A 57671-nucleotide genomic window follows, 5' to 3' on the forward strand; every position below is an offset into this window, starting at 1 on the left:
TGCAAACAATTGACGGTGGTTATACAGCACGCTAATGAATATTATCGACCCTCACCTACATTTTTTTGATTTACTAAAAGGTCAGTATAGTTGGTTAAAAGAAAACCCACCTAATTGGCCGAATATTGAAAAAATTCGCCAAAACCATCTTCCTGAGCACCTGTTTGATGATCCCGAAATAAAGTTACATGGCTGTATTCACGTAGAGGCAGGGTTCGATAACGAACGCCCTATTCGCGAATTGAACTGGCTCAATGAAGTTTTATCTAACCTCTCTTACAAAGCCGTTGCGTACACGTCTATAGATGCCAGTCACATTGATTTTCGTAGCAAGTTAGATGACCTTTCACACCCAAGTCTAATTGCAATAAGAGATATCACCGAAGGCAGTGACGCCAAACGTCTGCTGGCAGAGAGTGTTATCGATAACATTCAATTGCTCACTCAACGCGGTGTACATTTTGAGGCACAGTTTGAGTTTACCCATCACGACGTGGTAGACAGGTTAGTGCATATTTATCGTGCTTTGCCTAACGCAACTTTGGTGATCAATCATGCTGGCTTTATGGAAGCAGATCAACCTTGGCAATATGCGGTCAAATCATTGGCTGAGCTTGATAATTGTATGATTAAATTTTCAGGTCATGAACTACTCAAAGCCCCTATGTGTTTAAAGGAGCAACTCAGAGTATTGCTGGATGCATTTGGGGAAGATAGAGTGATGCTTGCATCCAACCACCCTGTCTGCCTGATTGAACGTAGCTTTGTGCAACAGTGGCGATATTATTATGATTTAGTTATGCACGTCGCACCAAACGCATGGCAAAAGCTGAGTAAGGGTAATGCTGAACGCGTTTATAAGCTTGAAGGCTAAGAGCGGATCTGTACTAAGTCAAAGGCCGCCAAACTAGGTACGATATCCTGTAGTCGCTTTTCAGTGTTATCTAACGAGTTCAAACACTCACAGTACTCATTCGCCTTTTCTTCAAGCTGATACGCTTTTTGTTGCAATGACTTATCTATTTCTTTTGAGATTATCTCCATTCGTTGCCCCATATCCGAAAAGCGACTCTCAATGTTGCCTTCTCTGGATTTAAAAGCATCTCCAACGGAGACTAATATTGCACCAAGCGAGCCGTGAACAGCGGAATGGATTTTTCCACTAATCTCTTTAGTAAAGAAATCATCAATTTTGGATAGTGATTGAGGGGCTATAAAATAAAAGTCTTCACCACGCTTAAACTTGTCCATGAGCGCTCGTTCGACATACTGAAGCTGAGTTTTTAGCACTTCTGGATTGTTATCAGACATGCCTTCCACGACCTGCTCTATGGCACTCAATCCAAGGTTAACCCCATCTGTTGCTAAGTTAACTAGTTCAGGCACTGTATCTCGAATACCTTTTGCATACTCTTGCAGAACTAAGGTCTCTTGGTCATCGAGCTTGACCCAACGCCCTCTCACCAACAGCTGATTGTCGTTGTTGATCTGAACCCGTGTTTGACCATTGTCGAGAATGCGAATAACTGAGTCAGTAATAATCAAGCCATGTCCTAATTCAACATCACACTTTTCATCTGCAGAAACGTGCATTGATGTAGCAATCAGCAAACTGAATAACAGCGACTTAACTTTTGATATGGACAAACTCATACTACCCCCAAATTCGATACTATGAGGGTAGCAAATTTTAATTTTTAACCAAACTTATTTTTTACTTACTGGCATGCCGTATATCGCATTAAACGAACAAACGCATCTGACGTTTTGCTACTTGAGCTATCATTTAAGCCATCTTGGAATTGATATGTCCATGCCCGGCTGGGGTCTTGGATATTGGTTGTACTACTCCAGTAGTTACCGCTGTGATTGCCCAAGAAAATAGTTTCATTAATAGCAGGATCTTCGCAACTGCGTTCAACAATCGAAGACAACTCCTTCACATTGGGTAGCTGCCAATCTTCAAAGTTGGCTACTCGGCTATTTTTGGCTGCAGAAAGCGCTTCTTGCCAATTTAACTTTTGCTCAGCATTATCACACGTTTCGGTACTGGCATTATACACGAACCCAAATGTGCAACGCTGCCACATAATATCGGTTTTCTTGTCACATACAGTTCCGTCGTTATTCACTACAAAGCGCGACTCTGGCGTTGTATAGGATACTGATGTTTCAATTGCACACTCTTGAGATAGTGCTGACGCACTAAACAATAAACTCAATACCGTTAGTTTAGTTCGCATCTTCATCTCCTCGTACAAGCCTTACATATGCCGTGTTACCTTTCGACTCATGAACGGTGTTGCCAGTTGCCATATCAACCACATAGGCACTCGTAAGATTTGCGTCAATGCCTTCTGTTCCCCCTACATAGGTTTGGATGGTCCAAAAGTGCAGATGATTCAGCAATGAGACATCAGGCATATTAGGGAAAAACTCAGGGTCTAAAACGTGTGCACCTTGTCGCCCAAAATCTACAATGCTCATCAACTCTGAGTAACTTGGAAGCCGCCAAGTCCGTCCGCCACAGTATGGGTCTCCCGCTTGAGAATTCACTGAACTAATTAAATTTTTTATACCACAGTGATCTGAATGAGGACACGGAACAGGATTAGGCATTACCGTATTACTATGGATTAAATCATCCATATCATCCGGGTCTGTCACCGCCCATGTATAATGGTTTTGCGCATTTCGAATAGACGTATTTGGTAAGGTGCCTGCTGTCGCTTCTTTGACTTCCCAGACTAAACCGGTAATGTTATCTCGAACACAACTAAACGTCGTGGCGTCATTACTGAGTTCTTTACCATCCGCATCTAACTTAGTGAAATCAAAAGCTAAGTTGCCCTTACCTTCTTTGGCAATTAATTGCGAAACACTGTCCCTGCCAAGATCAGCATCTTGGCCTGGAAAGTCATCGTTTCCGCAAGTAATTGACTCGCTATTGTTAAAGCAAAGCCCTGCGCCGGTATCATTGAGGTTACTTAGAGGCTTTTTAGAAATAGTAACTTTAACCTCATCTTCCCCCGTGCGATTGGCGGAATCAGTTACTGTCACTTTGAAAGTTGCTGAAATTACATCCGTAATATTGGGAGCCTGAAATGTGGTCTTACACTCTGTTGAGTCTGCTAGGGCAATGGTTGACCCTGCACTGGTCTGCTCCCATTTGCAGTTATATTGACCATCTACAGTGACACTGCTTGTTGCGTCTAAGGTGACATCATCAAACTCCAACACCTGCTGGTCTGTGCCCGCATTTGCCAATACCACTTGGGCATTTTTTGCTAGCGCGACACTGGCGTCCGTTGAAGTGCTTCCACCTTCATCATCAGTGATGGTGAGGCGCCAAATAGCCGTTTGATTTTCAGCTAATAATGGGTGCACAAAGCTCAAAGTTACCGCACTTGTGTCGTCGACTTTGATTGTGCTGGGTCCCGAAATCTGTTGCCACTTATAACCAACAACTTGGCCATTGGCATCAGGATCTGACGAATCCGCCGCGGATAAAACCACAGTATCTAAATACTTCGAAGGCTGAGTATCTGGGCCTGTTTGCGTGATAACCGCAACAGGTAGCTGGTTATTTGAAGTGATATTAACGTTTAAAGTATCACTTACAAGTTCTCCTGAAGGCGTCAAGTAATCGACCTTCAGCACTGCAACGCTATTTGCTTTGACGTCAGGCGCAGTAACAGTTAGCTCTTCACCAGTTTGTGGAAAGCTATCAATTGAAGGCCCTGACACAATTTGCCAATTAAAAGTACCGCCTGATGGAGAGGCTACAGCCTTGAGTGTAAAATCATTTTTCTCTATTACTGTGACGTCTTGTCCAGCATTTATGCTGGCACCTACTACTTCTTGATCTGACGATCCTCCAGATCCGCCACAACCGCTTAGTATGCTACTAACGGCGATTAATACGAGCGACTTTTTTAGCATTACAACTCCTAACTGACCACCTCCATGTCATGTTAGAGGTAGCTATCTTGGTGAATTCGAACAAACAACTTAGTACCAACTTTGCTGTAATCAACTTTATATTCTCTACCATCTAATGATTGTATAAAGAGCAACCTTTTAACTTCGCTGAAAACATCGGCACTTGATATTTGCACCACCTCTAAATAGCGCTCTTTAGCTTCCCGTCGATTTCTTGGCAAATCCTCTTTAAACGGAATTAAACCCGTTGCGGTTACCTTAATCTTGGGGTGAGTTTCCCCATTGACGATCACTAAATCGAGCTTTTTATCTTTATGGATTATGGTATTACGACCACTTTTAATAAAGGCTCTATCGAAGCTCATGTATATATCCTGTTACTTCACTTAGCGGTGGCGACTTGATCATGCAAGTCTTTTACCACCTTTTCTGGATTTGATTTCCAGTGGTTTAAAATGTTAGCAAATTGCCAAATATCCCTGTCCAACACATTCGCTGGCAAAATTAAATCATAGCCAGTCACGGTTTTTAAGTTTTGCATCCTATTTGCAAACATCGCCATTAAACCGCTGTAGTTACGCCCTGCAGGCGACTGATAACTGGTCTCTTCAATAAGCCATTCTGATGGACAATTGCCATTTTCGCAATGTATTTTAACAGCTTGTAAAAAAATATGCCGCTGTTCAATTAGCAGTTTCCCAGCCAAACGGGGGGTTAATTCTGCCAAAAACTCATCAATACTGTTTAGTTTAATACCTACAGCATTTAACTCAAGGTTTTCAACTCCTTGAGTTACAAAAGGAACCCCACTCGAGTGAAAGTTACTGTTTGAGACTCGCATTACACCATATTTGTGAACATAATGAAGGGCCTCTGTACTCAATTCGATACTAAAAAATGGCTGCTGACTTTTTAAAAATCCGAGTAATATCGAACAGATAGCCGCAGCTGCAAATGCCAATTCCAATATGGTTGGAGGTGTTGATCTGAGTGTTACAAACACCATTACAATTGCTAAACATATGGCTCCCGCAAGCATGAATTCAATGCTGTGACGATTTGCCTGTGCACGCAATGACACTTTATGCATAGTAAAACCACCAATAAAATATCAGCATGGCAACTAACCACACTAATAATTTACGCAGCTGCATGCACCTTTTGCAGGGTTTTGCTTTACTCATTTCAGTAACCTTTTAGGTACACAGTGAAAATCTCTGTTAGATTTTCGTTTAATACACAAATATACAGGATATCCGCGATTTTCTCATACTGGAATTTTTGTACACTAATCATCTACAAATAGTGAGATTAATTTATGCGTGCAAACCAGTCGGGCAAAGCCCTTTTTCCTACCTTCATTTTAATGCTAATCGCATTGTGCGGCTATCTCTATTTTCCTAGCTCACAAGGGGGCAACGAGCAGCGTGCAGCCCGTTCGGTGCAAGTTGCCGTATATGAAGCCACGACCCAAAATCGTGCTATTACCGTCAATGCAATTGGCTCTGCACGTGCAAACCAAGCTATTGACATTACCAGTTCACATAGCGACTACATCAGTGAAATTCTATTTCGTGATGGTCAAACCGTCTCTCGCGGCCAAAAACTCGCGCAGTTACAAAACCAACAAGAGTTACTCGCTGTCAAAGAGTTGACGATTAACCTCAAGGAGCAACAAAGGCAACTCTTGCGATTAACCGAGCTGGCTAAAACTCAATCAACTGCACGTTCTCAACTGGATGCGCAGCGCTCCACCGTAGATACACTGACAACACAATTACAAACCACCAAATTAAAACTTGCTGAAATGGAGGTCTATGCCCCATTTGATGGTATTCTCGGCAAGCGCTTAATCTCTGTCGGCAGCTATGTTAATGACAATACGCCACTAACCACATTGGATGATATCAGCACCATTAAAGTCGACTTCCAATTACCAGAGAAGTACGTCGCAAGAATCGCGATAGGAATGCAAACCTCCGTCACTAGTGACGCCTATCAAGGTACCAACTTTACTGGCCAGATCTCTCACATTGACCCACGAATTGACGAGTCGACTCGAAGTATCCAAGTCACAGCGAGCTTCGAAAATAAAGATTTAAAATTACGCCCAGGTATGCTGCTAAATGCCGCAGTGCAACTACACCAACTTAATGCCGTAATGTTACCAGAAAAAAGTATTATTCCAAGACAGGACAGACACTACGTTTACGTCGTTGAGGATAATAAGGTAAAACAGCAACAAGTCACTCTGCTTACCCGTTTTAAAGGCTGGGTTGCGATAGAAGGTTTGCAAGCTGGGCAGTTAGTCGTCACTGAAGGGACCACTAAAGTACGCAATGGCAGCCAAGTTACTGTAAAGGGGTAAACCGTGAAGATAACCGATACAGCCGTCAAGCGACCGGTTTTTGCCATCGTGATCAATTTACTGTTACTCACTTTTGGTATTGTCGCTTTTACAATGTTGCCATTGCGTGAATATCCCGATATTGAGACTCCAATCGTTAATGTCAGCACTGACTATACAGGTGCTTCAGCTGCAGTTGTTGAAGCAAAAATCACCCAAGTTTTAGAGAACCGAATTTCCGGTATTGAAGGCATTAAAAGCATTAACTCTTCCAGTCGTAATGGCCGTTCAAATATTACGATAGAGTTCAATATAGACAGAGATATTGATGCTGCAGCCAATGATGTGCGGGAGCGAGTTTCTCGTGCTTTAGACAGGCTACCCGAGCAAGTACGTCCACCTGAAGTATCAAAATCAAGCGACGATGAAAATGCGATTGCGTGGTTTGTTTTGAACAGTACTTCTATGGATACCTTACAGTTGTCCGATTATGCCCAGCGCTACATTGTCGACCGCTTAGCCGTTGTAGATGGGGTATCTCGTGTGATTATTGGGGGTGAGCGCAAATATGCCATGAAGATTTGGCTTGATAGACAAGCGATGGCTGCAAGAGGTGTCACCAGCTCAGATATTGAAAATGTCCTACGTCGCGAAAATGTTGAACTGCCCGCCGGTGAAATTGAATCTCAAGATCGGGATTTTGCTGTGCGTATTGCGCGTGGTTACACTACCCAAGAAGATTTTCAAAATCTTGTTATCAAGCGCGGAGAAAGTGGCTATCAAGTAAAACTGGGGGAAGTTGCTAAAGTCTCATTAGAAGCACAAGATGATGAGAGTACCTTTAGAGGCAATGGGATCAACATGATTGGTCTAGGCATTGTTAAGCAAGCCAAAGCCAATACATTAGATGTCGTTGACAATGTTAAAACTGAACTGGTTTCGATTAAACGTAATCTACCGGAAGGTACTCTAATACAAGACAGCTATGACTCTTCGATATTTATTCGTGAGTCGATTACTGAAGTATACCGTACCCTCGCAATTGCTATGGGACTGGTGGTGCTTATTATCTTTATCTTTTTAGGCAATGTACGTGCAACCCTAGTTCCGGCGGTAACGGTACCTGTAGCGCTTGTTGCAACCTTTATGTTCTTATTGGCCATGGATTACTCTATCAACTTGCTAACCCTGCTTGCCTTAGTATTGGCCATTGGTTTAGTCGTAGATGATGCCATCGTGATGTTAGAGAACATTCACCGTCGAATTGAACAAGGAGAACCAAGACTACTCGCAGCATTTAGAGGTGCTCGAGAGGTTGGCTTCGCCATTATTGCTACAACCCTCGTGTTAGTATCTGTATTTGTCCCGTTGGTCTTTATGGATGGACGAATTGGTGCATTATTTACTGAATTTGCACTCGCGGTGAGTGCAGCGGTTATTTTCTCTAGTATCACGGCTTTGACTTTGTCCCCTGCACTGTGTTCAAAAGTACTAAAGCAAGATCGCAAAGAAGGACGTTTTTCAAACTGGATGAATTGCCAATTTGGACGTCTTGAAGAGGCTTATAAAAACGTTTTAACACGTAATATACACAGCAAAATTTCGCTGCTGCTTATCTTGTCACTAACTGCATTAGCAAGTTATGGGTTGTTCAATAAAATCCCGTCCGAACTCACACCAAAAGAAGACCGCGGAACCTTTTTTATTATGATGAGTGGTCCAGAGGGTGCAAGTTATGAGAATAACGCTCAAAATATGGCACAAATTGAACAACACTTAATGCCTTACGTAGAAAACAAAGAACTTAGCAGAGTACTTATACGCGTGCCGGGTTGGGGTAATATGGGCGGCGTTGCCATTGTCGGTATGCCAGATTGGGATGAACGAAAACGCTCAACTTGGCAGGTAATGTCCGAAATCAGTGGAAAAATGCAACAAGTCACTGATGTCCGTGCTTTTGCGATAATGCGCCGAGGTATTGGGGGTGGCGGTTCATCGCGACCTGTTGAGTTCGTGATCCAAGGGAATGACTATCAAGAACTGGCTCAGTGGCGAGATAGAATATTTGAACGCGCTCGCAACAATCCAGGGTTAGTACGTTTAGATCATGATTTTAAAGAGACTTTTCCGCAATTTCTCATCAGCATAGACAAACTCAAAGCAGCGGATATGGGAGTTTCTACTGACGATATTGGTCGTACGTTGGAGACCATGCTTGGTCAAAGACGAGTGACAACTTTTATTGATAGAGGAGAAGAGTATGACGTCATCCTTAAGGGCACCAAAGCAGACTTTACTGCCCCAACAGATATTAACGATGTCTTCGTCTCATCACGCACTGGTCAGTTGATACCACTGGATAGCCTCATTGCCATTAAAGAAGAAGCCACTTCAGCTCGCTTGAACCGCTATAATCGTATGCGCTCAATTACCATCACCGCAAACTTAGCTGATGGATATACCCTCGAACAAGCCTTGAACTTTTTGAATCAAGTCGCCGATGAGGAAAACTTTACGGACGGTGCCATTGATTATAAAGGGGAATCTCAACTCTTTTACGAAGGGGCTTCGGCGATGACCTACGTCTTTATTTTGGCTTTAGTGGTCACATTCTTGGTCCTTGCTGCACAGTTTGAAAGTTTCGTGCATCCATTTGTGATTATGCTTACAGTGCCACTTGGTCTGATTGGTGCGATGCTTGGTCTCTATTTTAGTGATAGCTCACTCAATATATACAGCCAAATCGGTATTGTTATGCTGATCGGATTGAGTGCTAAAAATGGTATTTTAATCGTTGAATTTGCCAATCAGCTGCGTGACAAAGGGGTTTCATTTGAGCAGGCAATTGTCGAAGCTGCATCTCAACGATTAAGGCCTATTATCATGACTTCATTGACTACCGTAATGAGTGCAATCCCACTCGTACTTGCGACAGGACCCGGCTCGGAAAGCAGAATGGTTATCGGTGTGGTTATTTTTGCTGGCGTAAGCCTTGCAACTATCTTAACCTTGTTTGTAATCCCAACTGCTTATAGCATATTAGCAAGGCGCACTCGCTCTCCCGAGCATACCGCTGCAGCGCTTGATTCGCAGCATAGTGCCCATCCAATCCTAGATCACAATGAGGGAGCAAAACGATGAGTAAGACACAGTTGGCCACTTTTGGTGGAGGTTGTTTTTGGTGTATTGATGCCGCTTTTCGTAAAGTCAGAGGGATCCACCAAGTTACTTCGGGATACAGTGGTGGAGAAACATTAGAACCAACTTATAAAGACATTTGTACCGGTATGACAGGCCACGCTGAAGTGGTGCAGTTGGAATTTGACTCCAATGAAGTGTCGTTTGAAACGCTCTTGTCTATGTTCTTTGCACTACATGACCCGACACAGTTGAACCGTCAAGGCAATGATGTGGGCACCCAGTATCGGAGTGTCATCTTTTATCATTGTGACGAACAAAAAGCGCAAGCAGAGCAAATAATTACAGAACTTAAGGGGAACTATTCAGAGCCAATAGTCACTGAAATTAGTGCCATTGGTCCATTTTACGATGCTGAGCGATACCACCAGGATTACTTCAATGAAAACCCAAATCAAGGTTATTGCAGCATAATGATTGCCCCCAAAATTGCCAAATTTGAACAACGCTTTTCAGATTATTTACTTTAATTCTTTAAAAGTAGGAGCTAGCCAACACTAGCTCCTTTGCCTTTTAAAACTCTACTTTCGCACCCACATAAACTTGACGGCCTAGTGGCTTATAGCCAAGTAAACGGCTGTTATCACTCGTAAAACCAGCTCCAGCAGTAAAGTTCTCTTTATCAGTTAGGTTCTCTACACGGGCATTTAATTCAATACCGTCTAACAACTGGTAGTTTGCTGATAAATTAAATAACGTGTATGCGCTCAACTTAGTACTATAGAAATCAATAGATGGTCTATCTGAGCGGTAGAGCATTGTTAAATTAACATCGAGGTTTTCCCATTGCTTCGTCAACGTGTAATTGAACGCTTTAGAAGGGCGTCGCGGTAAGTCTTTTGACACATTGGTCGAATTGTCTTTTGCATCTAACAACGTCAGGTTAGCAGAGTGATTGAAACCAAACGCATCAAATTGTGCGCTTAGCTCTACGCCTTTCATGGTTGCTTTATCAACATTGTAAGCGACATATTTACTCGTATCTGGGTCTAGCTTATTAGAGATTAAGTTAGTGATACGGTTTTCAAAAATTGCGACATCGTAGCGACCCCATGTAGAAGTAACTGTTAAGCCTAGTTCGTTGTTTTCAGCTTCTTCTGGTTTAATATCGATATTCGGTTCATACCAAGGGCTATCAGCCACAAATGCATTGTTTAATGTAGGTGCGCGAAATGCGGTGCCATGATTGAATCTAAATGCAACATTCTTGTGTGGCTTAACACCAAAGCTAGTTGTATAAGTATTAGCACGACCATGATAGTCGTAATCATCAGAGCGCACGGCTATATTCGCAAGCCACTTGCTGTCATCGTAAAACGCCCCGGCGAAAATGGCCGTGTTATCACGATCTGACTGAGTAAACTTCGCTGTCGATTTAGAGACGTCTTCGCTTAAATGCGAAACCCCTGCAACACCTTGCAATGACTCACGGATTCTATAACGTGCACGATATTCAAACTCCTCACGCTCGGTGCTATAGATACTCGGATCCGTATTACCAAATTGGGTGTTTTCTTCCTGAGAAACACTCACAGAGGCATCCTGTGTTAAGTCCTGAGAACGTTTTTGCCAAGCAATTTTAGCTGTGTAGTTCTCAAACTCATACTCGTCATTGCCCCAAGAGCTATCATATTCGGCATTACCTTCACTATACTGCGCTAAGGCTGTTAACTCGCCAAACTCTTCAAAGTCATAACCCAAGTTAAACCCGATATTTTGGTTTTCATAGCCATCTCTATCGTGGTTTTTCCCTCTAGGTAAACTTGGATCTTTTTCAATGACATCGTATCCATCAGTTTCTTGGTAACCAAGGTTATAGCTCAAACGTAATTTGCCCGCTTTAACTCGACCCGCAGCCTGCACCTCAACATAATTATTACTGCCTGAAGTGAGTGCAATTTCATTTACTTGCGCCTCACGCGTAATAATGTTGATAACCCCAGACACAGCATCTGAACCATAGATTGCTGCACGTGCACCTTTCACTACCTCAATGCGTTCAATACTATTTACAGGGATATTAGTAAAAGACACATTTCCCGAATTTGAATCACTGACACGCACACCATCAACGAGTACAAGCGTATGTTTTATTGAGGCTCCACGTACAAAAACACTGGTAGTTTGACCAAAGCCACCATTTCTCACTACGTCAACGCCGGGCAAGGTGTTCAACAAAGAAGGAATATCGCGAATATTGAGTTTTTCGATCTGGACGCGATCGATAACGGATACACTGGCCAGCGTATTTTCTATTGGCTGTTCAAACTTGTTCGCTGTGACGGTAATGCGTTCAATATCTTGATTTGCAGATGCGTTAAAAGAAGCCGCAGCTAGTACAGCAAGGCTTAGAGCAGATTTTTTAAACATGGTTTCCCCTACTTTATGCCCACCGCACAAAGTTAATCAATTGAGTCAAATTCAAGGCCGGTCTCCGGGCTCAACTATTTCAAAATAGCTTTACCGTTGCGGGGGCAGCGTTGGGATTGCTTACTTGCGCACCAACTTCCCGATTATCCAAATTGCCGCAGCATTTGGCACCTCGAAAATCAGCGCATATTGTCGGAGATCTTTAGGGGGGATGTCAACGGACGTCTAGAGTTCCAGCCCAAAATTTAGGCCTGAAACCCTAGCGAGATCAAAGATTAGTCTCTGAAGTTTTTAAACTGGAAAGGTTGACCTAACTCAGCAGTACGAATTAACTGCATAACTTCCTGTAAATCGTCACGCTTTTTGCCTGTAACGCGTACTTCTTCACCTTGAATAGCCGCTTGTACTTTCAACTTCGAGTCTTTGATCAGTTTCACAACTTTTTTAGCCATGTCTTTATCAATGCCCTGCTTCAGTGCCACCTTACGTGCAAACGTTTTACCACTGCGCTCAACATCTTTTAATTCAAAGCTACCAACATCTAGGCCACGCTTTGCTGCTTTACCAACAACCATGTCAAATAGCTGCATTACTTGCTGTTCAGATTCAGACTTCAGTTGGATCACTTCATCTTTTAACTCAATAGAAGCTTCTACACCACGAAAGTCATAACGCGTCTCTAATTCTCTATTTGCGTTATCAACTGTATTTTTCGCTTCCGTCATTTCTATTTCAGATACAATATCAAAAGAAGGCATTGCTCTCTCCTCAAAACAAATTTGCCTTGAATTATAACAACGCAATCAAGTAATAAGATACCGTTTTATTTAGCAGCCAATTTATAAGGTGACGTGAACAGTCAGCAGTACATTTAGAAGGCGTTATATTAAGCTTTTACGTTAATCCACTTTTCAGTTTTCAATGTTATACTGGGCTTCCATCAAGTTGAAGTTGGAGTGCTTGTGACAAGACGAGTATATCAAACACTATTACTATTATTTTTGATAGCCTTTACTTATCTGTTTGCTAGAGAGGTTCAAGTTCAGAGTATTCGAATAACGCATTTGGATAAATTGGCACATTTTGCTGTCTTCTTTATGCTTGCTTTTTTCTCATACCACGCATTTAAGTTTAAACCTTGGTTTCATATGGTGTTACTAACAAGCTATGGAGCATGTATTGAATGGATGCAATCCACTATACCTTACCGTCAAGCTTCAATGGGAGACTTTATCGCCGATGTATTAGGGGCACTAAGTTACTTTGTACTTCTGTGGTTAATGCGTAAATATCAAGCTCGTAAAAGCAGTTAAGCAGGCAAGACATAGTGAACGATATTCACATATTAGGAAAAGGTGCCGTAGGTCTCTTATTTGCAAACCGTCTTGCGCAACACAACGCTGTGACATTAATCACGCGCACGCCCACGTCAGCACCTTTTCACATCATTGAGAATGGCTTCACCAAGCAAGTGCCAGCAAGACGTACTACGTTGGCTTCTCAAAAGAGCGGTATAACCAACTGCTTAATACCGGTTAAAGCCTACCAACTTAGCCAAGCAATGCGCGAAATCAGCCCGCATTTAAGCGACAACGCCAATATAATCATAAGCCACAATGGTATGAGTGATTTAACAGAAGTGGCACAGCACTTAAAGCCGGACCAAGCACTCTTTTTCTTAACGACCTCTATGGGAGGTATGAAACCCGATGCCAATACAGTTAAACATACGGGAGCAGGCCTCACGCAATTTGGCGCGTACAACTTCGTTGCTAAGCAGCGCCAACAAAGCGTGTTTGATGAACTACTAAAGCCCTGCATTCATCCTCTGGAATTGGTACCCAATATGTCAGAGGTTCGTTGGCAAAAGCTATGTGTAAATATTGCTATCAACCCTCTCAGTGCTTTGCATCAATGTAAAAATGGCAAACTCCGAACGCCTACACATGCACGTCAAATCTTAGCCCTGTTAAATGAAGCATGTCATATTGCGTGGCTTGAAGGTGTAAATTTGAAGCTTTCAGCAGAGTTGGAGCGAGCTTACAATGTCATGAAGCTCACAGCAAAAAATAATTCTTCTATGGCGCAGGATATAAAACACCGACGCCGCACAGAGGTGGATGCGATTTGTGGGTTTATCGTAAAACAAGCGGCCAAGCATGGTGTCTCAGCCCCAGAAAATGAACGCCTTTGGCAACTAGTTAAACAAAAAGAGCGGGCTTAAGCCCGCTCTTTTATGGTCTGTATACTTTCACTTTTGTGAAGCCATTTTCGTGCAATATTAAAGCTTGCAGCTGACTCATAACTCCTTTACTACAGTACAAGTAGTAATCCTTATCCTGAGGTAGATCACCAAACTTGGTCGCTAGGCGGAAGAACGGTAAATGGACAACTTCTACACCTTCAAGCTCAAGGGGATCTGCATCCTCTTCTTCAGGCGAGCGAATATCTACTACAACTGCATTCTCCGGCAGCTCAGAAACATTTTCTGCTTCTTTGACTTCTTCTTTTGCCTCTTCTTCAATATCTCGAATATCTTTTATCGTGGCATTCTTTACTACAGTATCTAATACATCAAAATCAAACTTGGTTTCTTCTGCTTCAATTTTTTTCAAAACAGCTTTAACAGTTGGTTTCTTAGATATTACACCACAATATTCAGGCATGGCTTCAGCCATTTCACAAGTACCGATGTCTCTGGCAATGCGAATAATTTCTTCTTTATCATGTTGAATAAGTGGTCTTAAAATTAGCGTTTCTGTCACTCTATCAATCACGCTTAGGTTAGCCAGTGTTTGACTTGATACCTGACCAATACTCTCACCAGTAACCAGTGCTTGTATACCAAGTTTATTGGCTACTGCACTGCCCGCACGCATCATCATACGTTTAAGAACCACACCCATCTGGCTGTTTTCTACATTTTCTAAAATCTCAGCGACAACTGGTTCAAAATCAACCGTAATGAATTTAACGCGGTGTGTTGAACTGTATTGTTTCCATAAGTAATGACTGACTTGCTTCACGCCAATTTCATGAGCTGCACCGCCAAGGTTAAAGAATAAAAAGTGCGTACGCGCACCCTTTCTGATCATTTGATAGGTGGCAACACCAGAGTCAAAACCACCTGAAACCAAAGATAAAACATCTTCTTGCGTAGGTAGTGGGAAACCGCCCAAACCTCGGTGCTGGCTTCTGACGATATAAGCAAATTGGTCTTTAATCTCAATTTTAACTGTTTCTTGAGGCTTGCTCAGCTTGACGCTTGCAGATTCTACATTTTGGTTCAGACCTCCACCGACATATCGCTCTACATCGCTAGAGGTAAAATCATGATTACCTTGGCGTTTCACTCTGACACAAAAGGTTTTGTTTTCAATCTGCGTTTTTACCAATGGTAATGTATGCTGGAAAATATCGTCTAATGTTTCAAATTGCTCTTCTTGCACCTCTAAAAACAGCACAATACCCGGCACACGTTTGAGACCATCGATTAGGGCTAAGCGAGTATTTTCATCACTCAACTTACTGACAACCGTAATATTATCCCAGTTGTTCTTAACCGTTATAGCTTCGTCTACACGACCGAGCAGCAACTTGATATTTTTTTCCAAAATTTTTGTAAAACGCTTTCGCACCGATTTGCTTTTGATAACAATTTCAGGGTGCAGCTTGACGATAAATTTAAGCATAAGAAGTCACTCTTTGGTGTGAAACTACAAACGTATTAAACGTCCAATCATTTTAAGGCGCGGGATTATAACAAACTTATTAAAGACTAGGAAATAAACAATTGAATTGGCAACTTTGTGAACCATAAACAACTAGAGACTGTAGGGAGATGAACAGCCTCTAGCATCATAAAAATGCGTGTTAGGCGATACTAGGTAACGTTGTGTCTGCTTGCTCTTGGTAGTAATCCCTCAGTTGAGCAATTTTTTCTCTACTTAAATCCGTGGCATATGGCTTGAATAGCATCAACACTTTCACGATGCCATTGTAAATATCTTTTTGTTCCAGCACCCCTGTCATTCTGCGTGCCTTAACATAGGGTGTCCAGAAACTTACTACCATTTTTAGCATGTGAGCGAGCTCATCGGTATCTGTATCTTCAATATCAATCACACCCGCATCGCGTAAGCCAATCACAACCGCTTTGACCTGTTCAAACAAATGGGCCTGAAATTCTATGTAGTCACTTTTTAGCGCCTTATCACGCGCTAAGATATCGGTCAGATTGTCATAAAAGAAATGGTAGCGCCACATTAGCTCAAATAGAGAGTCTAAATATTGTGTTAGCTGCTCCAAAGGCTCATGTTCGATACTCAAAGGTTTAAAGTGAGTTCTTAAATGCTCACTGTAAAGGGAAAAAATATGACGAATAATGTCTTCTTTATTTTTGAAGTGATAATACAAGTTGCCAGGGCTTATCCCCATGTTTGAAGCAATATGATTAGTCGTAATTGCTCGTTCACCATTTAGATTGAACAGTGCAATGCTCGTACGAATTATTTTTTCCTTGGTATTCATATCCAACTCTCTTTACACGCTTAATTGAATTTTGTTGGGTCACTCGCCCACTTGGTTATCAGAAAATAGCACTAAACATATGCAAGGTTAAATGAGCAAATTTGAAAGCAGACCAGTGAATTTGCTTAAGAAGCTTGCTAACATAGCAAAAATTTTTTGCGTTGCAACAATCCAATGAAAGTAATAGCTCTTTATCCAGGTACATTCGACCCACTAACTAACGGGCATTCAGATCTTATCAAGCGAGCTGCCAAAATGTTTGATACGGTATTGCTTGCCATAGCACACAACCCATCAAAGAAGCCTTGTTTTACTTTAGATGAGCGTGTAGAACTTGCTGAGCAGGTACTTGGCGACATACCGAATGTCAAAGTAATTGGGTTTTCAGGGCTGTTAGTTGACCTTGCCAAAGCACAAAATGCGAACGTACTGATAAGAGGTATACGCGCAGTATCTGACTTCGACTACGAATTTCAGCTAGCCAATATGAACCGCCGACTTTACCCTCAACTGGAGAGTGTATTTTTAACACCCTCAGAGCGTAACTCGTTTATTTCATCCACACTGGTAAAAGAAGTTGCCTTGCACCATGGTGATGTCAGTGAGTTTGTTGATCCTATTGTTGCAAATGCACTCATGGAGAAACTACACAAATGAAGTTAAGGCGTATTTCTGCAGTTTGCCTATGCGCAATTTCTCTTCATATAGAAGCGAGCCCTTGGATTACAGCGCAAGATAGCAGCACCAAACACTCTATTGATTTACTGGTCAGTCATGGCCTGATTAACCGTCCCGTTAACCAGTACCCTTTATTTTGGCAAGGCATTGCTGAAGATCTGAGTAATATCGATTCAACAAAACTGTCGGAACAAACTGCATTTGCTGTCAGCCATTTGAGGCATGCCCTAAGCATCGATAAACGAACTACTCGCTCAGGTATAAAAGCCCATTACCACAAAGCACCGAGCACGCGCTCTGGTTTAGGCGAAAATACCCGTGCAAAATCAGGTATTCAGAGCTTTGGTGAGTTAACCAGTGACATTGTGAGTGCTCGAGTTCAGGTTAATTACGCTGATGATGCTTTGGATGGCAAATACATTAACCACCATGGTAGTCATGTGGCCGTGCTTTTAGGCGACTGGGCGTTAAGCGCGGAGCGACTTGACTATTGGTGGGGGCCAGGTAACGAAACAGCGCTGCTTCTATCGAATAACGCCTCACCAATGAAAGCAGTTAGACTGAGTAGAGCCAACACAAACTATAGTGGTCCAAACTTCTTATCATTTATAGGCCCTTGGCAAATCACGGCAATTATTGCCAAACAACAGCCCCATGAGCAAGAAGGCGACTTCTGGGGCGCACGCTTTTCAGCTTCTCCGCTACCAGGATTAGAGCTCGGATTTGCGACCACTGGTAGCGACTTCGTCTATTTAACACCAAACAACGGTGAAGAGAGCAAAAAGCAACGCATCACGAGTATTGATTTTAAATACTCGACACTGATTGGCGTTCATCCATTCGCAGTATACGGTGAGTATACAGGTGACAATGAGTCAGGCGCACTGCCAGATCAGCCCATGTTTACGCTCGGTATTGAAAGCTACTGGGCACAGGAAGATAGCCGAACCAAAGCATTTATTGAATATAGCGATACTGTGACAGACTGTAATGCACAATCAAGTAGTTTTCAGTGCCACTTTGAAACACCGGGTAATGGCTCCGATTATCGTGAAAAGGGCCAGTGGCTGGGAGCATCTATTGGTCCTCAAGCAAAAAGCTTAACAGTCTCAGCTGATTACTTTCAAACCAATGGCGTGGGCGGTTTTATCAAGTTGAAACGTTCCGAATTTGAAGCCTTGCAGTTAGATCGAACTTTTATTGAAGTTGGTTATCAGCAGGGAGTATTAAGTGGGCTAATGAAAGCCAGTTTCAGTATTTGGAAAGATAAAACACCACAGCTAAATGACACCCAAAACGCACTTTCGTTTAGTTGGGAATATCAATTCTAAAGTTATTTGGGCTGTGTCCACACAGCCCAAATGTTAAGCTTGCTTTGCTCGCCAGAGTTTTTTCGATACCAGTAAAATACCCAGTAAATCTCGGTTAAGAATAACAACGCCCACCATTATTAAATCTATAACATTTACGGTAGTTGAGTAGAAATACCACAGCGCCCAAGGCTTGTAATTTCCTAACATGTATGAATCGATAAACATCGCTAAAAAAAGTGCCGAGTTAATTGAAAGCCCAATACAGCAGTAGACAATGACAGGTTGAACGACTTCGCGTTTAAAGAATATTTGCCGCGCAATTAACATGCCGACAATCGTGAAAACGTCGTAAGCGAGTAAAATACCAAAATCACTGGGTTGAAACTGAGTAGATAAAGAAAGGTCACTTACACCATAAGATACTGCCAGAATAACGGAGCAACAAAGCGCTTGTAAATTTTTATTAATGGCAAGAACATAAAAAGATATGTTCATTAAACTCGCCATAACGAAGCCCCAAATAACAAGGGCTCCTATACTTAATCCGAAATAATCGTATGCCATTAGCCTTGTGGCAGCTAGCCCCCATAAGGTGGTTTAGGGTATATACCACTACCACGAGCGCCTGAAACTGCTCTTAAATTCACTTCACTTTCAATAACATTATCAGAAAGCACCTTTGCTTTGCTAGTACTATTAGATGAATTGGTACGCTTTCGCTTAAATATAGACATTGTTTTCCCTTTATAAATATTTGCGCCACCCATGGATATGAAAAAATTCATACGGGTAACCATATTGATGGGCAACACACTGCAACACCCGGGCCACATCATATAGAAAAAAAACAAAAAATTCACCTACGTTAAAAAAAACAGTTAAATGTTTAAAAAACGTACCAGAACAATGGCATGTTTTAAGTCAGTGCTGGCCGAAATCAAAATTAGATTGTAAGCATTTACACACAGCAAAGCGCAAATAAAATAAAGACCACTAAAAATAAGGCCACCATCATTGGCGGCCTTATCTAGCGTTTACTGCAAAGTCTGAAGTTACGAAGATGTCAGAGATTTAGCTGATTTGAGAGCTTCAGTGACACGCGGCAAAGATGTGCCCCCCAAAGCTTGACGTGCGGCAATGCAAGCGGCAATTTCTAGCCGCGCATAAACATCATTGTCAATTTGTGGACAAACGCCCTGAAATTCATCAAGTGTCAGTTCCTCAAGGTTTTTCCCTTGAGAAATAGCAAGCTGTACTAGCTGTCCCACAATATGATGGCCCTCTCTAAACGGAATATTTTTTGCGACCAGATAGTCAGCCAATTCTGTTGCATTGGCATGCCCACCTTTAGCTGCGGCTAAAGTCGCTTCAGCATTGACTTTTAAACCCCCAATACATGCTTGAGCCATATGTAAAGATGCAATCCACGTTGGTAGGGCATCAAAGAGCCCCTCTTTGTCTTCTTGCATATCTTTATTATAAGCAAGCGGCAGTGCTTTTAATGTCATCATCATGGCACTAAACGCCCCAAAAACACGGCCCGTCTTGCCTCGGATCAACTCCAATGCATCTGGGTTCTTCTTTTGTGGCATCAAAGAGGAACCTGAAGTCACATTGTCTGACAACTCAATAAACCCAGCTTCTCCGCTATTGTAAAAAATTAAATCTTCTGCGAGACGTGACAAATGCATCATTGAAATAGAGGCACAACTGAGCAACTCCACAACAAAGTCTCTATCTGATACCGCATCCAAACTATTTCTTGTCGCACAGTTAAAGCCTAGCTCCTGAGCAAGCTTTTCCCTATCAACAGGGTAAGCCGTGCCAGCTAGGGCCCCGCAGCCCAAAGGACATTCATTTAATCGTTCAATAGCCCCAGTTAAACGGCTGGCATCGCGCTCAAGCATTTCAACATACGCCAAGCACCAATGGCTAAATAACACGGGCTGTGCACGTTGCAAATGCGTAAATCCGGGTAAGATAGTACCCAACTCGCGCTCTGCCAAAGCAATTATTTCTACTTTTAACTGATTAATTGCTTCTAAAACCTGTTGCGCAGTTTGGCGACTCCATAAGCGAAAATCTGTTACAACCTGATCATTGCGGCTCCGCCCTGTATGTAGCTTCTTCCCCAAGTCACCGACTATTTCTATTAGCTTTGCCTCCACATACGAATGAATATCTTCATATCCACTATGTGCTATTTCCTGTGGTGCTTGTTTAGCGTCTTCTAGGAGTGTATTCAAGCCGTTAACAATACGCTCATGCTCTTCATTGGTCAGTACTTCAACTTGCTTCAATGCACCGGCCCAAGCTATAGAACCAACTATGTCTTGTTCCACTAGCTGATAATCAAAAGGCAAAGAGTCATTAAATTGCTTAAATGCTTGATCAGGCCCCGTTGAAAAACGACCTCCCCATAATGCCATTGCTTTACTCCTCTCACTCAATGCTATGATTTCTGTTTATTTAATGCAGCGATTCGACTGGAAAGCGAGAACAAGCGAATAAACCCTTCCGCATGAGATTGGTCATACACATCATCTTCGCCAAATGTTGCAAAGTCTTCACTATATAAACTATTTATGGATTGTTTTTGTACCGCAGTAACGTGACCTTTATAGAGCTTGAGTACAACCTCTCCTGACGCATCTACCGTCAGGGCTTGCGCCGCGGCTAAAATTGAGTCTTTAAGTGGTGTAAACCAACGCCCATCATAAACAAGGTGAGAAAACTCACTGGACAATGTTTCTTTCCATTTTCGGCTAGATTTATCTAATACCAGTTCATCGATAGCTTGAAGTGCAGCCATGATCACCGTGCCACCTGGTGTTTCATAGCAGCCTCTAGACTTCATTCCAACAAGGCGATTTTCGACAATATCAATACGCCCAACACCATGCGCAGCAGCAATATTATTGAGCTTAACCAAGCATTGATACGGGCTATAACGCTCACCATTTACTCCGACAACCTGCCCTTGCTCCACCAACAGCGAGACATACTCGGCTTTATCTGGCGCTTGCTCAGGAGATGTCGTTAACGTCCATACTTGATCGCTGGGTTGATTCCAAGGATCCTCTAGCTCTCCCCCTTCATGGGAAATGTGCCAAATATTGGCATCTCGACTATAAATTTTTGTTGCTGATGCAGAGCACGGTATTTGCCTTTGTGCGAGATAATCTAGTAAAGATTCTCGGCTTGATAACTCCCATTCTCGCCATGGTGCAATCACCTGAAGATCCGGAGCAAGTGCTGAAAAACAAGATTCAAATCGGACTTGATCGTTACCTTTGCCGGTACAGCCATGTGATAGTGCGTCAGCACCTACCTTACGCGCCACTTCTACCTGAGCTTTGGCTATGATAGGACGTGCCATAGACGTGCCTAACAAATATGTACCTTCGTAAACAGCACCCGTTTGCAGTGTGGGATAGATATAGTCACTTACAAGCTGTTCTTTTAAATCGACGATATGACATTCACTGGCACCAGAAGCCAGCGCTTTTTCTTCAACCCCCACCAGCTCTTCTTCACCCTGACCTACGTCGGCAACGAATGCAACAACTTCACACCCGTAATTTTCTTTTAACCAAGGCACAATTGCAGACGTATCTAAACCACCAGAATACGCCAGTACTACCTTCTTTACTTCACTCATAACTTGAACCTTTATTGAAATTGGTTGTTTAACAAGGTAACCAGCAGGGCATTCTGGGCATGCATCCGGTTTTCCGCTTGTTGAATAATTTTTGAATTTTTGCCATCCATAACCGCAGAAGTTATTTCATACTCTCTATGGGCGGGCTGGCAATGCAAGACCGTTTGAGCACCTGTTTGCTCTACCAATTGTTGATTGATTTGGTAAGGCATAAACACGTCTTTGGCTTGCTCTAAAGTGACATTACTTCCCATCGATACCCAAGTATCGGTGTATAGAATATTAGCACCGGCTGCAGCTTCCACACGGTCACTCACCATAATACTGGCTCCATTGACCGCTGCCATTTGTTCAGCCTGCTTAACGATCTGCGCATCTGGCGAGTGACCTTTTGGACAAACTGCCACAAAATCAACACCTAAACTCGCCGCTAGCAACATCAAAGAGTGAGTCACATTATTACCTTCACCGAGATAAGCGAGCTTCAAGCCACTAACTTCTCCATATACTTCTTGTATCGTCATAAAATCAGCCAATGCTTGGCATGGGTGATAAAGATCACAAAGGCTATTAACAACAGGCACAGAGGCATAGTCAGACAGCGTAGTTAAAGTGCTATGATGATTGACTCGCGCGACAATGGCGTCTGCCCATGTCGAAATGTTTAACGCAAAGTCTTTAACCGACTCTCTGCTGCCCATCGCGCCGTTTTGCTGATCCAAGTACACAGCATGCCCGCCGAGCTTGTTGATCCCAATATCAAATGACAGCCGAGTACGTAAGCTGGGTTTTTCGAATAAGGTCACCACCGACTTACCGGCCAGAGCTTGTGCAAAATCTTGTGGTTGCGCTTTAATTTGATGTGCAAGAGAAAGCAGCTTGAGCAATGCAGCTTGATCAAACTCCAAGCCCGTAATAAATACATTTTCCATGATGTTTCCTAAGGTAATATTTGAGTTCCGACATGTTCACCTTTAATTAAGGCGACTAAGTTTTCTGGCTTTTGCCAACTGGAAATGTATACGCCTCGTCGTAAATGTTGGGCAGCGTGAAGACTGGTCTTAACTTTGACCTCCATCCCGCCCACAATAACCTTCTCTTCGATTAGTGCTGTGATTTGATCTGAACTTAAAGTATGCAACGGCTGTTTTTGTGCATTCAAAACAGCTTCAACATCGGTCATAAAAATTAATTCGCCATTGACCGATTGTGCTATTGCCGCAGCAGCCTCATCTGCGTTGACATTGTAAAGCTCGCCATTTTCTCCAATCCCAACAGAGCTTACTAAAGGGATCCGGCCAAAATTCATAAGTTGCTTGAGTAACCCAAGCCCTTCCTCGCTGTAACATGTACCAACTTGACCCAGTGCCTTGAGTTTTTGCTTGGTCATCAAGCCAGCTTCATAAAGGCTTGTTCCAACAGGCTTTAGGCCAGCGACTATTGCTTGTCCCATCAGTTGCTTATTGGCGCAACCCGCTAACGCACCAACAATATAGGGCATTTGTTCTTTAGGGCTGATTCTCAGTCCTTGATGCTTAGCAGTGGCAAATCCTGCATCTTGTAGCCAACTATCCACCAATGCTCCGCCACCATGAACAACAACAAATTGCTTGTCACCTTGTTCAATTAAGCTTGCCAATACTTTAAACAGTTCTAGCGCCGCTTGCTCAGTATTGAGAACCGCTCCGCCAACTTTCACTACCCATGTTTGTTTTGCAGTCATGACTAATCCTTTAACCCCAACGTCGCGTTAAAACCGCTCGCAATATTCATACACTGTAAAGCCTGACCAGCAGCACCTTTCAAAAGGTTGTCAATAGCCACTACAACGATGAGTTGCTGACCCTGCTGCTGCCAACCTATGTCTACATAAGGTGTGCCCGCAACACTTTTAATTGACGGTAATACGCGGCCTTTTAAACGAATCAGCGGTTCGTCAGCAAGTGTTTGATAAGCTTGGGTAACATCGTTTTCGGTAACGTTGTCAGCGAGTCGTACATAGATGGTTTCGAGAATACCACGTGAAAAATTACCTAAGTGTGGCGTAAATAAAATAGGATGATCTAAGTATTGAGTAATTTCAGGACCATGTCTGTGATTAAACAAACCATATGGTGCTAAAGACACCTCGCAAAATTGCGTATTAATGGCTGCTTTTCTACCCGCCCCTGTCACCCCAGAAACCGCATTAATAATAATTTGGCTGTCGGCAAGTAGGCCCGATTGCTTTAAAGGCTTAAGCGCATTGAGTGCCGCAGTCGGGTAACAACCAGCTACCGCGACTAGTTTTGCTTTCGCAATATTCGCTTTATTCCACTCCACAAGGCCATATGCCGCGCTGTCGAGCAATGTTTGATGGTTATGAGAAAAACCATAATATTGCTCGTATTGAGAAGCACTTGCTAAACGGAATCCACCAGACAAATCAAAAACCTTTACCCCTAAATCGAGAAACTTAGGCGCTAGCTCAACGCTAACTTTGTGATCCGTGCATAAGCAAACGTAGTCGGAAGATTGAGCAATTTGAACATAGCTTTCATTGCATAAAGGCAATAGCTCAAGATCTAATAGGCCACTGTGCTCTGGATATAAATCACTGAGCAACTTGCCTTTGTCTAAGCTTTGCTGAGAAACATAACATCCTTTGAGATTAAAATTTGGATGGCTGGCTATTAATTTGGCTAATTCTGCACCACTATAACCACTGGCGCCTATAATAGAAACATTCAACATCGATAACTCTTATATTTGATTAATTAGGGAGTCAAATTTGCTATAGATGAAATGTTCGTCGCATTTTGCCAGCCCTCAATAATTATTCTGTAAAAATGAATTGATATTCATACTAAACACATATAAATTTTTATGCAACATCTTTGAATAAATATTTTGGAGAATTATGTCTCTTCCTAGTTTTTTAGAAATGTACAAAAGCCTTATTGCACAACCATCAATTAGCGCAATTGATAAAAGGCTAGATCAAAGCAATAAAGCCGTCATTAATACATTAGCAGCATGGTGTAGTGATCTAGGGTTTACAGTGGAGATCACAGAGCTCGAAAGTGTCCCGGGTAAATTTAATTTGTTAGCTAAACGCGATCCGCTAAACAGTGCGCATACGGCTGGTGGGTTGATGCTGGCTGGCCATACCGATACGGTACCGTACGATGATGCGAGGTGGAATTCAGATCCATTTACTCTGAGCCAAAAAGATAACAAACTATTTGGCCTTGGAAGTATTGATATGAAGGGCTTTTTCGCATTTGTTTTAGAAGCTATTAAGACGCTTGAACATAAGAACCAAAAAGCCCCTATTTTGCTCTTGGCAACTGCTGACGAAGAAACAACCATGGCAGGAGCACAACAAATTGCGAAACATCAACAATTAAAGCCTGATCATTGCGTAATTGGTGAACCTACAGATATGGTGCCGGTATTCACACATAAAGGACACATGAGTAGCGCCATTCGCATAACTGGACGCTCAGGACATAGCTCAGATCCAGAGCGGGGATTAAACGCCATTGAGATCATGCAACAGGTCATTACAAAACTGTTACACCTCAAAGAGGAACTTAAGAATAAATATTCAATAGAGCATTTTGCAGTGCCGCACCCGACCCTCAACCTAGGGCATATTCATGGAGGAGACAATGCCAACCGCATATGCGGCTGTTGTGAATTGCATATTGATATACGTCCGCTGCCCGGTTTGAGTATTATCGAGCTTCAACAAATGTTATTGGCGGCAACGCACTCAATTAATGAACAATATCCTGGCAGTGTGGATGTAATCGATTTACATGACCCTATTCCTGCCTTTCATGGACAACCAGACTCAGGGCTCGTTAAGCTCGCAGAAAAGATATCAGGTCAACGAGCTATTGCAGTCAATTATTGTACTGAAGCGCCCTTTTTACAGCAGTTAGGATGTGAAACCATAGTAATGGGACCTGGCTCAATTCAGCAAGCCCACCAGCCTGACGAACATTTAGCAATGGAAAAAATAAAGCCCAGTCAGAAAATGATCACAGACTTGATAAACAAATGCTGTTTTGAAGATAAACAAAAAGCAAGCTCATAGCTTGCTTTTTCTATACAGTTGGTTTGATCTCAATAATTACTTAAGCGTTTCTTTTCGTTCATTGTAGTAGTCAATGAGATCATCGATAGCCTGCTGGCAATATTCTTTGATACCAGATACCAACATGTGCTTTTCACCAAAGCCAACTTTTTTGCCCTGGCTCAATAGTTCAAATCGCAAGATAATTTTTCCTCGCTTGCCCTCGTAGCTAAACTCTGGCTCAGCGGCTTGGAGTGTTACTTCCTTCAGCTCTAGCGTATCTAAGTGAATAGACATCGACTCATAGATGACCATAGGTCGAGCGGGATTAATCATCACTTCCTGCTGACCCATAAGTGGAATAATCACATGTGGGAATGCTTTGCCAGAAAATGCAACGTAGTTTTTAATCAAACTTTCCACTAATTCTGTACATTGCTTACTCTCACCAGAGCGCTTAACAGATAGCATCACTTTTTCGTTAGACACGATATCAAACGCGTCACTTCCTTGCGGAAACTCAAGTTGAGATGTCTCATCAACCATTCCCGAAAAGGTAAAGTGCATATCTTCACTCACACCATACTTATCTAAAACTAAAGAAAACAGTAAGTCTCCAGGGACACAAAACTTCTTAGCGTCAATATCGTGCAAAGGGTTAAAATCATCCGCTACTTGCTTTGCGAATTGACTGCCTTGTTCACGGCTGATCACGAGTTTATTGGTTTCTTCTTGATAGTAAGGTGTAAGCATAGTTAACTTCTTTCTTGCATGAAAATCGCGCTATATTAGCAGAATTTAAGCACAGAGAGGTCATATCTGTGCTTTTGTATTGTAACGTCAAGTTTCAAAAGGCTTTTTATAATTAATATATGAGATTGGACTACCTTTATAAATCAGTAGCCCTTTAAGCAAATTAAAAACTTTAGGCTCTATTTAGACGAATCACACAGCTAAAATTACAGTACTGCACTGAGAGGCTCTTGGCCCCAGAAAAATAGGATTAACACTGCCAACAGTATAAAAATGCCATAGGCGAGCCCACCTCTTTTCATTTTAGGAGCTGGTGCATCAATAGTACTTTTGCCAGTTATGAGAGATTTCAGTAAGTTTACGCCTTTGATACGATATATAACAATGGCTGCGACATGAAAAACAATTGCAGTCAGCAGTAAATCAATGTTGAAATGATGGATATCTCCTGCCAATTCCGCCAACTCATAGCTGATATACGAAACAAGTGGCCCCTCCATCAAAATATCATCTGTGGTCATTAATCCAGATATAAGTTGAATAAAGATCAGTACAAAAAAAAGCAGTACCATGATACTGCCCGCGGGATTATGTCCCACATGTTGAGATTTGGATTTCAGTGCTCGAACGATATGTTTAGGGCTGTGGAATAGGCCACGTAGCTTTGCCGTTTCACTGCCAATAAAACCCCAAACTATACGGGTCATCATGAGTGCCAGTAACAGATAGCCAACCACAAAATGTAAATCTAGCCACCCTTCCTCACCTGAAAAATACAAAACTGCGATCCCAATGACCAGAAGCCAATGAAAACCCCGTATAAAGCCGTCCCAAACTTTTGTCATAATTGCCCCGATGACTGTGTGTTTTGCTCAAAGATTACCTGAGCAAAGTCACAAAAACGATGCTTTTATGAAAATTGAAGCGATTTTATTGAGATAAGCCAAACAAGGTTTTAATTATTTGCGTAAAGTATCCAAATTAAGGATACGAGGCACAACTCACTGCGGCTGCACCTCGATTTATCATTAAATGCTTGCGCGAATAATGTTTCTACTTTTTTCAAGAGTCACAGCTTGGTGTTCACCTAATGCGGTCATTCCGTGTCTTTCCAACTGTTCAGTGATTTTATTCACCGCGTCTTCACCAATATCGTAATCAGCCAAGCGTGTTTTCATATTGACACTGTGGAAAAACTGTTCTGTGAGTTCAATCGCTGTGGCAATCGCACTGTCTTCATCTGCGATATCTAGACCTAAAACACGCTCTGCATATTGCAGTAATTTATCGCGTTTCGTCTCTTTTTGCTCCGCCATCATTCTTGGTAAGATAATAGCTAGAGTTTGCGCATGGTCCAGTCCATAAACAGCAGTGATCTCATGACCAATCATGTGCGTTGCCCAATCTTGTGGCACACCCGCTCCAATTAACCCGTTTAATGCCATCGTCGCCGACCACATAACATTGGCGCGCACTTTATAATCCACGCTTTCAGATACGAGCTTTGGCCCCTCTTCCATTAACGTCATCAGCAACCCTTCCGCAAAGCGGTCTTGAACTTTTGCGTCCACTGAGTATGTTAGATATTGCTCCATAGTATGTACAAATGCGTCCACAACCCCATTAGTCAACTGTCGCTGAGGCAATGTTTTCATTACTTGAGGGTCCAATACCGCAAACTTGGGCTGCACTTCAATCGAAGCAAATGGCAGTTTATCGTGAGTCTCACTATTTGATACCACACTAAAACTATTCGATTCTGAACCGGTTGCTGGTAGAGTCAGAACCACACCTATCGGCAACGCCGAAGAAATTTCAGCGCCTTTACTTAAGATATCCCATGGCTCACCGGAAAAGTTAGCAGCCGCAGCAATAAATTTGCTGCCATCAATGACTGAACCACCACCCACAGCCAAGATATAGTCGAAGCCTTCTTGTTTGATTTTTGCAACAGCTTTCATACATGTTTGATAAGTTGGGTTGGGTTCTATGCCAGCAAACTCGCCCCAAGTAAAATCACGCAATGCTTGGCTTACCTGATCATAAATGCCATTCTTTTTAATACTACCGCCACCATATACAACAATGACCTTTGCATTTTTCGGAATAGCTTTGGTAATTTCAGCTATTTGGTTTTCACCAAAGAAAATTTCTGTTGGGTTGTAAAAATTAAAGTTCAGCATACTTGCCCCTGCTTTGACGACTTGTTTTCATTGCGTTCAGTTTAAAGAGATAACGCCACAAGATCATTATTCAGATCGCAAATCACTTTTGCACACATGCAATAATGAATTAAAATAAACCTTTATATTTGCAAGTGAGAATTTATATGTGGCAAGGTCTGGATATTTTTCTAGCGGTAGTCGAACAGGGTAGCTTTAGTAAAGCCGCACAAGTACTTGATGTATCTACTTCCCATGTCAGCAGGCAAATTCAGCAATTAGAAGAGAGACTTGGCACCGTACTTTTGCAACGTACAACTCGAAGTATCAACCTTACGGATGAAGGCATCGCCTATGCCAGCAAATTAAAAGTGATCCAACAAGAGTTAGTAGACGCCAACAACGAATTGCAAGGTGTTCAGCACACTCCAAAAGGTCCAATCCGTATTACCGGAGCCGGGGACTTTATGGCTAACCGAGTAGCACCTGCTATAGCTCAGTTTTGCAAGCGCTATCCCGAAGTCAGCATTCACATTGATTTTAATGCGAGAAATGTCGACTTAATCGAAGATGGATTTGATTTAGCCATTCGTTTTGGTAGATTACAAGATTCACGGCTAATTGCCAGAAAGCTTAGCTCCCGTAACATGATGTTACTGGCAAGTCCTGACTACTTGCAATCAGCACCGCCGCTAGAGTCTCCCTCTGATTTGCACCATCACAATTGTTTAATCGCAATTTCAAACCGTTGGAGATTTAATCAAAAGCATGGCATCGAAGAAGTAAAAGTAAATAGCAATTGGCGAAGTAACAACCCACAGGCAATCATTCATGCTTGCAAAGCTGGGTTAGGTATAGCGCACCTCGCAGAGGACATTGCTGCTGATTATGTTACACGTGGGGAATTGATCCCGTTACTCGCAGAATACCAAGTGGATGATAACGCATCTTGGCTTATCTACCCGCGTAAAGATCTTATCCCATTACGAGTAAGACTGCTTATTGAGTTTTTGCTTGAACAGTTTAACTAAGAAGCCTACTTGCACCATTTAATGAGATCGTATACGATTTAAATCGCACACGATTAAATCTAGAGAGATATAATTTATGATTTACGAATTTACAGCCAATACGCTACAAGGCAATGCGTATAACTTTGCAGACTTGAAAGGTAAAGTCGTTCTTATTGTCAATACCGCCAGCAAATGTGGTTTAACACCTCAGTATGAAGGCCTTCAACAACTTCATAAGGAATTGGCCACACAAGGCCTAGAAATCATCGGCTTCCCCTGCAATCAGTTTGGCCAACAAGAACCAGGCAGTGCCAGTGAGATCCAACAAGGATGTCTAATAAACTATGGTGTAGACTTTACCATGATGGAAAAAATTGACGTAAACGGCAAACAAGCTCATCCACTCTATACATATTTAAAATCGGCACTACCAGGTTTGCTAACCAACAATATCAAGTGGAATTTTACTAAGTTTCTAATTGGCAAAGACGGTCAGCCACTACATCGATATGCACCAACCACAAAACCTGAAAAGATAAAAGCTGACATTCAAAAAGCACTACAGGCTTAGTTATGAGCGCAAAGTTCCCCGAACTAAATTTAGATAAACAGCTGTGTTTCAGCTTGTATGCCGCATCAAGGCAAGTGACACGTTTATACCAGCCACTACTAAAGCAACATGATTTAACCTATCCACAATACATTGTGCTACTTATTTTGTGGCAAAACGACGGGCTGATGGTTAAAGATATTGGCCAAAAATCTCAGTTGAAAAGTAATACTCTCACACCACTATTAAAACGTTTAGAGCAAAATGACTTGGTCACTCGCAAGCGTGCAAAAGAGGATGAAAGGCAGTGCTATATATATCTGACAGACAAAGGCAAAGCTCTGGAAAATGAATGTGCGTGCATTCCTATGGAAATGTTGGGTCAAACTGATATGTCTATGGATAAACTATTTCAGCTAAAAACACTACTAGACGAGTTTTTACAGTTGCATGAAAATCATGGCGGGTGAACACCCGCCATGGATTGAGCCGTTAAAATTAGCCAATCGTCGGGTATTCGCGATAAGCTTTTTCTAGCTTTTTAGCTTGTTTTTTCGAAACACCAACATGATTAAGCGCCACTCTTAGGCGTGCTCTTGAAAGATCTGAACCGAGCACTTCCATCGCATCCACAACTGATGTTGAAGATGTTTTACCAGTGATAGCAACAAAGATTGGTTCTAAAAACTCTTTAATCTTTAATTCGTGGAAAGTCGCTACACTTTTTGCAATGGCAAAAATCTCAGACTTATTCCAGCTACGCAGTTTTTCCAACTCCCAAATAAAGAACTGTAATGCCTGTGTGATCACAGCATCATCCGCTTTGCCAGCAGTTAAAAGCGCAGGATCGTAACTTGGAATACCACCAACAAAATGACCTGCCAGATCGACTAAATCAGAAAGTGTATTTATACGCGTTTTTGCTTCAGGTAAAACACGCGATAATGTTTGCGTATTAAATTTCCAGTCTACAAAGCGTTGGATCAGCTCTTCGTCAGTTAAGTTCTCTCGGATCCAAAGACCATTCAACCAGCTTAGTTTATCAACATCAAATACAGGTCCACCAAGTGAAACACGTTTCATATCGAAGTGCTCTATCATCTCCGCTAACGTGAACTTTTCACGCTCATCTGGCATTGACCAACCCATACGGCCTAAGTAATTTAATACTGCTTCTGGTAAAAAGCCCATCTCTTTATAGTAGTTGATTGAGGTTGGGTTTTTACGCTTAGAAAGTTTAGATTTATCTGGGTTACGTAGTAACGGTAAGTGACCCAGTACAGGCGCTTCCCAACCAAGATCTTCATATAACTTTAGTAGTTTTGGTGCTGAGTTGATCCATTCTTCACCACGGAATATATGGCTGATCTGCATGTGGTGATCATCGACAACATTGGCCATGAAGTAGGTTGGAAAACCATCTGCTTTTAACAGCACTTGCATGTCGACATTTTCCCAAGGAATTTCAATTTCACCACGCAAATAGTCGTTAAATTTGAATGAACCTTCTTCTGGGATCATCATGCGGATCACGTACGGCTTACCTGCATCTAAGTTTGCCTGTACTTCTTCAGCCGTCAAACGTAGTCCACGGCCATCATACTTAGGGCGTAAACCTTCAGCCATTTGCTCTTCACGCATTTGATCGAGCTCTTCGGCAGTTGCAAAACAATAAAAAGCTTTGCCCTGTTCTACTAACTGATGAGCGAACTTTTGATACAACTCTGTTCGCTCTGACTGACGGTAAGGACCAAATTCGCCACCTACATCGGGACCATGATCCCAATTAAGACCTAACCAACGCAAACTATCCATGATCGCTTGCTCAGATTCAGCCGTACTTCTTACCTGATCGGTGTCTTCAATACGCAATACAAATTCACCGCCTTGCTGCTTAGCGAAACAGTAGTTAAACAGTGCAATATAAGCGGTACCTAAATGCGGATCACCCGTTGGTGACGGTGCAACACGTGTACGGATCGTCATGTTATTTCTCTTAAATTTTTCTAAAGTATTTTCGCTTCAATGCTAGCATAGGCTTGCATAGTGACAAACTACTAGCATCAATAGGCGCTTGTTAAGCCGACTGCTCTAAGCGCTGTAGGTAATTTACAATATCACTTGATTCATATAACCAAGTCACGTTGCCTTGCTCTTCGATTCTCAGGCACGGAACTTTTACTTTGCCACCGTGTTCAAGAAGCTCCTGACGATGCATTTGGTTGCCTTTCGCATCGCGAGTTTCCAATTTAAGACCTTCCCGTTTAGCAGCGCGTCTTACTTTCACACAAAATGGACAAGCCTTAAATTGATAGAGCTTTAGGTTTTGTGTTAATACATCAAGCTGCTGTTGCGCTTCGGCCGTACGCTTCTTACTGCGTGGGGTAAAAATAAAATCAAAAAGCAGGATTAGTCGACCAAGTAACCATCGGATCAATTTCATCTGTATTCTCCCAGTCAAAATTGGCGCTAGGATATCACAAACCTGTGCAACTTACGCACAAAAGATGTGGTTAAGAATTGATTTCTGATTATCAATTAGGACGGACGCATTGCCCTTAGAATAATTCGATGTCAGTCTCTGCTTTGGCTTGCCCAGCAATCCCTAATTCATCAAAGTCAACAACCCGATTGCGTCCATGTTTCTTCGCATGATAAAGCGCAAGATCCGCCTCATGTACTAACTCAGACACCTGACAAATATCGTCTAAAAGCGTGAATCCAATACTAATGGTCAAATGGTTTACTTGAGGGAAAACATAATTCGCAACTACAGCGCGAACTCGATCTAGAAGGCGCAAAGTTTCATTACTATCATGACTTTGGAATAACACAGCAAACTCCTCTCCCCCATAGCGAAAAACAAAATCCTCAGCACGAAAGTTATCTTTCAATTGTTGAGCAACCAATAACAACACCTCATCTCCAATTACATGACCATAGTTGTCATTCACGACTTTAAAATGGTCTATATCGAACAATGCAAGATACCAATGCCTAACGCCTTGTTGTTCGCGCTCAGCGATAAACCCTTCGCCAGTTGTGATCTCAATCACTTTGTCATCAAACGTCTGCCGGTTCAGTAACTGTGTCAGTGGATCTATTCGACTCAAAGCTAACGTATTAAGCTGGTTGTAGAAAACGTTGATTAAATGACCCACCAAGTAACAACGCGACATTGGTATTTTTTCGCCGATCCATAACAACCCCATTACTGCTTTGTTTTTCCTCAACACAATGCAGTAATGATTATCTCCATGCAGGATCTGTTGACTTTTAAGCGTTTCAGCTCTTGCCATTAGATAGTTAATATCAGGTGGGTTTGCAGCAGACGACAAGGACAGTAGTTTAAGTGATTCTTTCTCAGATAAACTGGGTGCCAAATACATCGCGGTGGGTACGTCCGGCAATAGCTCGCATAATATATGCTCAATGCGTTTATACAGATCGTTTTCACTACGCATTTGCAATAAACTAATCGAGAACTCATGTCCGCATGGCGATATATCCACACTTTGGCCTCCCAGTATTGTTACACTGTAAAGCTTAGCCCCTCTATACTAGGTTGCAACGTTATCCAACAGAACCAAGTCATCGCGATGTATCACCACATTGGCACCTTGATATCCCAAAGCCTCATTAATCTGCGCACTGTGCAAGCCTTTAATGCTTTGCATCTCTTTGTGATCAAACGCAATCAACCCTCGGGCAATCACGCGCCCTTTAAGATCTTTTAATTCGATCAAGTCACCTCGGCTAAACTGACCGCTCACATCCGTGACTCCCTTTGCAAGCAAGCTTGCGCCTTTTGTTGAAACAGCTACAACAGCGCCTTGATCACAAATAATTGCACCGCTACAACGTGGGCCTGATAGCAGCCACTTTTTGCGACCATCCAGTGGCGCGTCAAAGCGGATAACCTTTGTGCTTTTGAGTATATCGTTTTGGATATTTAATATCACATTGGGTTCTGCTCCTTTGGCAATGACAGTTTCAATACCAGCTCGTTGAGCAATTTGTGCTGCCTGTAATTTTGTCGCCATGCCACCGGTGCCTAAAGAAGTGCCTGATCCTCCAGCTAATGCAATGATCTCTTCATCGATTTCATCGACACGTTCAATCAATCGTGCATCAGGATTATTTCGAGGGTCCGCAGTAAACAATCCTGATTGATCCGTTAATAGTAATAGGCGATCTGCGTTGGCAAGAATCGCCACCAGCGCCGACAAGTTATCATTGTCACCTACTTTGATCTCAGATGTTGCCACCGCATCATTTTCATTGACGATAGGCACTACATTATGCGCCAAAAGTTGATCTAAAGTATCACGCGCATTGAGATAACGACTTCTGTCTTCAACATCTGCACGCGTTAACAATAGCTGAGCAACAGGGATATCAAACAAAGAAAATAAACTCTGCCAAAGGTGAATGAGCTGCCCCTGACCTATCGCGGCAAGCATTTGCTTCTCGGCTACCGAGTTGCCCACTTCGTTATCCAGTGCTGCGCGACCAGCAGCAACGGCACCACTGGAGACTAACACAACATGCCACCCTAAATTTTTGAGCTCGACACATTGGCGCGCCAAATCTACCAGTCGAGGTTTGTTGAGATATAAACTGCCTGCCGTCAACACACTGGTGCCAAGCTTTACTACTATGACTTTACGTTTAGTCATTAAAAACACCTACATTCAAATCGTGACTATTTTTATATCACGCCGATTGGCAATTGAATACTTTCCAAGCAAGGTGAAGTAATTTTATTCACGTAAAAATGCGTTGTTCACCTTAAACAGAGGTGGGCGTGCTAGAATTCAAGTACTTTGCTCGTATGATCGGCATCAAATCGCTGAGCTATATTACATGGCATACTTAGACTCGGAGGTGAAATTATGAAAAAGCCAAATAACAAAAAGGAATTAATCATGTTGCCATTGCTGATCATCAGTATCGCAATGTGCATTGGCGGACATTTTATTTTGCAACCCAGTTATCAAGATAACCATTGGGCCGAATATAGCTTAGCAGCACTCCCATTCTTAATGTTCGCTGTTGTTATCATCGCTATTAAACTGGCTATTAAAGCCGACAAAGAAGAATGAATTGCGCCAATACGAGAGTTGCAACAGGGCAGATACGTGAGTAATAATTATTTCAATTCTTGTTCTTGAAGAAAAATAATGTATCTATAACCCACTCTATAACAATTAAAAATAAGGCACAGCGTGAAACAGTTACTCTTACTTTGGCTATTGACCGCCAGTCATTGGTGCTACGCACAATTTACCATTATACACAATGTAAATGGCTATACACCGACACGAGCCGGCACGATTCAGCACTTTTCAACGATCGTCATCAAAGATGGTAAAGTAGTTAAAACAGGTGATGAAAGCACCCTAAAACAGTACCCTCAGACTAGCCCAATCGATGGTAAAGGATTGACTATGCTGCCGGGTCTGATTGATGCGCATGGGCATGTTATTGGTCTGGGGCACAACCTTTCACAACTTGACTTACGAAATAGTAAATCAGTGGCCGACGTAGGCAAAAAACTCCAAAACTATGCTCAAAAAAATCCAAGTGGTTGGATCCTTGGCCGTGGCTGGGATCAAACAAAGTGGACACCGAGCTCTTTTCCCACTGCTCGCGATTTAGATAAATACGTTTCAAATCGTCCAGTTGTTTTAACGAGAGTAGATGGCCACGCCATATGGGCAAACTCAAAAGCGATGGAACTTGCTGGTATTAAGCACACCCATACCTCACCAGCTGGCGGCGAAATAATTAGGCTTGAAAATGGCCAACCAAGTGGCATTTTTATAGACAAAGCTGAGCTATTAATTACAAAGCATATTGCTTCACCATCTGCGGGCCAAATCAACAAAGCATTGGATATGGCCGGCAAGCACTTACTGAGTCTCGGTATAACCTCCGTTCATGATGCGGGTATTGATTTTGCGACATGGCAGCTTTACCAACAACGTGCAAAACACCAAACACTACCACTGCGTATTTATGCCATGCTGAGTGCATCCGATTCAAATTTAGATACCATGTTAAAAGCAGGCATCTACAAAGAGCAAAAAGACTACCTCTCAATTAGAAGCGTAAAAATTTATGCAGATGGAGCACTAGGCAGTAGAGGGGCAGCATTGATAGGTGACTATAAAGATCGACCTGGATACCAAGGGTTGATGCTTGAACAGCAATCTAGCTTGGAGGCACTGATAACAAAAAGTGTAAAGCACGGCTTCAGCGCACATACTCACGCAATTGGCGATCGTGCCAACCGTATTGTTTTAGATAGTTACCAAAATGTGTTCAAACAAGCAGGCGGCAAGCTGCTCAGAAATAGAATTGAGCATGCCCAATTGGTAAACCTTGAAGATATTCCTAGATTCAAAGCATTAAAAATTATTCCCTCTATGCAACCTGTGCATGCTACCTCGGATATGCATATGGCTGAAAAGCGTTTAGCGCAATCTCAATTGCAAGGTGCTTATGCATGGCAAACATTTCTCAAACAAGGCGTAAAAGTCGCGGCAGGTTCAGACTTTCCGGTTGAGCTAGCCAACCCCTTTGATGGGCTTTATGCAGCCATTACACGCACAGATAAAATGGCAAACCCAGAGGGAGGGTGGAGACCAGCGGAACGACTAACAAAACAGCAAGCACTGCAGGCGTTTACGTTAGACGCAGCCTATGCGGCTTTTCAAGAGTTTAAACTTGGCAGTTTAGAGCACGGTAAATGGGCTGACTTTATATTGGTTGATCAAGACTATTTTAAATCAGATGTCCATGCACTTTTAAAAACGCAGGTAGAACAAACTTGGATTGCGGGAGAGCGCAAATACATGCGCCCTTAATCTTTGCCTTTGAGTAGCTTAATCAAGTGATAAATATTGACCAGCGCGAGAAGACCGTTGGTCAATACTACAGGCCAAGCACTGATCATTGCGCCGTATATTGTAAAACAAATACAACCGGCCAAGTTAAACCAACGCAATTTAGTTACATTGGTCATCATCAGTGAAACAACTAAGAATACAGATGCAAGATAACCTAAATACTCCCAAGTCATTTGTTCTCTCCTCTTAGTTGGGTTAGCATTAAAAAAACGGCTACAAAAACCGAATAAAGATCCTATCTAGAGATCTTTAAGAGTGTGCTGTAAGCAGGATCTACTCACCAGTCAAACAACCGATTGCGTTAGATCTTAGTTCACAGAACCATAATTGATAAGATACTTATCGCGTTAAGGAATCAATGCGACCAAAACTCACAAAGAAGTAACGCGCATAGCACTTGAATAACGTCGTTCATGCTATCTTTATAATAATTTAATAAATAGGACAATTGTCCGAGAGCCAACCAGATGTTCCAATATCACTTTTCAACCACTTTGGTAGAGCAACTATTAAGTTTTGCAGGTAATAGCTTTCAACACCGCAAAAAAGAAATTTTGATCCATCAAGATGAACCACTGAGTAAACTCATTTTGGTAAGAAGTGGGACTGTATCTTTTAGTTATGATGTCGGTAACGGCAGGCGCTTACTCCTCGGTCAACTTGACTGCAATAATACGCTTATCGGTGAGATAGAAGCTCTTAACAACCAACCCTGTATTTACACCGTTAGTTGCTTAAGTGATGTGCAGTACAACCTTATTGAACTGAAACATTGGCGACAGTTGCTATTAGAGCAACCCGAGTTGAGCTTATACACAGCCCAAACAATTGCAGCCAAGTTTACTGAGAATCAAAAAATCAACTTGGACAAACTGCTATTACCGCTGAGTTATAACATTGCTAAAGACTGTCTTTTAAGAGCTGAGAATAGCCATCCAACATTGCTGCGTGCCTACTCAACGGTTAGTGCTGAAGCTGAGCGATTTGCAACCACAGAAAGAGCCTACAGAAGAGTGGTTAGCGAACTTGTAGAAAAAGGTTTAATTGAAAGAACAAGCTCGGGTCTAAAGCCTATAAATCTGGCGCTTTTGAGCGACTTTGTTGATAGTTTTTCGCAAATTTAATGACAGCAATATTATTGTTTTTTTAACATTTTAAAGTTCAGATCCCAATTTGAGATCAATGTGTTATTATTAAAAGTGAATTTTTGGATAAAGTTAGAACAGTTCACTTGACGAACATTTAATGTACGCTTATCCTCTAATCACTAATTTGCGTGCAGGGCAAGGCTGTCTTACATCTGCAATTGATTAGTTTAAAACTCTCAGTTTACTTGTATTTAAAGGAAAAGGTAAAAATCATGGGAAATAAAAATTTCAAGCTGACTAAACTTGCCCTAGCGTTGGGTGTAACTGTAAGTTTAGCTGGCTGTTTTAGCGACAATGACAACGATGTAACTGTAACTCCGCCAGATCCGGATCCGGGCACAATTACAGTCCCTTCACCAGATACCCCTGAAGCTCTTTCATCATACGTTTCTGTAACTGTAACTGACAGTGCAACAGGCAACGTAGTTGATAACGCTACTATCACGTTCTTTGAAAGCGGTGCAGCTTCAACTAACGTAACAGATTTAGACGGTGCAGATATCACATCTCAAACGTCTGCTGACGGTGCATTCGCATTCAAGACTAAAGATGGCGTTACATCTTTAACTTTAGCGGTTTCTGCTGCTGAGTACCTTGAAGGTTCTGCTGTTGTAGACCTAAGCGGCGACGACAATGCAGTAAATGTTGCTGTTAACCTAGTTAGCAAAGCTAACCTAGCTGTAGCATCACAAGCTGACCTAGCAACTGCAGATGGTAAGCTAGCTGCTGCTCTTTCTGTTGAAGCAAATTCAGATAAAGGTGGCGCAAAGCTTGATATCCCAACAACCGTAACTCTACAAGATGCTGACGGTAACGCTATTTCTGGCACAGTTTCTGTTGAAGTAGCAACGGCTGATTTAACTGCTGAAGCAGGCAAAGCAAGCGCGGCAAGCATTATTCCAGCTGGCCTGAACGCTGGTAACACTACAAATGTACTAGTGCCTGCTGGTATCGTTACTGTAAACATCTCAGCGGGTGACACTGCTGTTAAAACGCTTTCTGAAGCAGTTACACTAACGACTAACTTCCCAGAGACGTACACGAAAGCTGATGGTAACGGCCTAGCTCAAAATGACGCTTTTGACGTATACGCATACGACGAAACAAAAGCTTCTTGGAGCAAACTAGACTCACAAGCAGTTGTTGCTGCAAAGTCTGGTACGGTTTTCCCAGCAAGCTTTGAAACAACTCACTTCTCAAGCTTCGTACCGGTTGAAACGGTAACAGGTTGTTCTGAAGAAATATCTTTCGCGTTCACTGGTGATGCAGTTCCTGCTTCTGGTCTGAACATGAAGATTACTTCTAGCGCTATTGATAAGACTAAGATTGTAAACAGTGCATCTGGCGTACTATACGCTCAAGGCACTGCAGGTGCTGCAGGCATTACATCATCAGCAACGGTTAACGTTCAAGTATCAGACGCAAACGGCAACGTTTGGGGCAACGCAAGCAATGTATCTCTGTGTAATAGCAGTGCAACAGCAGCTGACATCGCAATTGAACTTGATGCGCCTGTAACTTATGTAGACCAAGACTTCAGCCTAACATACACGTGTAGTAACACTGACCAGCCTAACAACCAACTAGCATTCACTGGTGCATTGGTTCGTTATAACCAAGAAGGTAAAGCACCTCTAATCGCGGCTGAGACAGATGGTACTTACGCTCTAACTGGTCTTGTTTCTGGTGCAACGTATGAAGTATCAGTAATTCCAGTAGGAGTAGATGTTGGTGATGCATCACTAACTGTACCTACATTCACTGCTGCGGCAGGTGAAGCAGTATCGTTCAATGTTGGACGTAGTAACTGTCAAACTAGCACAGTGACTGGTAGCGGTAGCTAATAATTAAGTAAACTGAACATAAAAGCTGCGATTTATCGCAGCTTTTTTTTATCCTTTAATTTGTCTCTGCTTTATACAAGCAAAAGCTTTGATAATTTAAGCTCCTAATACCACCCTCTCCCCTTTCCTAGCTGCATAAAAATGTTTACGAGTGCCCAAGCTAGCAATTGACTCAGCACAAGCCTCACAGCCATTCTGGGTTGTTAGAATAGAGTGCGTAATTGCACAGTAGAGAAAGCCGAAGCAAACTTAGGTGGATAATGATCCAAAATTTACGTCGAGTGCTTTAGAAAATTGCTCTTTTGAAAAGTGCATAAACTCGAGCGTGTTAAGCCCGAAGGACTGTACCCTGCCAGTTGTTGAGCGATTTATTCGCCGCTATCGAAAAGAAGTATTGGGTTTATATCTTTTGAGTCACATCACCAGGTTCGCGACAATGCACAGATGAATGGTTAGATATTTATAATTATGAACCGCCTCACGATGCACTAGGAGATCAAACTCCAATGGGCTATCTTGAGGCAGCATAATTCTACTAATGAGCTGTACTAAAATCAGGGCAGTTACAATCAGGTTCGCGACAATGCAATGAGTGGTTAGATACTTATCATTATTAACTGCCCTTGATGCATCTAGAGAGCAAATTCCAATGGGCTACTACCTCGAGACAAGTAAGCTTAACTTTACTAACTGAGGCGGTTACAAGAGCGCTAACTCTTTTTCTCTATTTTCGCATTATTAAGGGTTGAATGGCGTTTACAAAAAACCTCAGGTCGGCTCGCAAATATTACAATTAAGCCGAGCTGAGGGGGTTGTGCTTTGAAAGATTCTTACTTATAGGTTAGGTAAGCATCTCTTAATCTCTGCAAGTTATTGTATACGTATTCAACCGATGTACGTCCTTGGTTAAGGAATGTTCTGTCTAAAGATATTGAAGTCTGAGGAGTATAACCTTGCTGGTACACTAAGTAATTGTTGGAATCACCAATCTTTGTTCCAACCTGATGTCTCCATGCATGGTTACCTTTAATTTGTCCAAACTTAGTAACATTCATGCTCTTTCGCTTAGACAACGGGATGCTAATTGCGACACCCGCCATTTGAGTATTTGTCTCTTCTCCATACAGCGCGACATAGCTATCGCCGAACCAGAACCTTGTTTCGACTCTAACTCCACTGTCTTTTCTCCAAAACTTACCACCAGTTACATGGAACGTGATATCTTTTTCAGCCCAATTGTACTGATAACCAAACGTGTGGTAATCCCTATCTGAGTCATAATCTTTGTAATCAAAAAATCCATATGTATTGGTCAACTGATGATTACCGTCTGGACTAACCCAAGCCGTCTCGTTGATAAAGCCAGTATATTTATGGTGTTCTCTAAAATAACCAATCTTAGTTTGGTTATAAATTCCCCAAGGTAACTGGAACGTCTGATAGAAAAAGGCATTGTTGACACCATCATCTTCAGAGCGACCATCAAACGCTCCAAAATCTTCGAAGTCAGAGCTTTCAGAAACGACACTTTGCGCCGAAATATTAAAACCGCCACCTTGCCAAAGCGGTACTGTTAAATCAGCTCTGATAGCCAGAGAGTAATCGAATACACCTAACTCAGTCGCATGTGTTGAGCTTAATTCAGGACTTAGAGTCACCCTAGGTTTAAAGTAAGGGGTGTTTGAACTTTCCAAACCAACCCAAGATACCCCACCAATGCTACGCATTGAACCTAACTTCACTTGTATTGCTGGGCTTTGGTTGTGTTTGATAAAGCCCTCATAGCTTTGTACGTCACCTGATAGCGACAACATTGGCAGTCCATGATTCTTCAACTGCAATACAAACTCTGCATTCGTACCAGAAAATAGTTCAGATATACGCCCAGCAACTAGCCCCAGAGCATCCAGTTCATTGCGATTAAACACTGAGTTTTCAAATGATACGAGCACCACTGGCTGCTGATTAAAGCCCACTCTAACAGACTCAAACCCATCTGCTATCAGTACATTTCTTAGCTTTCTAGAAAGCTTGTTCAAATCTGCCCTTGAGACTTTTTCCGTTTGGTTTGGCTCTTCGCTCTCAACGGCCACCTTGGCCTTTTCAGCAGCTATTACCTTTTCTGCTTTAGGCTTGCTTCTATTGGTGACTATAACTGGGGCTGGCGCAGCTTCTACATGGCTAACTCGCGATTGATGTTCGTCTGAAAATGGCGCTTTAAAGTTCACCCCCCAATACACATCATCTTCCGCAGAGTAATCAGTATTGCTATAGAAGCGACTAGTTAAAGTCAACTCACCAAGATCATACAACCACTCTTTCGGGATCGTAATACGCGCAGCTGCATTCACGGCTTCTGCATCATATTCGACCTGTAGGGCAAACCAATCGAGTGGAAACCACTCTACGCCACCAAATGCGCCATTCATCATACCTGTTGTATGATCACTGTTTGCTAAGCCAGCTGAAAAACGGAAGTCTTTCCACTCTTTAGAGGCGACCGCAAAGTTCATTCTATATTGATTTGCTGCGCCGCCAATATCTTTACTCCCAATACTTAAGCTAAACCACTCCTTAGGTATCATTGGGATTCTGTACTTGGCATTAAATGACAGATCTCTGACTTGCTCTCTCTCAGTGTGTGAATTTCTGTCAAATAAACTGTCTTGCATACTATTTGAGGCTATTAACCCGCTTACTTCAAAGCCTTCAAATAAACCAGCCGAAAATACTAAATTATGTCCATCGAGGTATTCTTCACCTCTATAATCAAGCATGTTGTTGTAACCAAAGTCCCAAGTGCCTGACTTTAAAACTTCTGAGTTGGTCGTATTTATCAACCCTGTAAAGCCAGTAAAGGAGCGAAATGTTTCAAGATTTTCTTCTGAAAAGCTAGGAGCAGAAACTACGGTTAAACCAGATATAAACAGGGGAATAAATTTAGACATGTTCCATGGGTCCAGAGGTTATTGTTTATTATTAAGTAATTGATTTTAATATCTCGATTAGCAACAATCAGGTTCAGTCGAACGTATTTGATGTTACTAGAAATTGTTCTTTCTTTTAAGCTTTAAACATAAATGGGTTGGTAAACATGTATCAACCCATTATTGAATTTAATGGTCGTATTAGAGACACAACCAGCAATTGTACTAGGTGCTACTTAAAACTGACCACATTGCGCTCATCAAAGCTCACCTGCGCTTTCTTAGCGTTCCACACCAAATCACAAATACCATCCGTAGGATTAAACCCAGTGGGAGCATCTAACAGCAATTGACGTATTTTTTCATGCTCAAAGTTATGACACGCAATATCCAGTGCTTCTAAAAACACATTCAATTCAGCCAGTGGTAGCATTACTTCTGTCGCAGTCATAATACGCTGGTGACTTGTTTGCTCAACATTTTCACCAATTAGTAACTCTTCATACAGCTTTTCACCGGGGCGTAAACCTGTACATAATATTTCGATATCGCCATGTGGGTTGGACTCACTTTTCACCTCTAAGCCAGACAAATGCACCATTTTAGTTGCCAAGTCTTTAATCTTTACAGACTCACCCATATCCAACACAAATACATCTCCACCCTTGCCCATCGCGCCGGCTTGAATAACAAGCTGTGCTGCTTCAGGGATCGTCATAAAGAACCTTGTGATATCAGGGTGAGTAAGTGTGATCGGCCCACCTTCTTTAATCTGTCTGCGAAACAGTGGGACAACAGAGCCCGATGAACCAAGCACATTACCAAATCTAACCATGCAAAAGCGTGTTTTGTGCTTCCCATTTTCTTTGCCTTGTGCCAGCCCCTGTAAGCAAAGTTCAGCCATACGCTTGGTAGTCCCCATAACATTTGTAGGGCGTACCGCTTTGTCTGTACTCACCAAAACAAAGGTTTCAACCTTGGCATTAATGGCCGCTTTTGCTGAGTAATAAGTACCAAATACGTTGTTTCTAACTCCTTCAACAACATTGTGCTCAACGAGTGGAACATGTTTATAAGCAGCCGCGTGATAAACGGTTTGAACGCCAAACGCAATCATACATGTTTCTAAGCGATTAATGTGCTGTACTGAGCCCATGATCGGAATTAGCTCAATATCCAAGCCTTGCGATTTGATTGTTTCGTTTAGTTCTTTTTCAATTGAGTAAAGTGCGAACTCGGTTAATTCAAACAAAACTAACTTACTCGGCGATTGCTTGATGATTTGGCGGCATAATTCAGAGCCAATAGAACCACCAGCACCAGTAACCATAACTGACTTGTTTTTGATGTTGGCATTTAATAGGTCTTGTTTTGGCGCCACTGGATCTCTACCAAGTAGGTCTTCAATTTCTACATCTTTAATTTCATCAAGAGTTGCTCGGCCTTCAACGACATCAACCATACCTGGTATCGTCATCACCTCTAGAGGTAAGTTTTCTAGCTGAGCTAAGATTTCTTTTCGGCGAGCTCGATTTTCGCTTGGCATGGCCAGCAATATTTTTTTGACTTTTTTACGTTCTATTAAGCTAAAAATACCGTCGAATGCAATGACTGGAATACCCTGAAGTATTGCACCTTGTTTTGATTTGTCGTCGTCAATGAACGCACTGACATAATACTCATCACCAGCGCCAATAGCCGGAGCAAGCTGTCTACCAGCAGACCCTGCGCCATAGATTACAACAGGTGTTTTATTGACCGTGGCCAACCTTCCCACCATAGCTCTCACCATTATTCTTGAGCCACCTACCGCCAAAATAAGTAGCCAAGCGTAAATGACAGGCATCGTACGAGGGACATCCACATTAGTGAAAAAGGAAGCCAAGACCAGTACTACCGTACTGATCAACGTGCCAATAACTATTGCACCAACGGCATGTGCGCCTACATACCTAAGTACGGCTCGATACAAACCCAAATTCACAAATGCGAATAAACTGCATGGCAGTACGATAGAAAGCAGTAGCCAGTTTCCAATCTCAAACAATGGTTCGATGCTATCAAGACGTACTATTAGCGATAACCAAAAGGCACTTACTATAAAAAGTGTATCAATAATTAGAGTAAGAAATCGTTTCTTAGAGCGGGGAGCTCTTAAAACAGAATTGAACAAACTATCCATTGTAAATCCTTGAGATTATGCACATCTTATTAGCGATGATGTTATTTAAAAATAATACACAATAAAGCGCAAACTGTCATTCTACAGCTTCAATTAAGCAGTTAACTTAACTGCTTAAAGTTCTATTTAACGCGGTCACCGCTGCCCTTGCCTGATACAGTCATAACAATATACTTAAAGTAATTTGCCAAATTAAGGTTATCTAGCATTTGTCGGTCTGTTTTTGCTAGTAGCTCTGGCGTAGACATGTCGATTTCATTTACTTGAGATAAGCCGGTAATACCAGGTCTCACGTCATAAATGCGTTTCTCATCTCTTGCTTTTGTTAACTCTTCTTGATTAAAAAGACCAGGGCGAGGTCCTACCAAGCTCATCTCACCTTTAAGGACATTCCATAATTGCGGCAATTCATCGAGCTTGGTTTTACGTAAAAAACCACCAAATGGTGTGATTGATGAGGTACTCGCCAAATGACTTGCTACTGATGCTGTATCCACTTTCATTGTTCTGAATTTTACAAGTGTAAACGGCTTTTTGTTACGACCAACCCTTTCTTGCATAAAAATAGGAGAGCCAGTGTCAAACAGGCCAATAATATATAAAAGTACCAAAAACGGCATTGCGAACAGCAAACCGAAAAGGGCGAAAAGAAAATCAAGTATGCGGATCATGTTTATTTCCTATTTTTTCTGCTTACAAGCTAGTCGAAAGCCATGTTCAATCGAGTGAGGCGGGCGCCAATCTAAGGTGTTTTTTGTATGTGAAATATCTACCTGTAAAGATCCTATTAAGCGATCCACTATATCCTCTTTCGCAAGTGCCTTTCCCAATATTTTAAAACACCATTGAGGTACAGGTATAGATAAATTTGGCTTACCTTGAACTTTCGCCATCATTGCAACCATCTCTGCAGTTGAGACATCGTCATCATCACTGATTAAGAAGGTTTGATTTGCTGCATTTGGGTGCTCTAGACACACCGTTATCAAATCTACTAAGTTGTACACAGATACTAAGCTACGTTTGTTTCTGTTGATGGCTCTAAACGGCAAAGGCAAGCCTTTACCAACTAAATTCAACAAAGCGGCAAAGTTAGCTTTGACGCCTTCTCCATAAACTAACGGAGGACGAATTATCACAATTTCCAAGCCAGTTTCTTTGCCCAAAGCTATAAGCTGCTCTTCAGCTTCTGCTTTAGAAACACCATATGGGTCTTCCGGTTGTGGCGTATCATGTGCTTCAAAAGCCTGCTTATCTGTGGTGCTTTCGCCATTTACTTTGATAGAGCTAACAAACACAAACCGTTTAACACCCGCTTGTGCCGCTTGTCTCGCTAAGTTCAAAGTACCCGCCGTGTTCACCACTCTAAACTCCTCTAGTGGATCAGTGGCTTGCTCTTTCATAACATGCACACGAGCAGCAATATGCACCACAACCTCAACTTGTGAAAGCACAGATGAATAATCAGAACTTGGGTCGATGCTTGCTTGTAAATACTTATTGCATTTTACAGGCTCTGAACGCCCAAGCAAATTCACATCTTCGAGATTTTCGAATGTATTTAATAAATGACGACCAACAAACCCTGAATACCCAGTAACTAAAACTTTGCCCATACTCACTATCCTAGTTCAACTATTGAGTTACTCATGTCTTTCATGATATTGCTGCGTGTATATTTCGCGATGAATGCTTCTCTGTCTGTGTGCTCAAGCTTTAACTTAGTCAGCGCTTCCATGGCTCCCTTGTGATCTCCTGGATAAAAAACCTCTGCGTTTGACACTTCAGACTTAATAAATTCAGCCGCATAACCTGAAACACCTGCCAATATAGGCTTACCTGTTGCTGCGTATTCAAATATTTTAGAAGGTAATACTTTTTCAAAAGCAGGGTAATCATTTAAATGAAGGAAAAGTACATCAGCATTAAGGTACTCTTCAATCAACTCTTGTCGATTTACAGGCGGTAATAACTCCATATTAGCCTTACCCGTTGTACCATCAACTAGCTGCTTTTTACGTCCTCCATCACCAATAATCCTGAACGAATATCCCTTATTTGCTAACCCTGCAAGCTCTGGCAAGATAGTATGTAAACCCTGACCTTCGCCAATGTTGCCAGCATAAACTAGTCGTTTAGTGTCTTCTGAATCACTTTCATTACTGATGTTTTTTGGTAGTTCAAGGAACTCTCCATCAATGCCATTTGTAAACCAAGAGTAGTTCACCTTCGCATAGCGCTCATTAAAATATCCCGCGAACCCCTTTGAAACGAGGTTGATGTGCTTTGCGGATGAAAAGGTATATTTTTCAATAGCCGAGAGGACAGGCTTCAATACCATAACTGCTTTTGGTGACAGCACATCTTTGATTGTATCAACAAAGATATCCCGTATATCCAGATAAAGAGGGATCTTTTTCTTTTTCGCGACTCTAGCACCTAAAAATGCAGTAAACAGTCTGGAGCTTGTTGCAAACACGATGTCATAGTCTTCGTGTTTGACCAGTGCTTGGGCATGTTGGTAAAACGTTTTAAATGATTTAATTTGATCTAACATACCACTTTCATGGGATGGCAGTTCGATACGTCTTATCCTAACGTTTCCATTCTTTTCCTCTGTCTTAGCACCCGCGCTAAAGCTGGCATATCGATTGGGCATCGTTGTTACTACATCAACTTCAACCCCTGAGTGTTGCTTCAATTGCTCTACCAGTGCAGTCGTTCTAAATGAGCCAGCGCACAAGTCCGGTTTGAAGTAAAAAGATAAAACCAGTATTCTCACGAGTCCCTCTTAATATGTTTAATTTCTGTTCTTAAATTACCGCTATCAAAAGCAATTTCAATTTTTTTATTGGCTATGGTTTTGCCAAATTCAGGGTGCCAAGTGCTGTCTTTAACCGCTATCGGTTCAGAACTAACAATGCTGCACAAGGCCTCGCTATTCATTTCAATTTTAAGCTCAAACTCTGAAACTTTAATGACATCAATATTTGGATGCAGGTGTAAATGAAAACATGCATTGGCCGCTTTTGATAACTCGTCAACAATAACAAAGCTATCTGGTGAACATACTAACTTACGAGCGTGTTTTACTTTCGGGCTAAGCTGTAAGTACCCATCATGACTGGCAGATAACAGTACCTTTTCAGGCTTACTTATTGCTTCTACTAAGTATGCGTATGCTCTTTTTGCAACTCTAAATCCAGACCAAACTTGAGAAGAATCTAAGTCCAAAACTGACACCGTATTGTGTGCTGCGGTTTGGCGCTGTCTGACCCGCTCTTTGCTCGTACCATACAGCGAAGTACCTGAGTTAACAAAGACTCGTTGCTCTCCAATAGATAGCTCAAAGCTCAGTGTGTCGGCATGTGCATGTCCAGGTAAATAGTCAGGGCCTACATTCGCGTGGTCAAATATTGCTGAGTAGTTTGTAAAAGAAACACGGCTATAACCGCTGCTTTTATTGGTTACTAACTGCTCCGCAACGGTTTCGTAATTAAGTTCAAGCCTTTGTGCGTACTCAAAAATTTGGCGCGGTTGCATAGCAATACCAATAGCAGCATCATTGAAGAAGCTTACCTCTCCGTCCGGATGGACCATAGAAGAAAGCCAAAAGAGCGCTTTTTCCGCGATTAGTGTCCAATGTGGCAAGCATCCAATGAGCTGTGGTTTATTGCTCGTTTTAGCTAAATCGATTAACTCAAGTAAATCCCACAATAATATTTCATGATACATTGGAGAAAGTTCAAAGTGAGCACCATCAGCTAAAAACTGCTCTTTAAGCTCTGCATTTAGGATACTGATCCCACGCTCAAGTAACTCTACTGAATTCCCCCCATCCAAATAAGCCCCGACAAATGTCAATGCCTTGGCATTCGCAAACAGATGGTTACCCAAGATATGATATTCTAATTGTTGCGTAAGCACATTTGCTTGCTCAAGCATACTCTTTAAGTAACTGGGAGGTACTTCAGGTTGAACACTACACCACTTAACCCAATTCACTAACCTGAGTGATATAGGGTATGGTTCCCAACCATTACCATTACATGGAGGGTTTTGCTCAATCCACTTCTGAATAAACTCATGATGTAAAGAGCACCTTTGTGCGGCGTCTTTTGAGCTTAAATCGTCAAAGTAGTGTAAGTTGTATAACCATAGCTTAGGTTTACTTGTGCAGTTCCAGTCTGAAGGGCTATTGACCGCCCCTTCCTGATTTAAAAACTTAACCGAAGAACTGCTCAATAGGCTTTGTTTATTTAATAACGGGCCTGACCAACGCCATAACAAGCTGCCTGGTGCTTCGCACTCCACGTGCTTAGGCTTGCGAAACTTGTAATAACCTCTGTAATACACTTGCTTAAACTTAAGATACTTCACCGTGTGAAATATCTTAAGTAACCTTTCTAAACGCTTGCTCATTGTTGTCTAAGCTGCTCAGCTATATCTATAGAGATCTTTGCAACTTCAAAGATTTCTTTGATATCAATCGGGGCATCCTTTCCTTCTCGAATAGAATCCAAAAACAGCTGAGAACAAAGGTTTTGCCCTTTGTCTTGTTTCCACAGATTCATTTTCTTGAAGCCTTTAAAACCAAAGCCTTTTAATTTCACAAAGTTATCAAGCTGTAAAACTTTGCCATCAGCAAATACTTCTATGCGCTCTTTCGGGAAGCTGGCCGCTCCATTTGCATAGTAGTGGATAGTACCGAATGAACCATCAGCAAAGCCTAAAATAATTGCAGCCTTATCTTCGGTTACGTCAACGGCATCGCTATCTCCCATCCTACGCGCTTGGACAGAAACAATTTCACTGCCGACAAGAAAGCGCATCAGGTCAACAAAGTGACAGGCTTCTCCGATGATTCTACCACCACCTACACTGATGTCTTGGGTCCAGTGATCTGCTGGAATACTGCCAGCATTCATAGTCATAATAAATGACTTAGGACCTTTGATAGGATCAATAAGAGACTTCATTTTTTGAATTTGAGGTGCAAATCGACGATTAAATCCAACCATTAGTTTAGGAGGATTAGAAGATTGACAAGCTTCATCATATGCAGACTGCACTTCATTCAGTTCATCATGCGTAATAGCCAACGGCTTTTCTACAAAAACATTTTTACCAGCCAAAAGAGACTGCTTAACAAAATGCGCATGACTATTGTGACGAGTGACAATAGCCACGGTATTTATTTTATCGCTTGCAATTAACGAATCTGTATCTGTGGTTGCTTCTTTAAACCCGGCTTGGTTGCCGTGAATAACGCCATTAATTCCACCTGAAGTAGATATACTATGAAGTTGTGCACCCGCGTTTTTGAACGCGGGAATTAGTACTCGAGACGCATAATTACCCGCACCGACAAAACCAATTACCGGCTCGCCAGCCTTATACTCCACTTGGGCATTCAAAGAGACATTTGATGTGTGGCGTGACTCAGGTGCTGAATTAAACTGTAATAAAATCCCCAAAGCAGATTTATCACTGGTCAACAAATCGTATGCTTCTGTCGCATTTTCAAATAGAATACGGTGCGTTATTAGAGACTTAACATCCAATTGCCCGCCCGACATCATATCTAAGATGGCTTCAAAATTTCGCTGCTCAGTCCATCTCACAAATGCAAGTGGGTAGTCGTTACCTTTATCTTCATAATTTGGATCATATCGACCTGGACCATATGAACAAGAAACCTGGAAGGTAAGCTCTTTTTCATAAAAGTCTGCTCTACTCAACTCAAGCCCTGTTACACCCACTAGAATTATACGACCGCGCTTACGGCTCATTCTCGCAGCCTGAGTGACAGGATCATTGGACTTCGTTGATGCTGTAATAATTACACCATCGATACCATTACCACGGCTGAAGGCCATGCCAGCGGCTACAGGATCTTCACCTCGGCCTGGGTTACAAATTTCTGCCCCGAACTCTTTGGCCATATCAAGCTTAGCTTGATCAAAGTCTATCGCGAGAACTCGACACCCTTGTGCTCTCAACATTTGTACAGTGAGCAAGCCAATTAAACCAACACCTGTAACAACAAAAGACTCACCCATCGTAGGGTTGGCCAAACGAATGCCTTGCAAGCCAATACTTGCAACCACGGTAAATGCCGCTTCTTCATCAGTAACGTTATCTGGTATTTTGGCGACTAGGTTTTTAGATACTCGAACAACATCTGCATGTGGTCCGTTAGACACAACGCGATCCCCTACTTTAAACGCGTCTACACCATTGCCGGTTTGATCAACAACTCCCACATTACAATACCCTAGTGGTAAAGGCTGTGCGAGCTTAGACTTAACCGCATCAACGGTTGTCATTAGACCGTCCGTTTGCACTTTCTCTAGAACCATTTTTACTTTGTCTGGTTGAGATCTTGCTTTGTCTATTAAGTTTGCTTTACCAAAGTCAACAAGCATCCTTTCTGTACCAGCAGAAATTAAGGTCGTTGCAGTATTAATTACAACATGATTTTTAGTTGCTGTTGGCGCTGGCGCTTCAACGATTGAAGAACCACCTTTCGCCATATCCTGTAAAATTTGTTTCATATTTCTTTCACCAATAACGGGGTTTTTCCGCTGACTGTTTTAACTGGTTTTGCTATTTCTTTAAAATCGAGCACTAAGTCCAAATTGCTACTATCAAATAACTCTGTCACATTTGCTGTTAGTTGCTCTCTAGGCACAAACAAAATCGTCGCTTCTCCAGCTTTGCTTTGTTTAATTTGAATGCTGCTACAATAGTCAAACAATTTGTGATGACGCCCAAAAATCAATGCAGTAAGAAAGACCTTGTTTCCTTTGTGGTCTAAAATATACTCACCGTCACGCCCTTTGGAAATTGTAAACTCATCCAATAAACTACTGTTTTTTGCAGATATAATATCTTCCGTATTGTACCTTATAAGTGGATGAGCAAAATTATAATAACTGGTGGCTACAAGCTGAAGGTCGCCATCCATTTCAACAGCTTCTGTGAAACCATATGTTTGAAATGGCTCGTAGACTTGTTTCTGATGTTTCTCGTATGCCAATACACATCTTTCAGTGTGCCCATACCATGAAACAGAATCACAACTTAAAATTGACTCTACCTGGTCTCGCAACGCGGGGTTGGGATATTCAGATCCTAACATCATCCCATTGATATGCACTTTTAATTTATCCAAAAGAGGATGATTATTGGCATCTAGCCAAAGCACAAAATCAAATATTGCACTTGGATAACCATGCAAATAACTGGGTTTATAGTGATCAAATACGTCCAGAAGTTTATTTGCTACTTCACCCCAGCCAACGTAGGTATCTACATTTAATTGATGCCTTGCTGAATCATACTGAACAACATCTTTAACATTTGAACGCCCAGAAAAGACAATTCGCAGATCCTGTGACTTAAACCCAACCTTTGACCAAACCTTATGCATGTGCGCCCATTCATGGCCAACACTTGAAGGCTCAATTCTAAGCTCTAGGGGATTGCCACTACTGCCTCCAGTATTCTCAACATAACTGCTGATAGTATTATTAGACCTCAGCTCTAGCGCATACTTTTGCAAGATAGACTTATTGATAATAGGTATTTTTTTAAGATCCTCGAAGCTCTGCAGTTGCTCCGGATCAAAGCCTTTTTCTTTATAAAACGCTTTATAAAATTCGACCTCTTGATATGCATAAATAGCTAAGGATTTCACCCGGTCAAAAATAAACTGCTGTTTTTGTGTGCCGTTCATAGCGTCATATTCAGTAAGGTCACTTGTACGCAACTTGTAAACCTTACCAATGCTTGGTCTATGCTTGAAAGGTAAATGTGACACCAACTTACCGATAGGATATGGTAAATTTATCAGCTTTGTTTTTATAATAGAAACAATGTTTAAACTCACTTAAACCTACCTTATTTGAGCTATTTCATTTAAAAATTTTGAACTTAAGTTATCCATACTGTAACTCTAACAAAAACTTACTCTGTTGCTTCAACTCTGCTCTCTCGACCAATCTCATTACATTTAATTGATGAGCAAAGAGCTGAAATAATTAATGCAACATAGGGGTTTGTCAGGTTCAATTGAATCAAACCGCCTATCAAAAAGAAGAAAAGTAATGTAACTAAGGTATATCGATACTCTCCACTAGAGGTAAAAACATTACTCAATATGTATAAATACATAAAGAATATAAACCCATAGTAAGAATATATTTCGAGCAACTCATTGTGGAATGTTCCCCAGCTCATCTCTATTCGATAAGCATTCCAAAACGGAAAAATTACATCTAAAGCCTCAAAGCTGGAAAAGAAAGAATACCAATGGCTAAAGCGAGTAATTAAAGATTGATCTGTTGTATTGAGCGCAAGAAGTGCAACTCCAATCGTGACAGCAATACTAAACATCGAGGTTACTAGCGCTATCTGCCCAGATCTTAGCTGTAAACTTCTAATCACAATGTAAGTAGGTACAGCAACCACAGCCAGTACTGCAAATAGCCTACTATATGACATAACAGAACAAATTAGAGATACGCCAATGACTAATACCGAGAGTTTTTCAAGCTTTTTCTCATATAAGTTATTAACCGAAAGTACTATCGCTAAGATATAAACAGCAGGAAAGTAATCAAAGGAGTTATATATAACAATATTGCTAAATACAAAGTACTCAGAGTAAACCGTGCCGAAAAACGCTACATCTGTTGTGAACTTAATCAAAATCATTGCCGAAATAGCGGTATAAAAATGCGAGACGAAATCAACATTTTCAAAGTCAACCTTTGCAATCTTTAGTAGACTAACAAAGAGCTGCATAAAGAATAAGGGTAACACCATACCAAAGGCCAATAAAACTGACCGCATATTCTGATTTACGGTAAATGAGAGAAACAGCGTAAATAAGACTAAAAATATAAATACAAGCTCACTTGTTTTAAACCTGAAGTTAAGAATGTTTAGTACAGCCAGACCTGAGAACAGTATGAGCATAAGAGGCAAAGATGGCATGCCCAAAAAGTTAAAAGGGCTCGCATCAAATCTCAGTCCTCCTGAGATATTCAAATTTAGGAACAGTGGAACTACTATTATGAAAAATAGTAAAAAAGTTCTTTTACTGAAGGTGGATCTCATTAACACTTTGTCCCTTTGTTTTAATGTGGAATACATACCTAATTAGGAGTAAACTCATTAAGGAAGTAATAAACTGTGATATCGCAACACCAAGTGTTTCATATTGGCTAAACAACAACACAGAAATAAAAACATTAAAAATTAAAGTGGCTAGTGCGATGTAAATCCCTTCTTTGACCACCCCTATTGAGAATAAAACAGCGCCGTAAACGCAGAAACAACTCCAAATAAAGTACTTTCCAATCAGAAACCAACTATATACGACAGCATTCCTGTATTCCTCACCAAAGTAATACTCAACCATCAAATAAGAAGCAAAGGCCAGCACGAAAGAAAATGGAATTGTTATAAAAATAAGTTTGTTTTGATACTCGCTTGCTTTCTCTCTGATCCACGCTCCATTGTCTTGCTTTTCACTAAAGTACGGAGTTATTACTGTTTGAATCGTACCTGTGATTACAGTACCAGATAGGAAAAATAGCGTCGCAACTGAGTACACCCCAATTTCATCACTCGCCACACCAAGAAAACCGAGTAAATATATATCTATATTTTGCGAAACAACGGTGATTAGTGCGCCGACAATAATAAATGCGGAGTACCTGTTGATTTCAGATTTTCGGGTTGTCTGAGTGGTATTGGACACCTCGTTTTTCAACAAAGGGAAATAAACAATCAAGCCAATAAAATAACAAGCCACAGTTGCAATAACTACGCCTTCAAACCCATAAAATATGGCCGAAACAAATATAACTGCAACGAAAGCTAATCTCACCGCACCTTGTAATGTGGCTGCTAATTTAACTTTCTTTTGTGACTGCAAATAACACAAAAATAACAATGCCGGCGCCGCAAATAAGATGGAAACGCCATAGACATAAGGCCAATAGCCAATCTCTTCTCTAGAAGGGATTAAATAGAAAGCGCAAATTAAGGTAAATAGCAAAAAGCTAATAATTGAAATTAAGGTCACGGCCTTTAAGCCATGAACTAAGTAGGCCTGTTTCTCACCTTGGCTTACATCTTCCGAGCAGAATTTCAAAATCGATGAATTGAACCCAAAACACGCCAGCATGATAAAAAACGCACCAAATGAGTGAAGTAACTTTAAATTACCCACTTCAGCTGGCGTAAGATGCGCGGCTAAAAAAAGAACTAAGCCGAACCCTAAAAATTGAACAAGAAAGTTCGAAAACAACAAATGGAAAAAGCCTTTTTCCAAGGCTTTTGAAAATAATGCTTTAAACTTAAGCATGTTCAATTTCTTTATAAATTTCGATTAAGTCGTCAGCTACCACTCTAGAATCATGGTACTTTTCAACATAAGCTCGGCTAGCTTTACCTATGTTATGTCTCAGCTGCGCATCCAAGATTAGCTCTTCTAGCACTTTCTCAATCGTATCAGGATTCGCGTTTACTAAAGGTAACTCTTCAGGGAACTTATCAATTAAATCTTCCCTAATGAAAGTCACTGTTGGTTTACCTGCGGCCATGGTTTCTACAGCGGTTACGCCGTGCGAACCACACCTTAACTCATCTACATAGACATCACAGTTGCTAATTTCTTGATATACCTCTTTTTGAGTTAATTGTCTCTTTAAGACAAACTCAAAATTAAGGCCCTTTTTCTTCAAGTTTTCCACTGCTGCAACAATTTCTTCAGTACCCTTAACTTTTGGCTCTGTAGGTATATGTAAAATGCGTGGACAAGTGTTATTGGCATCTGGCACTTTTAGATTAATTTCATCTAAAATAACAGGCTGCCTAAAGGTAAACACTTTATCAAAGTAAGGCTTCGCAACTTCTCCTAGCTCAGGATCTGTCGCACAAAAGCGAATATTTTGTTTCCAAGAGCTATATCGAAGTTTAATAATTGTATCGATTTTTCTACTGTAAGGTTTGTAGAAATATGGATTCAGTTCGTTTGCCTGCTTTAGAAATCGAGCATCTCCACCACCGAACGAAATCAGCATTGGAATACCTGCTTTTCTAAATTTTGGCCCTTCGTATAGGGAGTGTAACTCCCTAAAAAATATATTAGAACTGTGGTAGTGTACGATACTACATTCATTTTTCACTTGTTCTATGAACTTAAAAATAGAACCTATTTTTTTAAACGTACTGTCATCTGGATGGCACACAGAACCATCGTATGGCAAGTTCCGACTCAAGTCATGAACATCTTTATCATAGAAAATCACATTTTTACTGTTGATCCCTTTTTCTCTCAAGGCGTGGGCTACCTTGTAAGGCCATCCTGCCAAACTTCCGTACTGTAAAATGTATTTATCTTGCATTGTTATTTTTTCTCAACTGAATGTGGCAATGTGTACTTGATATAGAAGCTCCAAGGAATTAGCTTCCACTTAGCCATTAGGTAGAAGAAAGGTCTCATTCTTTCAAAAGTTTTCTTGTATGTTTTAAAGTCCGTATAGTGCTTTTTCGGTAAACTCATAAGTCTATCAAACTCTTCGTCAGATAGGTTTAAGCGCTTCTTATAAAACTCTAAAAGACCATCTTCAATATGAGGCTCTTCTTTCATCAACGCTAAAGCTTCTTCTCTTGTCATACGACCATCGCGGCAATAGGCTGAGTACCCTGCAATTCTGAAATCTGTATTCCATCTTTTAGGAAAGAAATAACTGTGGAAGAATGAAGAAGTTCTGTTCTCTAAGTGGTGGCCACCGTACCAAACCCATCCATACTCCTTAGTCAGCATTGCTTTTGCAGCTTCTTTGTCGTATTCAAGATAGTAAAGAGGGCGAATTGACTTAATTTGGTTAAACAACATCCATTTCAATTGCTTTGATAGCCATAGATTTGGAAATGTCTTCATTGGGACCGTGCCGTATTCTTTATGAACGCTGTCTATGTACTTAGCATCCATGTAGATCCAACCCATAGGTGCAGATCCCTCAGTTCTGAAAGAATGTCCATCAATCTTATACTT

General features: G+C 41.6%; 52 protein-coding genes, 2 pseudogenes and 1 riboswitch (2 of these 55 cut by a window edge). Of the genes and pseudogenes, 18 read left to right on the plus strand and 36 right to left on the minus strand.

Annotated elements, in window-relative coordinates:
- Nucleotides 1–35, plus strand: partial view of an SDR family NAD(P)-dependent oxidoreductase gene (locus N475_RS07575; protein WP_063364982.1) — the final stretch only. It extends 694 nt beyond the left edge of the window; 35 of the gene's 729 nt are visible here — the last part of the coding sequence; its start codon lies off the left edge, out of view; its stop codon occupies nucleotides 33–35.
- Nucleotides 35–874 (plus strand): amidohydrolase family protein, encoded by an 840-nt coding sequence (locus N475_RS07580; protein ID WP_063358688.1) that lies wholly within the window; start codon nucleotides 35–37, stop codon nucleotides 872–874. The genes N475_RS07575 and N475_RS07580 overlap by 1 nt, the downstream gene beginning before the upstream one ends.
- Here N475_RS07580 and N475_RS07585 read toward each other — a convergent pair.
- From N475_RS07585 to N475_RS07605, 5 genes are all read right to left on the minus strand, one after another.
- Nucleotides 871–1593, minus strand: coding sequence for a YggN family protein (locus tag N475_RS07585; RefSeq protein WP_405127429.1), 723 nt, complete (start codon nucleotides 1591–1593; stop codon nucleotides 871–873). The two genes, N475_RS07580 and N475_RS07585, sit on opposite strands and share 4 nt — an antisense overlap.
- Nucleotides 1594–1718: 125 nt before the next feature.
- Entirely contained in the window at nucleotides 1719–2243 is a 525-nt protein-coding gene (locus tag N475_RS07590) for an Lcl C-terminal domain-containing protein (RefSeq protein WP_081216043.1), read from the minus strand.
- Nucleotides 2233–3942, minus strand: a complete 1710-nt coding sequence (locus tag N475_RS07595; RefSeq protein ID WP_063364983.1) for an Lcl C-terminal domain-containing protein — start codon at nucleotides 3940–3942, stop codon at nucleotides 2233–2235. Before N475_RS07595 ends, N475_RS07590 begins: the two co-directional genes overlap by 11 nt.
- A 32-nt stretch (nucleotides 3943–3974) precedes the next feature.
- A complete protein-coding gene (locus N475_RS07600) occupies nucleotides 3975–4307 on the minus strand; it encodes a hypothetical protein (protein WP_063358685.1) in 333 nt (110 codons plus the stop codon).
- A 17-nt stretch (nucleotides 4308–4324) separates the two neighbouring features.
- Nucleotides 4325–5032 (minus strand): DUF2982 domain-containing protein, encoded by a 708-nt coding sequence (locus N475_RS07605; RefSeq protein ID WP_063364984.1) that lies wholly within the window; start codon nucleotides 5030–5032, stop codon nucleotides 4325–4327.
- 228 nt (nucleotides 5033–5260) lie between these two features.
- Between N475_RS07605 and N475_RS07610 the strand changes: the two genes are divergently transcribed.
- The 3 genes from N475_RS07610 to msrA are packed head-to-tail and all read left to right on the plus strand — an operon-like array spanning nucleotide 5261 to nucleotide 9957.
- Nucleotides 5261–6310: an efflux RND transporter periplasmic adaptor subunit gene (locus N475_RS07610; RefSeq protein ID WP_063364985.1), complete on the plus strand. Its 1050-nt coding sequence runs from the start codon at nucleotides 5261–5263 to the stop codon at nucleotides 6308–6310.
- A 3-nt stretch (nucleotides 6311–6313) separates the two neighbouring features.
- Nucleotides 6314–9430: an efflux RND transporter permease subunit gene (locus N475_RS07615; RefSeq protein ID WP_063358682.1), complete on the plus strand. Its 3117-nt coding sequence runs from the start codon at nucleotides 6314–6316 to the stop codon at nucleotides 9428–9430.
- The gene (gene msrA / locus N475_RS07620) at nucleotides 9427–9957 is read left to right on the plus strand and encodes a peptide-methionine (S)-S-oxide reductase MsrA (RefSeq protein WP_063358681.1); all 531 of its coding nucleotides are present in this window, start codon (nucleotides 9427–9429) and stop codon (nucleotides 9955–9957) included. The genes N475_RS07615 and msrA overlap by 4 nt, the downstream gene beginning before the upstream one ends.
- A gap of 43 nt (nucleotides 9958–10000) precedes the next feature.
- On the opposite strand, the gene N475_RS07625 is transcribed toward msrA, so the two are convergent.
- Together N475_RS07625 and N475_RS07630 are read right to left on the minus strand one after the other, a co-directional pair.
- Entirely contained in the window at nucleotides 10001–11857 is a 1857-nt protein-coding gene (locus tag N475_RS07625; protein ID WP_063358680.1) for a TonB-dependent receptor domain-containing protein, read from the minus strand.
- Between the two features lie 38 nt (nucleotides 11858–11895).
- Nucleotides 11896–12047: riboswitch (cobalamin riboswitch) on the minus strand.
- Between the two features lie 85 nt (nucleotides 12048–12132).
- On the minus strand, nucleotides 12133–12615 hold the full coding sequence (locus tag N475_RS07630) for a YajQ family cyclic di-GMP-binding protein (protein WP_063358679.1): 483 nt from the start codon (nucleotides 12613–12615) through the stop codon (nucleotides 12133–12135).
- A gap of 204 nt (nucleotides 12616–12819) precedes the next feature.
- On the opposite strand from N475_RS07630, the gene N475_RS07635 reads away from it, so the two are divergent.
- Both N475_RS07635 and N475_RS07640 read left to right on the plus strand, forming a co-directional pair.
- Entirely contained in the window at nucleotides 12820–13170 is a 351-nt protein-coding gene (locus tag N475_RS07635; protein ID WP_063358678.1) for a VanZ family protein, read from the plus strand.
- Nucleotides 13171–13184: 14 nt separating this feature from the next.
- On the plus strand, nucleotides 13185–14081 hold the full coding sequence (locus N475_RS07640) for a ketopantoate reductase family protein (RefSeq protein ID WP_063364986.1): 897 nt from the start codon (nucleotides 13185–13187) through the stop codon (nucleotides 14079–14081).
- A gap of 10 nt (nucleotides 14082–14091) precedes the next feature.
- Here N475_RS07640 and thiI read toward each other — a convergent pair whose 3' ends face one another.
- Both thiI and N475_RS07650 read right to left on the minus strand, forming a co-directional pair.
- Complete coding sequence (thiI, locus tag N475_RS07645; RefSeq protein ID WP_063358676.1) at nucleotides 14092–15549, minus strand: tRNA uracil 4-sulfurtransferase ThiI; 1458 nt, start codon at nucleotides 15547–15549, stop codon at nucleotides 14092–14094.
- 181 nt (nucleotides 15550–15730) lie between these two features.
- A complete protein-coding gene (locus tag N475_RS07650; protein ID WP_063358675.1) occupies nucleotides 15731–16387 on the minus strand; it encodes a TetR/AcrR family transcriptional regulator in 657 nt (218 codons plus the stop codon).
- A 174-nt stretch (nucleotides 16388–16561) separates the two neighbouring features.
- Between N475_RS07650 and coaD the strand changes: the two genes are divergently transcribed.
- Nucleotides 16562–17044, plus strand: coding sequence for a pantetheine-phosphate adenylyltransferase (gene coaD, locus N475_RS07655; RefSeq protein ID WP_063358674.1), 483 nt, complete (start codon nucleotides 16562–16564; stop codon nucleotides 17042–17044).
- Nucleotides 17041–18396 carry a capsule assembly Wzi family protein gene (locus N475_RS07660; RefSeq protein WP_063358673.1) on the plus strand — a complete coding sequence of 452 codons (1356 nt, stop codon included), beginning with the start codon at nucleotides 17041–17043 and terminating at the stop codon, nucleotides 18394–18396. Before coaD ends, N475_RS07660 begins: the two co-directional genes overlap by 4 nt.
- A gap of 33 nt (nucleotides 18397–18429) precedes the next feature.
- Here the strand turns inward: N475_RS07660 and N475_RS07665 are convergent, their stop codons facing one another.
- The 7 genes and pseudogenes from N475_RS07665 to argC all read right to left on the minus strand — a co-directional run bounded on the left by N475_RS07665 (nucleotide 18430) and on the right by argC (nucleotide 24769).
- On the minus strand, nucleotides 18430–18873 hold the full coding sequence (locus N475_RS07665; protein WP_155730968.1) for a hypothetical protein: 444 nt from the start codon (nucleotides 18871–18873) through the stop codon (nucleotides 18430–18432).
- 83 nt (nucleotides 18874–18956) lie between these two features.
- The gene (locus tag N475_RS07670) at nucleotides 18957–19112 is read right to left on the minus strand and encodes a hypothetical protein (RefSeq protein ID WP_155730967.1); all 156 of its coding nucleotides are present in this window, start codon (nucleotides 19110–19112) and stop codon (nucleotides 18957–18959) included.
- A 336-nt stretch (nucleotides 19113–19448) separates the two neighbouring features.
- Nucleotides 19449–20807, minus strand: a pseudogene (gene argH / locus N475_RS07675) (argininosuccinate lyase); the annotation flags it as partial.
- A 23-nt stretch (nucleotides 20808–20830) separates the two neighbouring features.
- Nucleotides 20831–22039: an argininosuccinate synthase gene (locus tag N475_RS07680; protein ID WP_063358669.1), complete on the minus strand. Its 1209-nt coding sequence runs from the start codon at nucleotides 22037–22039 to the stop codon at nucleotides 20831–20833.
- Nucleotides 22040–22050: 11 nt separating this feature from the next.
- On the minus strand, nucleotides 22051–22971 hold the full coding sequence (locus N475_RS07685) for an ornithine carbamoyltransferase (protein ID WP_063358668.1): 921 nt from the start codon (nucleotides 22969–22971) through the stop codon (nucleotides 22051–22053).
- An 8-nt stretch (nucleotides 22972–22979) separates the two neighbouring features.
- Nucleotides 22980–23762, minus strand: coding sequence for an amino acid kinase family protein (locus N475_RS07690; protein WP_063358667.1), 783 nt, complete (start codon nucleotides 23760–23762; stop codon nucleotides 22980–22982).
- 2 nt (nucleotides 23763–23764) lie between these two features.
- Nucleotides 23765–24769, minus strand: coding sequence for an N-acetyl-gamma-glutamyl-phosphate reductase (gene argC, locus N475_RS07695; protein WP_193343354.1), 1005 nt, complete (start codon nucleotides 24767–24769; stop codon nucleotides 23765–23767).
- Between the two features lie 169 nt (nucleotides 24770–24938).
- On the opposite strand from argC, the gene argE reads away from it, so the two are divergent.
- Nucleotides 24939–26123 (plus strand): acetylornithine deacetylase, encoded by a 1185-nt coding sequence (argE, locus tag N475_RS07700; RefSeq protein WP_063364988.1) that lies wholly within the window; start codon nucleotides 24939–24941, stop codon nucleotides 26121–26123.
- Nucleotides 26124–26159: 36 nt separating this feature from the next.
- Here argE and N475_RS07705 read toward each other — a convergent pair whose 3' ends face one another.
- The 3 genes from N475_RS07705 to N475_RS07715 all read right to left on the minus strand — a co-directional run bounded on the left by N475_RS07705 (nucleotide 26160) and on the right by N475_RS07715 (nucleotide 29038).
- Nucleotides 26160–26855, minus strand: coding sequence for a DUF3581 family protein (locus N475_RS07705; protein WP_063358664.1), 696 nt, complete (start codon nucleotides 26853–26855; stop codon nucleotides 26160–26162).
- Nucleotides 26856–27061: 206 nt separating this feature from the next.
- A complete protein-coding gene (locus N475_RS07710; protein WP_063358663.1) occupies nucleotides 27062–27700 on the minus strand; it encodes a cytochrome b/b6 domain-containing protein in 639 nt (212 codons plus the stop codon).
- 183 nt (nucleotides 27701–27883) lie between these two features.
- A complete protein-coding gene (locus N475_RS07715; RefSeq protein WP_063358662.1) occupies nucleotides 27884–29038 on the minus strand; it encodes an iron-containing alcohol dehydrogenase in 1155 nt (384 codons plus the stop codon).
- Between the two features lie 146 nt (nucleotides 29039–29184).
- Here N475_RS07715 and N475_RS07720 point away from each other — a divergent pair, with 146 nt between their 5' ends.
- The 3 genes from N475_RS07720 (at nucleotide 29185) to N475_RS07730 (ending at nucleotide 31050) form a co-directional block, all read left to right on the plus strand.
- Entirely contained in the window at nucleotides 29185–30048 is an 864-nt protein-coding gene (locus N475_RS07720) for a LysR family transcriptional regulator (protein ID WP_063358661.1), read from the plus strand.
- Between the two features lie 76 nt (nucleotides 30049–30124).
- Entirely contained in the window at nucleotides 30125–30601 is a 477-nt protein-coding gene (locus N475_RS07725) for a glutathione peroxidase (protein ID WP_063358660.1), read from the plus strand.
- Nucleotides 30602–30603: 2 nt separating this feature from the next.
- Complete coding sequence (locus tag N475_RS07730) at nucleotides 30604–31050, plus strand: MarR family winged helix-turn-helix transcriptional regulator (RefSeq protein WP_063358659.1); 447 nt, start codon at nucleotides 30604–30606, stop codon at nucleotides 31048–31050.
- A gap of 28 nt (nucleotides 31051–31078) precedes the next feature.
- Here N475_RS07730 and gltX read toward each other — a convergent pair whose 3' ends face one another.
- The 4 genes from gltX to proB all read right to left on the minus strand — a co-directional run bounded on the left by gltX (nucleotide 31079) and on the right by proB (nucleotide 35259).
- Complete coding sequence (gltX, locus tag N475_RS07735) at nucleotides 31079–32566, minus strand: glutamate--tRNA ligase (RefSeq protein ID WP_063358658.1); 1488 nt, start codon at nucleotides 32564–32566, stop codon at nucleotides 31079–31081.
- Between the two features lie 91 nt (nucleotides 32567–32657).
- Nucleotides 32658–33023, minus strand: a complete 366-nt coding sequence (locus N475_RS07740) for a glutaredoxin family protein (protein WP_063358657.1) — start codon at nucleotides 33021–33023, stop codon at nucleotides 32658–32660.
- Between the two features lie 115 nt (nucleotides 33024–33138).
- Nucleotides 33139–34092: a GGDEF domain-containing protein gene (locus N475_RS07745; RefSeq protein ID WP_081232396.1), complete on the minus strand. Its 954-nt coding sequence runs from the start codon at nucleotides 34090–34092 to the stop codon at nucleotides 33139–33141.
- A gap of 48 nt (nucleotides 34093–34140) precedes the next feature.
- Entirely contained in the window at nucleotides 34141–35259 is a 1119-nt protein-coding gene (proB, locus tag N475_RS07750; RefSeq protein WP_063358655.1) for a glutamate 5-kinase, read from the minus strand.
- A gap of 216 nt (nucleotides 35260–35475) precedes the next feature.
- Here proB and N475_RS07755 point away from each other — a divergent pair, with 216 nt between their 5' ends.
- Nucleotides 35476–35685: a hypothetical protein gene (locus N475_RS07755; protein WP_063358654.1), complete on the plus strand. Its 210-nt coding sequence runs from the start codon at nucleotides 35476–35478 to the stop codon at nucleotides 35683–35685.
- A gap of 123 nt (nucleotides 35686–35808) precedes the next feature.
- Nucleotides 35809–37452: an amidohydrolase gene (locus N475_RS07760; RefSeq protein ID WP_063358653.1), complete on the plus strand. Its 1644-nt coding sequence runs from the start codon at nucleotides 35809–35811 to the stop codon at nucleotides 37450–37452.
- Here N475_RS07760 and N475_RS07765 read toward each other — a convergent pair.
- The gene (locus tag N475_RS07765; RefSeq protein ID WP_063358652.1) at nucleotides 37449–37667 is read right to left on the minus strand and encodes a YgjV family protein; all 219 of its coding nucleotides are present in this window, start codon (nucleotides 37665–37667) and stop codon (nucleotides 37449–37451) included. The genes N475_RS07760 and N475_RS07765 overlap by 4 nt on opposite strands.
- 294 nt (nucleotides 37668–37961) lie before the next feature.
- Between N475_RS07765 and N475_RS07770 the strand changes: the two genes are divergently transcribed.
- The 3 genes and pseudogenes from N475_RS07770 to N475_RS26275 form a co-directional block, all read left to right on the plus strand.
- Nucleotides 37962–38618, plus strand: a complete 657-nt coding sequence (locus tag N475_RS07770) for a Crp/Fnr family transcriptional regulator (RefSeq protein ID WP_063358651.1) — start codon at nucleotides 37962–37964, stop codon at nucleotides 38616–38618.
- Between the two features lie 236 nt (nucleotides 38619–38854).
- Nucleotides 38855–40486 (plus strand): hypothetical protein, encoded by a 1632-nt coding sequence (locus N475_RS07775; RefSeq protein WP_063358650.1) that lies wholly within the window; start codon nucleotides 38855–38857, stop codon nucleotides 40484–40486.
- A gap of 440 nt (nucleotides 40487–40926) precedes the next feature.
- A pseudogene (locus N475_RS26275) lies at nucleotides 40927–41016 on the plus strand (hypothetical protein); the annotation flags it as partial.
- A gap of 300 nt (nucleotides 41017–41316) precedes the next feature.
- Here N475_RS26275 and N475_RS07780 read toward each other — a convergent pair.
- The 12 genes from N475_RS07780 to N475_RS07835 all read right to left on the minus strand — a co-directional run.
- On the minus strand, nucleotides 41317–43434 hold the full coding sequence (locus tag N475_RS07780) for a YjbH domain-containing protein (protein ID WP_063355477.1): 2118 nt from the start codon (nucleotides 43432–43434) through the stop codon (nucleotides 41317–41319).
- A gap of 211 nt (nucleotides 43435–43645) precedes the next feature.
- A complete protein-coding gene (locus N475_RS07785; protein ID WP_063355478.1) occupies nucleotides 43646–45595 on the minus strand; it encodes a polysaccharide biosynthesis protein in 1950 nt (649 codons plus the stop codon).
- 122 nt (nucleotides 45596–45717) lie between these two features.
- A complete protein-coding gene (locus N475_RS07790; protein ID WP_063355479.1) occupies nucleotides 45718–46266 on the minus strand; it encodes a sugar transferase in 549 nt (182 codons plus the stop codon).
- Nucleotides 46267–46275: 9 nt separating this feature from the next.
- Entirely contained in the window at nucleotides 46276–47211 is a 936-nt protein-coding gene (locus N475_RS07795) for a UDP-glucose 4-epimerase family protein (RefSeq protein WP_063355480.1), read from the minus strand.
- Between the two features lie 5 nt (nucleotides 47212–47216).
- Nucleotides 47217–48377 carry a glycosyltransferase family 4 protein gene (locus tag N475_RS07800; RefSeq protein WP_063364989.1) on the minus strand — a complete coding sequence of 387 codons (1161 nt, stop codon included), beginning with the start codon at nucleotides 48375–48377 and terminating at the stop codon, nucleotides 47217–47219.
- Entirely contained in the window at nucleotides 48374–50017 is a 1644-nt protein-coding gene (locus N475_RS07805; protein ID WP_063364990.1) for a heparinase II/III family protein, read from the minus strand. Before N475_RS07805 ends, N475_RS07800 begins: the two co-directional genes overlap by 4 nt.
- Nucleotides 50014–52152, minus strand: a complete 2139-nt coding sequence (locus N475_RS07810) for a bi-domain-containing oxidoreductase (protein WP_063355483.1) — start codon at nucleotides 52150–52152, stop codon at nucleotides 50014–50016. The genes N475_RS07805 and N475_RS07810 overlap by 4 nt, the downstream gene beginning before the upstream one ends.
- Nucleotides 52149–53489, minus strand: coding sequence for a phenylacetate--CoA ligase family protein (locus N475_RS07815; protein WP_063355484.1), 1341 nt, complete (start codon nucleotides 53487–53489; stop codon nucleotides 52149–52151). The genes N475_RS07810 and N475_RS07815 overlap by 4 nt, the downstream gene beginning before the upstream one ends.
- Nucleotides 53490–53566: 77 nt before the next feature.
- Nucleotides 53567–54454 (minus strand): hypothetical protein, encoded by an 888-nt coding sequence (locus tag N475_RS07820; protein WP_155730821.1) that lies wholly within the window; start codon nucleotides 54452–54454, stop codon nucleotides 53567–53569.
- Between the two features lie 247 nt (nucleotides 54455–54701).
- Nucleotides 54702–55976 (minus strand): lipopolysaccharide biosynthesis protein, encoded by a 1275-nt coding sequence (locus N475_RS07825; protein ID WP_063355486.1) that lies wholly within the window; start codon nucleotides 55974–55976, stop codon nucleotides 54702–54704.
- Nucleotides 55969–57018: a glycosyltransferase family protein gene (locus N475_RS07830; RefSeq protein WP_063364991.1), complete on the minus strand. Its 1050-nt coding sequence runs from the start codon at nucleotides 57016–57018 to the stop codon at nucleotides 55969–55971. The genes N475_RS07825 and N475_RS07830 overlap by 8 nt, the downstream gene beginning before the upstream one ends.
- 2 nt (nucleotides 57019–57020) lie before the next feature.
- On the minus strand, nucleotides 57021–57671 hold the 3' portion of the coding sequence (locus tag N475_RS07835) for an N-acetyl sugar amidotransferase (RefSeq protein WP_063355488.1). 501 nt of this gene lie beyond the right edge of the window; only the last 651 of its 1152 coding nucleotides appear in the window; the start codon falls outside the window, past its right edge; the stop codon is at nucleotides 57021–57023.

It is taken from the genome of Pseudoalteromonas luteoviolacea DSM 6061 (assembly GCF_001625655.1).
Lineage (GTDB): Bacteria > Pseudomonadota > Gammaproteobacteria > Enterobacterales > Alteromonadaceae > Pseudoalteromonas > Pseudoalteromonas luteoviolacea.

Coding starts and splice junctions, on each gene's coding strand:
- N475_RS07580 (WP_063358688.1), top strand. CDS start 35: ATGAATATTATCGACCCTCACCTACATTTTTTTGATTTACTAAAAGGT.
- N475_RS07585 (WP_405127429.1), bottom strand. CDS start 1,593: ATGCACGTTTCTGCAGATGAAAAGTGTGATGTTGAATTAGGACATGGC.
- N475_RS07590 (WP_081216043.1), bottom strand. CDS start 2,243: ATGCGAACTAAACTAACGGTATTGAGTTTATTGTTTAGTGCGTCAGCA.
- N475_RS07595 (WP_063364983.1), bottom strand. CDS start 3,942: ATGCTAAAAAAGTCGCTCGTATTAATCGCCGTTAGTAGCATACTAAGC.
- N475_RS07600 (WP_063358685.1), bottom strand. CDS start 4,307: ATGAGCTTCGATAGAGCCTTTATTAAAAGTGGTCGTAATACCATAATC.
- N475_RS07605 (WP_063364984.1), bottom strand. CDS start 5,032: ATGCATAAAGTGTCATTGCGTGCACAGGCAAATCGTCACAGCATTGAA.
- N475_RS07610 (WP_063364985.1), top strand. CDS start 5,261: ATGCGTGCAAACCAGTCGGGCAAAGCCCTTTTTCCTACCTTCATTTTA.
- msrA (WP_063358681.1), top strand. CDS start 9,427: ATGAGTAAGACACAGTTGGCCACTTTTGGTGGAGGTTGTTTTTGGTGT.
- N475_RS07625 (WP_063358680.1), bottom strand. CDS start 11,857: ATGTTTAAAAAATCTGCTCTAAGCCTTGCTGTACTAGCTGCGGCTTCT.
- N475_RS07630 (WP_063358679.1), bottom strand. CDS start 12,615: ATGCCTTCTTTTGATATTGTATCTGAAATAGAAATGACGGAAGCGAAA.
- thiI (WP_063358676.1), bottom strand. CDS start 15,549: ATGCTTAAATTTATCGTCAAGCTGCACCCTGAAATTGTTATCAAAAGC.
- N475_RS07650 (WP_063358675.1), bottom strand. CDS start 16,387: ATGAATACCAAGGAAAAAATAATTCGTACGAGCATTGCACTGTTCAAT.
- coaD (WP_063358674.1), top strand. CDS start 16,562: ATGAAAGTAATAGCTCTTTATCCAGGTACATTCGACCCACTAACTAAC.
- N475_RS07660 (WP_063358673.1), top strand. CDS start 17,041: ATGAAGTTAAGGCGTATTTCTGCAGTTTGCCTATGCGCAATTTCTCTT.
- N475_RS07665 (WP_155730968.1), bottom strand. CDS start 18,873: ATGAACATATCTTTTTATGTTCTTGCCATTAATAAAAATTTACAAGCG.
- N475_RS07670 (WP_155730967.1), bottom strand. CDS start 19,112: ATGTCTATATTTAAGCGAAAGCGTACCAATTCATCTAATAGTACTAGC.
- N475_RS07680 (WP_063358669.1), bottom strand. CDS start 22,039: ATGAGTGAAGTAAAGAAGGTAGTACTGGCGTATTCTGGTGGTTTAGAT.
- N475_RS07685 (WP_063358668.1), bottom strand. CDS start 22,971: ATGGAAAATGTATTTATTACGGGCTTGGAGTTTGATCAAGCTGCATTG.
- N475_RS07690 (WP_063358667.1), bottom strand. CDS start 23,762: ATGACTGCAAAACAAACATGGGTAGTGAAAGTTGGCGGAGCGGTTCTC.
- argE (WP_063364988.1), top strand. CDS start 24,939: ATGTCTCTTCCTAGTTTTTTAGAAATGTACAAAAGCCTTATTGCACAA.
- N475_RS07705 (WP_063358664.1), bottom strand. CDS start 26,855: ATGCTTACACCTTACTATCAAGAAGAAACCAATAAACTCGTGATCAGC.
- N475_RS07710 (WP_063358663.1), bottom strand. CDS start 27,700: ATGACAAAAGTTTGGGACGGCTTTATACGGGGTTTTCATTGGCTTCTG.
- N475_RS07715 (WP_063358662.1), bottom strand. CDS start 29,038: ATGCTGAACTTTAATTTTTACAACCCAACAGAAATTTTCTTTGGTGAA.
- N475_RS07720 (WP_063358661.1), top strand. CDS start 29,185: ATGTGGCAAGGTCTGGATATTTTTCTAGCGGTAGTCGAACAGGGTAGC.
- N475_RS07725 (WP_063358660.1), top strand. CDS start 30,125: ATGATTTACGAATTTACAGCCAATACGCTACAAGGCAATGCGTATAAC.
- N475_RS07730 (WP_063358659.1), top strand. CDS start 30,604: ATGAGCGCAAAGTTCCCCGAACTAAATTTAGATAAACAGCTGTGTTTC.
- gltX (WP_063358658.1), bottom strand. CDS start 32,566: ATGACGATCCGTACACGTGTTGCACCGTCACCAACGGGTGATCCGCAT.
- N475_RS07740 (WP_063358657.1), bottom strand. CDS start 33,023: ATGAAATTGATCCGATGGTTACTTGGTCGACTAATCCTGCTTTTTGAT.
- proB (WP_063358655.1), bottom strand. CDS start 35,259: ATGACTAAACGTAAAGTCATAGTAGTAAAGCTTGGCACCAGTGTGTTG.
- N475_RS07755 (WP_063358654.1), top strand. CDS start 35,476: ATGAAAAAGCCAAATAACAAAAAGGAATTAATCATGTTGCCATTGCTG.
- N475_RS07765 (WP_063358652.1), bottom strand. CDS start 37,667: ATGACTTGGGAGTATTTAGGTTATCTTGCATCTGTATTCTTAGTTGTT.
- N475_RS07770 (WP_063358651.1), top strand. CDS start 37,962: ATGTTCCAATATCACTTTTCAACCACTTTGGTAGAGCAACTATTAAGT.
- N475_RS07775 (WP_063358650.1), top strand. CDS start 38,855: ATGGGAAATAAAAATTTCAAGCTGACTAAACTTGCCCTAGCGTTGGGT.
- N475_RS07780 (WP_063355477.1), bottom strand. CDS start 43,434: ATGTCTAAATTTATTCCCCTGTTTATATCTGGTTTAACCGTAGTTTCT.
- N475_RS07785 (WP_063355478.1), bottom strand. CDS start 45,595: ATGGATAGTTTGTTCAATTCTGTTTTAAGAGCTCCCCGCTCTAAGAAA.
- N475_RS07790 (WP_063355479.1), bottom strand. CDS start 46,266: ATGATCCGCATACTTGATTTTCTTTTCGCCCTTTTCGGTTTGCTGTTC.
- N475_RS07795 (WP_063355480.1), bottom strand. CDS start 47,211: ATGGGCAAAGTTTTAGTTACTGGGTATTCAGGGTTTGTTGGTCGTCAT.
- N475_RS07805 (WP_063364990.1), bottom strand. CDS start 50,017: ATGAGCAAGCGTTTAGAAAGGTTACTTAAGATATTTCACACGGTGAAG.
- N475_RS07810 (WP_063355483.1), bottom strand. CDS start 52,152: ATGAAACAAATTTTACAGGATATGGCGAAAGGTGGTTCTTCAATCGTT.
- N475_RS07820 (WP_155730821.1), bottom strand. CDS start 54,454: ATGCGGTCAGTTTTATTGGCCTTTGGTATGGTGTTACCCTTATTCTTT.
- N475_RS07825 (WP_063355486.1), bottom strand. CDS start 55,976: ATGCTTAAGTTTAAAGCATTATTTTCAAAAGCCTTGGAAAAAGGCTTT.
- N475_RS07830 (WP_063364991.1), bottom strand. CDS start 57,018: ATGCAAGATAAATACATTTTACAGTACGGAAGTTTGGCAGGATGGCCT.